This window comes from Nonomuraea gerenzanensis (assembly GCF_020215645.1).
GTDB lineage: Bacteria > Actinomycetota > Actinomycetes > Streptosporangiales > Streptosporangiaceae > Nonomuraea > Nonomuraea gerenzanensis.
In genome coordinates, this window is sequence record NZ_CP084058.1 from 2,247,598 (window position 1) to 2,302,987 (window position 55,390).

The 55,390-nt window shown below is 71.4% G+C and carries 57 protein-coding genes (2 of these 57 running past the window's edge); 35 read left to right on the forward strand and 22 right to left on the reverse strand.

Features of this window, described 5'->3' with window-relative positions; all coding sequences use genetic code 11:
- A protein-coding gene (locus tag LCN96_RS10855) for a MerR family transcriptional regulator (RefSeq protein ID WP_225272464.1) crosses the window boundary here: on the reverse strand, window positions 1-273 show its 5' portion. Its footprint begins 348 nt before the window's first position; the window shows 273 of its 621 coding nt (coding positions 1-273); the start codon lies at window positions 271-273; its stop codon lies off the left edge, out of view.
- Between the two features lie 15 nt (window positions 274-288).
- Window positions 289-1,137 carry a LysR family transcriptional regulator gene (locus LCN96_RS10860; RefSeq protein WP_225272465.1) on the reverse strand — a complete coding sequence of 283 codons (849 nt, stop codon included), beginning with the start codon at window positions 1,135-1,137 and terminating at the stop codon, window positions 289-291.
- Between the two features lie 342 nt (window positions 1,138-1,479).
- On the opposite strand from LCN96_RS10860, the gene LCN96_RS10865 reads away from it, so the two are divergent.
- The 3 genes from LCN96_RS10865 (at window position 1,480) to LCN96_RS10875 (ending at window position 4,031) form a co-directional block, all read left to right on the forward strand.
- A complete protein-coding gene (locus tag LCN96_RS10865) occupies window positions 1,480-2,550 on the forward strand; it encodes a thiolase C-terminal domain-containing protein (protein WP_225272466.1) in 1,071 nt (356 codons plus the stop codon).
- A gap of 75 nt (window positions 2,551-2,625) precedes the next feature.
- Window positions 2,626-3,159, forward strand: coding sequence for an RNA polymerase sigma factor (locus tag LCN96_RS10870; RefSeq protein WP_225272467.1), 534 nt, complete (start codon window positions 2,626-2,628; stop codon window positions 3,157-3,159).
- Complete coding sequence (locus LCN96_RS10875; RefSeq protein ID WP_225272468.1) at window positions 3,156-4,031, forward strand: hypothetical protein; 876 nt, start codon at window positions 3,156-3,158, stop codon at window positions 4,029-4,031. Before LCN96_RS10870 ends, LCN96_RS10875 begins: the two co-directional genes overlap by 4 nt.
- A gap of 125 nt (window positions 4,032-4,156) precedes the next feature.
- Here LCN96_RS10875 and LCN96_RS10880 read toward each other — a convergent pair whose 3' ends face one another.
- A complete protein-coding gene (locus LCN96_RS10880) occupies window positions 4,157-5,371 on the reverse strand; it encodes an N-acetylglucosamine kinase (protein ID WP_225272469.1) in 1,215 nt (404 codons plus the stop codon).
- A gap of 60 nt (window positions 5,372-5,431) precedes the next feature.
- Between LCN96_RS10880 and LCN96_RS10885 the strand changes: the two genes are divergently transcribed.
- From LCN96_RS10885 to LCN96_RS10910, 6 genes are all read left to right on the forward strand, one after another.
- On the forward strand, window positions 5,432-6,298 hold the full coding sequence (locus tag LCN96_RS10885; RefSeq protein ID WP_225272470.1) for a MurR/RpiR family transcriptional regulator: 867 nt from the start codon (window positions 5,432-5,434) through the stop codon (window positions 6,296-6,298).
- Window positions 6,299-6,376: 78 nt separating this feature from the next.
- Complete coding sequence (locus LCN96_RS10890) at window positions 6,377-7,123, forward strand: sugar isomerase domain-containing protein (protein ID WP_225272471.1); 747 nt, start codon at window positions 6,377-6,379, stop codon at window positions 7,121-7,123.
- A 102-nt stretch (window positions 7,124-7,225) separates the two neighbouring features.
- A complete protein-coding gene (locus LCN96_RS10895) occupies window positions 7,226-8,584 on the forward strand; it encodes a cellulose binding domain-containing protein (RefSeq protein WP_225272472.1) in 1,359 nt (452 codons plus the stop codon).
- A 57-nt stretch (window positions 8,585-8,641) separates the two neighbouring features.
- Window positions 8,642-9,889: an extracellular solute-binding protein gene (locus LCN96_RS10900; RefSeq protein WP_225272473.1), complete on the forward strand. Its 1,248-nt coding sequence runs from the start codon at window positions 8,642-8,644 to the stop codon at window positions 9,887-9,889.
- Window positions 9,889-10,767 carry a carbohydrate ABC transporter permease gene (locus tag LCN96_RS10905; RefSeq protein WP_225272474.1) on the forward strand — a complete coding sequence of 293 codons (879 nt, stop codon included), beginning with the start codon at window positions 9,889-9,891 and terminating at the stop codon, window positions 10,765-10,767. The genes LCN96_RS10900 and LCN96_RS10905 overlap by 1 nt, the downstream gene beginning before the upstream one ends.
- Window positions 10,764-11,582: a carbohydrate ABC transporter permease gene (locus LCN96_RS10910; protein ID WP_225272475.1), complete on the forward strand. Its 819-nt coding sequence runs from the start codon at window positions 10,764-10,766 to the stop codon at window positions 11,580-11,582. The genes LCN96_RS10905 and LCN96_RS10910 overlap by 4 nt, the downstream gene beginning before the upstream one ends.
- Before the next feature lie 265 nt (window positions 11,583-11,847).
- Here LCN96_RS10910 and LCN96_RS10915 read toward each other — a convergent pair whose 3' ends face one another.
- Window positions 11,848-12,324 (reverse strand): GntR family transcriptional regulator, encoded by a 477-nt coding sequence (locus LCN96_RS10915; RefSeq protein WP_225272476.1) that lies wholly within the window; start codon window positions 12,322-12,324, stop codon window positions 11,848-11,850.
- A 112-nt stretch (window positions 12,325-12,436) separates the two neighbouring features.
- Here LCN96_RS10915 and LCN96_RS10920 point away from each other — a divergent pair, with 112 nt between their 5' ends.
- On the forward strand, window positions 12,437-12,739 hold the full coding sequence (locus tag LCN96_RS10920) for a hypothetical protein (RefSeq protein ID WP_225272477.1): 303 nt from the start codon (window positions 12,437-12,439) through the stop codon (window positions 12,737-12,739).
- Window positions 12,740-12,780: 41 nt separating this feature from the next.
- Entirely contained in the window at window positions 12,781-13,410 is a 630-nt protein-coding gene (locus LCN96_RS10925) for a DinB family protein (RefSeq protein ID WP_225272478.1), read from the forward strand.
- A gap of 86 nt (window positions 13,411-13,496) precedes the next feature.
- On the opposite strand, the gene LCN96_RS10930 is transcribed toward LCN96_RS10925, so the two are convergent.
- Window positions 13,497-14,483, reverse strand: a complete 987-nt coding sequence (locus LCN96_RS10930; protein ID WP_225272479.1) for an N-acetylglucosamine kinase — start codon at window positions 14,481-14,483, stop codon at window positions 13,497-13,499.
- 79 nt (window positions 14,484-14,562) lie between these two features.
- On the opposite strand from LCN96_RS10930, the gene LCN96_RS10935 reads away from it, so the two are divergent.
- The 7 genes from LCN96_RS10935 to LCN96_RS10965 all read left to right on the forward strand — a co-directional run bounded on the left by LCN96_RS10935 (window position 14,563) and on the right by LCN96_RS10965 (window position 21,210).
- On the forward strand, window positions 14,563-15,435 hold the full coding sequence (locus LCN96_RS10935) for a MurR/RpiR family transcriptional regulator (RefSeq protein ID WP_225272480.1): 873 nt from the start codon (window positions 14,563-14,565) through the stop codon (window positions 15,433-15,435).
- Entirely contained in the window at window positions 15,432-16,166 is a 735-nt protein-coding gene (locus LCN96_RS10940) for a sugar isomerase domain-containing protein (RefSeq protein ID WP_225272481.1), read from the forward strand. Before LCN96_RS10935 ends, LCN96_RS10940 begins: the two co-directional genes overlap by 4 nt.
- A gap of 19 nt (window positions 16,167-16,185) precedes the next feature.
- The gene (gene ngcE, locus LCN96_RS10945; RefSeq protein ID WP_225272482.1) at window positions 16,186-17,598 is read left to right on the forward strand and encodes an N-acetylglucosamine/diacetylchitobiose ABC transporter substrate-binding protein; all 1,413 of its coding nucleotides are present in this window, start codon (window positions 16,186-16,188) and stop codon (window positions 17,596-17,598) included.
- Entirely contained in the window at window positions 17,598-18,509 is a 912-nt protein-coding gene (locus tag LCN96_RS10950) for a carbohydrate ABC transporter permease (RefSeq protein WP_225272483.1), read from the forward strand. The genes ngcE and LCN96_RS10950 overlap by 1 nt, the downstream gene beginning before the upstream one ends.
- Before the next feature lie 3 nt (window positions 18,510-18,512).
- Window positions 18,513-19,436 carry a carbohydrate ABC transporter permease gene (locus LCN96_RS10955; protein WP_225272484.1) on the forward strand — a complete coding sequence of 308 codons (924 nt, stop codon included), beginning with the start codon at window positions 18,513-18,515 and terminating at the stop codon, window positions 19,434-19,436.
- Window positions 19,437-19,579: 143 nt separating this feature from the next.
- The gene (locus LCN96_RS10960) at window positions 19,580-20,434 is read left to right on the forward strand and encodes a phosphotransferase family protein (RefSeq protein WP_225272485.1); all 855 of its coding nucleotides are present in this window, start codon (window positions 19,580-19,582) and stop codon (window positions 20,432-20,434) included.
- Between the two features lie 221 nt (window positions 20,435-20,655).
- On the forward strand, window positions 20,656-21,210 hold the full coding sequence (locus LCN96_RS10965; RefSeq protein ID WP_225272486.1) for a GNAT family N-acetyltransferase: 555 nt from the start codon (window positions 20,656-20,658) through the stop codon (window positions 21,208-21,210).
- An 11-nt stretch (window positions 21,211-21,221) separates the two neighbouring features.
- Here LCN96_RS10965 and LCN96_RS10970 read toward each other — a convergent pair whose 3' ends face one another.
- Window positions 21,222-21,674, reverse strand: a complete 453-nt coding sequence (locus LCN96_RS10970) for a nuclear transport factor 2 family protein (protein ID WP_225272487.1) — start codon at window positions 21,672-21,674, stop codon at window positions 21,222-21,224.
- 97 nt (window positions 21,675-21,771) lie between these two features.
- On the opposite strand from LCN96_RS10970, the gene LCN96_RS10975 reads away from it, so the two are divergent.
- Entirely contained in the window at window positions 21,772-22,227 is a 456-nt protein-coding gene (locus LCN96_RS10975) for a MarR family winged helix-turn-helix transcriptional regulator (protein WP_225272488.1), read from the forward strand.
- A 38-nt stretch (window positions 22,228-22,265) separates the two neighbouring features.
- Here the strand turns inward: LCN96_RS10975 and metE are convergent, their stop codons facing one another.
- Complete coding sequence (metE, locus tag LCN96_RS10980) at window positions 22,266-24,473, reverse strand: 5-methyltetrahydropteroyltriglutamate--homocysteine S-methyltransferase (RefSeq protein ID WP_225272489.1); 2,208 nt, start codon at window positions 24,471-24,473, stop codon at window positions 22,266-22,268.
- 84 nt (window positions 24,474-24,557) lie between these two features.
- On the opposite strand from metE, the gene LCN96_RS10985 reads away from it, so the two are divergent.
- Window positions 24,558-25,397, forward strand: a complete 840-nt coding sequence (locus tag LCN96_RS10985) for a LysR family transcriptional regulator (RefSeq protein ID WP_225275959.1) — start codon at window positions 24,558-24,560, stop codon at window positions 25,395-25,397.
- 4 nt (window positions 25,398-25,401) lie between these two features.
- On the opposite strand, the gene LCN96_RS10990 is transcribed toward LCN96_RS10985, so the two are convergent.
- Together LCN96_RS10990 and LCN96_RS10995 are read right to left on the reverse strand one after the other, a co-directional pair.
- Window positions 25,402-26,082 carry a DNA alkylation repair protein gene (locus tag LCN96_RS10990; RefSeq protein ID WP_225272490.1) on the reverse strand — a complete coding sequence of 227 codons (681 nt, stop codon included), beginning with the start codon at window positions 26,080-26,082 and terminating at the stop codon, window positions 25,402-25,404.
- Window positions 26,079-26,744, reverse strand: coding sequence for a TetR/AcrR family transcriptional regulator (locus LCN96_RS10995; protein ID WP_225272491.1), 666 nt, complete (start codon window positions 26,742-26,744; stop codon window positions 26,079-26,081). Before LCN96_RS10995 ends, LCN96_RS10990 begins: the two co-directional genes overlap by 4 nt.
- Window positions 26,745-26,841: 97 nt before the next feature.
- On the opposite strand from LCN96_RS10995, the gene LCN96_RS11000 reads away from it, so the two are divergent.
- The 4 genes from LCN96_RS11000 to LCN96_RS11015 are packed head-to-tail and all read left to right on the forward strand — an operon-like array spanning window position 26,842 to window position 31,554.
- Entirely contained in the window at window positions 26,842-28,005 is a 1,164-nt protein-coding gene (locus LCN96_RS11000; protein ID WP_225272492.1) for an acetyl-CoA C-acetyltransferase, read from the forward strand.
- A 4-nt stretch (window positions 28,006-28,009) separates the two neighbouring features.
- Window positions 28,010-29,374: an alkaline phosphatase D family protein gene (locus tag LCN96_RS11005; RefSeq protein ID WP_225272493.1), complete on the forward strand. Its 1,365-nt coding sequence runs from the start codon at window positions 28,010-28,012 to the stop codon at window positions 29,372-29,374.
- 26 nt (window positions 29,375-29,400) lie between these two features.
- Entirely contained in the window at window positions 29,401-30,879 is a 1,479-nt protein-coding gene (locus tag LCN96_RS11010) for a glycoside hydrolase family 3 protein (RefSeq protein WP_225272494.1), read from the forward strand.
- Between the two features lie 3 nt (window positions 30,880-30,882).
- Complete coding sequence (locus LCN96_RS11015; RefSeq protein ID WP_225272495.1) at window positions 30,883-31,554, forward strand: pentapeptide repeat-containing protein; 672 nt, start codon at window positions 30,883-30,885, stop codon at window positions 31,552-31,554.
- Here the strand turns inward: LCN96_RS11015 and LCN96_RS11020 are convergent.
- The 4 genes from LCN96_RS11020 to LCN96_RS11035 are packed head-to-tail and all read right to left on the reverse strand — an operon-like array spanning window position 31,541 to window position 34,779.
- Complete coding sequence (locus tag LCN96_RS11020) at window positions 31,541-32,575, reverse strand: NAD(P)H-dependent flavin oxidoreductase (RefSeq protein WP_225272496.1); 1,035 nt, start codon at window positions 32,573-32,575, stop codon at window positions 31,541-31,543. The two genes, LCN96_RS11015 and LCN96_RS11020, sit on opposite strands and share 14 nt — an antisense overlap.
- On the reverse strand, window positions 32,572-33,294 hold the full coding sequence (locus LCN96_RS11025) for a CoA-transferase subunit beta (RefSeq protein ID WP_225272497.1): 723 nt from the start codon (window positions 33,292-33,294) through the stop codon (window positions 32,572-32,574). The genes LCN96_RS11020 and LCN96_RS11025 overlap by 4 nt, the downstream gene beginning before the upstream one ends.
- Window positions 33,281-34,054 carry a CoA transferase subunit A gene (locus LCN96_RS11030; RefSeq protein WP_225272498.1) on the reverse strand — a complete coding sequence of 258 codons (774 nt, stop codon included), beginning with the start codon at window positions 34,052-34,054 and terminating at the stop codon, window positions 33,281-33,283. The genes LCN96_RS11025 and LCN96_RS11030 overlap by 14 nt, the downstream gene beginning before the upstream one ends.
- Window positions 34,051-34,779: an enoyl-CoA hydratase family protein gene (locus LCN96_RS11035; RefSeq protein WP_225272499.1), complete on the reverse strand. Its 729-nt coding sequence runs from the start codon at window positions 34,777-34,779 to the stop codon at window positions 34,051-34,053. Before LCN96_RS11035 ends, LCN96_RS11030 begins: the two co-directional genes overlap by 4 nt.
- A gap of 37 nt (window positions 34,780-34,816) precedes the next feature.
- Between LCN96_RS11035 and LCN96_RS11040 the strand changes: the two genes are divergently transcribed.
- Window positions 34,817-35,569 (forward strand): SDR family oxidoreductase, encoded by a 753-nt coding sequence (locus LCN96_RS11040; RefSeq protein WP_225272500.1) that lies wholly within the window; start codon window positions 34,817-34,819, stop codon window positions 35,567-35,569.
- 28 nt (window positions 35,570-35,597) lie between these two features.
- Here LCN96_RS11040 and LCN96_RS11045 read toward each other — a convergent pair whose 3' ends face one another.
- Window positions 35,598-36,251 carry an NIPSNAP family protein gene (locus LCN96_RS11045; protein WP_225272501.1) on the reverse strand — a complete coding sequence of 218 codons (654 nt, stop codon included), beginning with the start codon at window positions 36,249-36,251 and terminating at the stop codon, window positions 35,598-35,600.
- Window positions 36,252-36,463: 212 nt separating this feature from the next.
- Here LCN96_RS11045 and LCN96_RS11050 point away from each other — a divergent pair, with 212 nt between their 5' ends.
- From LCN96_RS11050 to LCN96_RS11060, 3 genes are all read left to right on the forward strand, one after another.
- Window positions 36,464-36,751 carry a hypothetical protein gene (locus tag LCN96_RS11050; protein ID WP_225272502.1) on the forward strand — a complete coding sequence of 96 codons (288 nt, stop codon included), beginning with the start codon at window positions 36,464-36,466 and terminating at the stop codon, window positions 36,749-36,751.
- Between the two features lie 41 nt (window positions 36,752-36,792).
- The gene (locus LCN96_RS11055) at window positions 36,793-37,050 is read left to right on the forward strand and encodes a hypothetical protein (protein ID WP_225272503.1); all 258 of its coding nucleotides are present in this window, start codon (window positions 36,793-36,795) and stop codon (window positions 37,048-37,050) included.
- Between the two features lie 148 nt (window positions 37,051-37,198).
- Window positions 37,199-37,993 (forward strand): ATP-grasp domain-containing protein, encoded by a 795-nt coding sequence (locus tag LCN96_RS11060; RefSeq protein WP_225272504.1) that lies wholly within the window; start codon window positions 37,199-37,201, stop codon window positions 37,991-37,993.
- On the opposite strand, the gene LCN96_RS11065 is transcribed toward LCN96_RS11060, so the two are convergent.
- From LCN96_RS11065 to LCN96_RS11095, 7 genes are all read right to left on the reverse strand, one after another.
- The gene (locus tag LCN96_RS11065) at window positions 37,994-38,740 is read right to left on the reverse strand and encodes an SDR family oxidoreductase (RefSeq protein ID WP_225272505.1); all 747 of its coding nucleotides are present in this window, start codon (window positions 38,738-38,740) and stop codon (window positions 37,994-37,996) included.
- Window positions 38,741-38,781: 41 nt separating this feature from the next.
- A complete protein-coding gene (locus LCN96_RS11070; RefSeq protein WP_225272506.1) occupies window positions 38,782-40,077 on the reverse strand; it encodes a DUF2252 domain-containing protein in 1,296 nt (431 codons plus the stop codon).
- A 63-nt stretch (window positions 40,078-40,140) separates the two neighbouring features.
- The gene (locus LCN96_RS11075; protein WP_225272507.1) at window positions 40,141-41,232 is read right to left on the reverse strand and encodes a hypothetical protein; all 1,092 of its coding nucleotides are present in this window, start codon (window positions 41,230-41,232) and stop codon (window positions 40,141-40,143) included.
- Entirely contained in the window at window positions 41,229-41,558 is a 330-nt protein-coding gene (locus LCN96_RS11080; RefSeq protein ID WP_225272508.1) for a PadR family transcriptional regulator, read from the reverse strand. The genes LCN96_RS11075 and LCN96_RS11080 overlap by 4 nt, the downstream gene beginning before the upstream one ends.
- A 32-nt stretch (window positions 41,559-41,590) precedes the next feature.
- Complete coding sequence (locus LCN96_RS11085; protein ID WP_225272509.1) at window positions 41,591-42,364, reverse strand: SDR family oxidoreductase; 774 nt, start codon at window positions 42,362-42,364, stop codon at window positions 41,591-41,593.
- Between the two features lie 12 nt (window positions 42,365-42,376).
- A complete protein-coding gene (locus LCN96_RS11090; RefSeq protein WP_225272510.1) occupies window positions 42,377-43,504 on the reverse strand; it encodes an acyl-CoA dehydrogenase family protein in 1,128 nt (375 codons plus the stop codon).
- Window positions 43,491-44,117, reverse strand: a complete 627-nt coding sequence (locus LCN96_RS11095) for a flavin reductase family protein (RefSeq protein ID WP_449867091.1) — start codon at window positions 44,115-44,117, stop codon at window positions 43,491-43,493. The genes LCN96_RS11090 and LCN96_RS11095 overlap by 14 nt, the downstream gene beginning before the upstream one ends.
- 140 nt (window positions 44,118-44,257) lie before the next feature.
- Between LCN96_RS11095 and LCN96_RS11100 the strand changes: the two genes are divergently transcribed.
- The 7 genes from LCN96_RS11100 to LCN96_RS11130 all read left to right on the forward strand — a co-directional run bounded on the left by LCN96_RS11100 (window position 44,258) and on the right by LCN96_RS11130 (window position 53,713).
- Window positions 44,258-45,421 carry a thiolase C-terminal domain-containing protein gene (locus LCN96_RS11100; protein ID WP_225272511.1) on the forward strand — a complete coding sequence of 388 codons (1,164 nt, stop codon included), beginning with the start codon at window positions 44,258-44,260 and terminating at the stop codon, window positions 45,419-45,421.
- Window positions 45,421-45,855, forward strand: coding sequence for a Zn-ribbon domain-containing OB-fold protein (locus LCN96_RS11105; RefSeq protein WP_225272512.1), 435 nt, complete (start codon window positions 45,421-45,423; stop codon window positions 45,853-45,855). The genes LCN96_RS11100 and LCN96_RS11105 overlap by 1 nt, the downstream gene beginning before the upstream one ends.
- A gap of 820 nt (window positions 45,856-46,675) precedes the next feature.
- Window positions 46,676-47,413 carry a GntR family transcriptional regulator gene (locus LCN96_RS11110; RefSeq protein ID WP_225272513.1) on the forward strand — a complete coding sequence of 246 codons (738 nt, stop codon included), beginning with the start codon at window positions 46,676-46,678 and terminating at the stop codon, window positions 47,411-47,413.
- A gap of 203 nt (window positions 47,414-47,616) precedes the next feature.
- Complete coding sequence (locus LCN96_RS11115; RefSeq protein WP_225272514.1) at window positions 47,617-48,219, forward strand: GNAT family N-acetyltransferase; 603 nt, start codon at window positions 47,617-47,619, stop codon at window positions 48,217-48,219.
- 168 nt (window positions 48,220-48,387) lie between these two features.
- The gene (locus tag LCN96_RS11120) at window positions 48,388-49,353 is read left to right on the forward strand and encodes a hypothetical protein (protein ID WP_225272515.1); all 966 of its coding nucleotides are present in this window, start codon (window positions 48,388-48,390) and stop codon (window positions 49,351-49,353) included.
- Window positions 49,354-49,398: 45 nt separating this feature from the next.
- On the forward strand, window positions 49,399-52,317 hold the full coding sequence (locus LCN96_RS11125) for a peroxidase family protein (RefSeq protein WP_225272516.1): 2,919 nt from the start codon (window positions 49,399-49,401) through the stop codon (window positions 52,315-52,317).
- Window positions 52,318-52,330: 13 nt separating this feature from the next.
- Window positions 52,331-53,713, forward strand: coding sequence for a hypothetical protein (locus tag LCN96_RS11130; RefSeq protein ID WP_225272517.1), 1,383 nt, complete (start codon window positions 52,331-52,333; stop codon window positions 53,711-53,713).
- Here LCN96_RS11130 and LCN96_RS11135 read toward each other — a convergent pair.
- Window positions 53,708-55,390: the 3' portion of a trypsin-like peptidase domain-containing protein gene (locus LCN96_RS11135; protein WP_225272518.1), read on the reverse strand. 354 nt of this gene lie beyond the right edge of the window; 1,683 of the gene's 2,037 nt are visible here — the last part of the coding sequence; its start codon lies off the right edge, out of view; it ends in the stop codon at window positions 53,708-53,710. The two genes, LCN96_RS11130 and LCN96_RS11135, sit on opposite strands and share 6 nt — an antisense overlap.

Consider the following 55,390-nt stretch of genomic DNA (forward strand, 5'->3'; position numbering starts at 1 on the left):
CGGGCTCAGCGCCCAGTGGGCCGTGCCCAGCATCTGGTGCACAGGCATCGACTCGTCCTCGACGGCGGCCACGATCTTCTTGATCGCGGCAACGGAGAGCCGGCCCACGTCGAGCAGGGCGCGGATCAGGCGGAGCCTGCGCAGGTGCGTCTCGTCGTACTCGGCTCTGGTCGCGGCCGTCTGCTCGCCCTGGTGGAGCATGCCTTCACGCAGGTAGTACTTGATCGTGGGGATGGCCACACCGGACTTGGCGCTGAGTTCGGAGATCCGCATCGTTAGATAATAATGCTATCCAGACCGTGCGAGATGCCGGGCCGCGCTCACCAGCTCGTGCACGTCGGCCTGGCGGTTCCACAGGAACACCACCTCGATCGGCGGCACGTCCTCCTTGATCGGGACGAACACCAGGGTCTCGGGCACGGTGGTGCCCTCGCGCACGCACAAAGCGTAGCCCGCGCCCTCCTTGACCATGGTGACGACCGTGTCGTGGCTGGGCGCCGACGGGCCCAGGCGGGGGTGCAGGCGCTGGCGTACGAAGGCCTCCAGGAACCGGCGGGCCCCGGCCACGGCGTCGGACGCCGGCATGACCAGCGGCTCGCCCGCCAGGTCCGACAGCGACAGCGCCTCGTGCTGCGCCAGGTGGTGCTCCCGGTGCAGCAGCGCGCGTACCGGGAAGCGGTGGATGAGCATGCGGCCCACCCCGCGCGGCAGCGAGCCGGGCGCGTAGCCGAGCCCCGCCTGCAGGGCGCCGTCGGCGATCGACACGATCTGCTCGGCCGTGCCCATCGGTGCCATGCGCAGGCGGCCGGTGCGTATCTGGGAGAGCAGCCGGGCGGCGACGTCCGCCAGGCCGTCGGCCACGCCCAGGCGGGCGGTGGCGCCCGTGCATCTGGCGGCGGCCACGGCCCGCTCGAAGGCGTCCACGGCCACGGTCGCCTGGGCCAGGAACGCCTCGCCTGCCTCGGTGAGCGTCACCCCGCTCGACGATCGGCTGAACAGCTCGACGCCGATCTCCTTCTCCAGCGCCCTGAGCTGCTCCGACAGCGTGGGCTGAGCGATGTGCAGCGCGGCGGCGGCCCGGCGGAGGCTGCCTGCTCGCGCGATCGCCATCGCGTACCGGACATAGCGTAGATCCATCGCTCACCTCGGCGTAATGATGATGAGCTATCGGTAGATCGCACCTCCGTATTACAAGAGGGGCCAGCTTCCGTGAAGATGTCCAGTCACCTGTTCGCGTGGATATTTCCGTCATATCCGGTTAAATCCCTGGTCGGATGGGTTGTGGGGGATTTCGTCCGGGCGGGCGGAGAATGTCTTGGGACTGGAAATATCGCCATTTCGGGTGACCGGAAATGGGCCGGTGAAAGGCTGGGGCGGAGGGGTGCGGCGTCGGGCGATGCCAAGCAAGCGCTTGCCTAAAGCGGAATCCCGCCACTAGCGTGGCGAGCGATCAGGACGCACCGGGGGGAAGGAGAGCGCATGCAGCCCTTCGCGGGGCGGGCGGCCGTGGCCGGCATCGGGATGACCCCTCTGAGCAGGGAGTCCGGCCGCGGCGAGCTGGAGCTGGCGGCCGACGCGTGCCGGGCGGCGTGCGCGGACGCCGGCCTCGCGCCGGCCGAGGTGGACGCCGTCCTCAGCTACCACCTGAACGACTCCGCCCCCGTCGTCCAGGTCGCCAGGACCCTCGGCATCGAACGGCTCGGCTGGCACAACGACATCGCGGGCGGCGGCACCCAGACGGCCTCGATCCTCGGCGACGCCGCCATGCTCATCCACTGCGGCCTGGCCCGCAACGTCCTCGTCTACCGCGCCCTCAACGGCCGCTCAGGCAAGCGCATGAACACCGTCTCCACCGGCCCCCAGGAACGCTTCACGTACGGACTGGCCGGGCCCATCCCGATGTTCGCCCTGGCCGCCACCCGCTACCTGCACGACACCGGCCTCACGGCCGAGCACCTGCACGCCGTCGTCGCCCAGTCCAGGCAGAACGCCGGGACGAACCCGCGCGCCCTGCGCCGCGAGCCGCTCGAACTCGCCGGCTACCTGGCCAAACCGTACGTGTGCACGCCGCTGCGCACGGCCGACTGCTGCCAGGAGACCGACGGGGCGTGCGCCCTGCTGGTCAGCGGCGTGCTGGACGGGCCGCGCGTACGGGCCGTGGTGCGCGGCGGCGGCCCCGGCTGCTCGGCGATGGACCGCGCGCCCGACGTCACGGCCGTCTTCTCGGCGTACGTGGCCCCCATGCTCTGGGAGGCGTCCGGGCTGCGGCCGGCGGACGTGGACGTGGCGCTGCTCTACGACGCCTACTCCTGGCTGGTGCCCCGGCAACTGGAGGACTTCGGGCTGGTGGGGCGGGGGGAGCTGGGGGCGTACCTGCTGGAGCGCCGCCACGCCTGGGTGAACCCGCACGGCGGGCTGCTGTCCGAGGGGTACGTGCACGGGCTGAACAACGTGGCCCAGGCCGTGCGCTCGCTGCGCTCGGGTGGTGAGGTGGCGCTGGTGACGGGGTTCGGCGGCAGTTACGGGAGCGCGGCTTTGCTCGTACGGTGAAATGCCGGGGGATGCTGTGACATGTAACGGGTGTCCCAGTCCCGAGCCCGAGGAGGCCGACCATGGGGACCGCCCGTGGATGACGACCGGAAACACCGGTTCGAGGCCGTCTACAAGGAGACGTACGAGCACATACTCGGCTATGCCGTACGCCGCTGCGAGTCCCCCGAGGACGCGGCGGACGTGGTCGCCGAGACCTTCGCCATCGCCTGGCGCCGCTTCGACGCCCTGCCGGCCGGCGGCGAGGCCAGGCTCTGGCTGTACGGCGTCGCCCGCAACGTGCTGGCCAACCACCGGCGCGGCCTGGCCCGGCACCGGCACAGCAGCCTGACCCTCGTCGCCGACGTGGCCGACCTGTACGCGTACTCGCCGGAGGGCAGCGTCGAGCTGAGCACGATCGCACACGCGTTCCGCGAGCTGTCCGACGACGACCGCGAGCTGATCTCGCTGGTCGCCTGGGAGGGGCTGGACCACGGGGAGATCGCCCGGGTCCTGAGCTGCTCGCGCAACGCCGCGCGCATCCGCCTCCATCGCGCCCGCAAACGCCTGTCCAAGGCCCTGTCCAACGCCGGATTCACGACCGACGGCTTCGCTGTGGAGTTCATATGAACGAGCTGAGCAACCTCGCCAGAGTCAGGGACGAGCAGCTGTCGGGGCGGGCGTCCGGCGCGGGGGCGCGGGCCCTGTTCGACGCGATCACCGCCGAGAGCCCGGAGGCTCTGCCGGCGCCCGCCAGGCCGCGCCGTCGCGCCAGGCGTCTCCTGGTGAGCGTCGCCGCCGCCACGGCGCTGGCCGCCGGCGTGACGGTCGTCAACGTGACAGGGGGTGCCACGGTGTCCTACGCCAGCGCGGAGCTGGACATCACCCGGGAGGGCGGCGAATGGGTGGCCCGGATCAAGGATCCCTACGCCGAGCACGACAAGTTCACCCGGGGCTTCGCGGCGGTCGGGCTGGACGTCCGCGTACAGATCGTGCCCACCTCGCCCAGCCGGGCGGGGAAGATGCTCCAGCTCGGCGGGTCCGGCCCGGGCATGCGCGTCTCGACCGGGACCGAGCCCGAGTCGTGCGAGGCGGGGCGGCCGGGATGCGCCTTGGTGATCAGGGTGCCCGTCGGTGCTGCGGGTGGGGCTTGGGTCAAGTTCGGCCGGTTGGCCCGGCCGGGGGAGGCTTACGACCTTCCTGGGCGGGCCAATGCTGCGGGGGAGCCGTTGGAGGGGGTCGTGGTCAGCGGGCGGACTGTGGGGGAGATGAGGGAGGAGGCTCGCAGGCGGGGGGTGCGGGTGGTTCTTCAGGTCATCACGCCGCAGGAGAACTATGAGGGGTATTCCATTCGGCGGGGGGAGAAGTCGGGTGGGGTTCGGGATGACTGGTTCGTGTGGGAGGCGGAGTCGGTGGCGGCGGATGTGGTGAGGCTGTTGGTCACCGAGGAGCGGTTGCCTAAGAGTCCGGTGTACGGGGACATGGAGCCGCCGGTCGGGTGACGGTCCAGCGGCTAGGGGGCCGGGTGGCGGTCGGTGGCTAGGTGGCCGGGTGGCGGTCGGCGGCTAGGTGGCTGGGTGGCGTCGGTGGTCGCGGGGCGGCCGGCCGGGGAGGGCTCGCGGGTGGATCATGCGGGGGTGGTGAAGGCCGCGTGGAGCGCCTTCGCCCTCTCGGCCGGCAACACCATGCGGGCGGCCAGCCAAGCCGCCGCACCGGCCGCGTCACCCGCCACCGCGATCGGCTGCGCCGCTTCCGCCGCGTGCCGCCCCGCCGCGGACGCCGCCTTCGCGCCGTCTGCAGCTCCCGCGCCGTCTGCCGCTCCGGCGCCGTCTGCCGCTCTGGCGCCGTCTGCCGCTCCGGGGCCGCCTGCAGCTCCCGCGCCGCCCGTCGCCGGCGCGACCCCGCTCGACAGCAGTTCGATGACGGCCTGCCGCACCGGCCCCTCGCTGGTGAGCACGCTTCCGGCGAGCACCACAGGCCCGGAGCCGTGCACGCTGCGCAAGGTCGCCACCAGGCGAACGGCAGCCTCATGCACGATCTCCAAAGCCACCGGATCACCCGCCGTGGCCGCCCGGCTGACCAACGGCGCCAGTTCGGCCAGCGCGAGCGGCGGCCGCGCGTACACCGCCGCCGCCAGCCGCGCCACGGGATCCTCACCCAGCCCCTCAGGCAGGAGACGCCGCACGACGAGCGCCACCAGCTCACCCCCAAGCCCTGCCCCGCCTCCTGCCGCCGTGCCGCCTCCTCCTGCGGCGCTTCTCACCGCTCCACCTGCCACCACGCCGCTTCCCCCCACCCCGGCAAGCACCGCACCGTGCCCCATCGGAGCACCCCCACCGCCGTCCGCCAGGGCGCGGATCGTGGCACGGGCGGCGGCGCGGCCGAGCCAGAAGGCCGACCCCTCGTCACCGAGCTGCCACCCGAACCCATCGCCGACGGCAACAGCCCGATGGCCGATGATTCTTGCCGCGATCGCCCCCGTCCCCGAGATCAGCACACTCCCGGAAGCCTCCGCCGTACCACCGGCGAAGGCCGTCACGATGTCGCCCACGGAGACGACCGGCACCCCGGGCAGCACCTCACCGAAGACCCGGGACGCCAGCGCGGCACAAGCCTCCGGATTCCCGGCCACCCCCACCACCACCGCCTCCACCTGCGACGAGGCAACGTCAAGCAGAGCACCCCGCACAGCAGCGGTGAGATGGGCAGCGGCCGGCTCCCGGCCGAGCGCCCCCGGGTTGGCCCCGCCCGCACACCCCCGCCCCACCGGCTCGCCCGCCACAGTGAAGAGCGCCGCCCGCGACGACGTACCCCCGGCATCCACCCCAAGAACCAGTCGCATGTCAAAAATTATTGCCCAGCCGCCTTGACGGCACCATCCCCTGAGCATAATTATCACCGCGTGGAACTCCTCAACCGCATCAGAGCCGACCAGCACGACATGCCCGAGGCCCTGCGCAAGGTGGCCGACGCCATCCTCGACGGCCCCGCGGAGGCCGCCCGGCTGACCATCGTCGACCTGGCCGAGCGGAGCGGGACGTCCACGGCCACCATCACCCGCTTCTGCCGCGCCCTCGGCTTCGCCGGGTACGCGGAGCTGCGGGTGGCCATCGCCACCGAGACCGGCCGGGTCGCGCAGCAGACCTGGGAGACCGACATCGGCCAGGAGATCCTGCCCGACGACAGCCTCGAGCGGGTGCTGGGCGTCGTCTCCGGCAACGACATCCGCCTGATCCAGGAGACCCGCGACCAGCTCGACCTGGCCGTGGTGGAGAAGGTCGCGCAGGCGGTGGCGCGGGCGGGGCGGGTGCTGCTGTTCGGGGTGTCGAGCAGCGCCGCCGTGGCCAGCGAGATGGAGTACCGGTTGCAGCGCATGCGCGTACCGACCTGGAGCAGGTCCGACGCGCACAGCGCATTGACCGACGCGGCGCTGCTCGGCCAGGGGGACGTGGCGATCGGCATCTCCCACAGCGGCAGGACCCGCGAGGTCATCGAGGTGCTGGCGGAGGCGAGCAGCCACGGCGCGATCACCGTGGCCGTCACCTCGCAGCCCAGATCGCCGCTGGCCGAGGTGGCCGAGCTGGTCCTGACCACGGCGAGCCGGGCGACGAGCTTCCGGTCGGAGGGGTTCGCCGCGATCCACTCGCAGTTGCTGGTGCTCGACGTCGTGTACGTGTCGGTCGCGCAACGCACCTACGAACGTACGAAACAGGCTTTCGACGTCACTGTCAGGGCGGTGGCCGGCCACCGGCTCCCCGCAGGCGACTGAGCAGACCGCCGGGAGCAGACCGCCGGGAGCAGACAGCCGGGAGCAGACCGCCGGGAGCACGAACCAGGAAAGGAACGCATGACCATAGACCCGCGAGACTTCGCCGACCAGATCGCCCACCTCGTCCAGGTCATCCCGGACGACCCCGAGATCACCCGCGCCGCCGACCTCTTCACCAAGGCCCTGACCGGCGGCGGCGTGATCCAGGCGTTCGGCTCCGGCCACTCCGAGGCGGTCGCGATGGAGATCGCCGGCCGGGCCGGCGGCCTCGTCCCCACCAACCGCCTCGCGCTCAGGGACATCGTCCTGTACGGCGACGCGCCCCGCTCCGAGCTCGACCGCTACGACCTCGAACGCGACCCCGCCATCGCCCGCACCCTGCTCGACCTGGCTCCCGTGCAGCGCCACGACCTGTTCGTCATCATCTCCAACTCCGGCGTGAACGGCGTCGTCGTCGAGCTCGCCACCCTCGTCAAGGAGCGCGGTCACGACCTGATCGCGATCACTTCCCGAGCCCACGGTGAAGCCGCCGCGTCCCGTCACCCCTCGGGGCGCAAGCTCACCGACCTGGCCGACGTCGTCCTGGACAACCGCGCACCGTACGGCGACGCCGTCCTGCACCTGCCCGACGGAGGCGCCACCGGGGCCGTCTCCACGATCACCTCCGCGCTGCTGGCCCAGCTCGTGGTCACGCAGACCGTACGCAACCTGCTCGAAGCAGGCGAAGTGCCGCCCGTCTACCTCTCGGCGAACGTCCCCGAGGGCGACGCGCACAACCTGCGCCTGGAGGCCCGGTACGCGGGCCGCATCCGCCGCGGCGCCTGACCCCGCACGGGGCTGGGCCGCGACGGCTCACACAGCGCCACCAGCTCTCTTCGGCATGCACAAATCTCGGGGGCCGCACAACCTGCAAGGAGAACCCCACCCATGTCCCGAATTTTCGGAAAACTCCTCCTCTCCTTAGCCCTCCCCGCCATCCTCGTCGCAGCAACCCTGATCGCCGCGCCGGCCAACGCCGCCCAAGCCGTCCGCCTCCAGTACCGCACCAGCGCCCCCGGCCCCACCACCGCCCAGGCCGAGCCCTGGCTGCGCCTGTTCAACGACGGCACCACCACGATCCCGCTCAACCAGGTCAAGATCCGCTACTACCTCACCGGTACGGAGACCTACCGCTTCGCCTGCTCCTGGGCCGTGGTCGGCTGCTCCACGATCACCGGCAGGTTCGCCCCCCAGGAGGGCGGCAAGCAGTACCTGGAGGTGGGCTTCACCGGCGGGAGCCTCAACCCGGGCCAGAACACGAACGACATGCAGCTGCGCTTCTACCGCGCCGACTGGCAGACGTTCACCCAGAGCGACGACTACTCCTACGGCCCGAACACCGCGTACACCAACTGGGACAAGATCACGGTCTACGTGAACGGCCAGCTCGCCTGGGGCAACCCCACGGGCACCGACCCCGACCCCGATCCCGACCCGACCGACCCGCCGGGTGGCGGCACCGGCGAGCTGTTCGACGACTTCACCTACTCGGGCCCGAACGACCCGCTCCTCGCCCAGCGCGGCTGGACCGTGCGCTCCAGCTCCGGCGGCCCCGGCGTGCCCGGCGCCACCTGGTCGCCCGGCGCCGTCTCGTTCCCCGGCGGCCTGCTGACGCTCGACTCCTCCACGAACGGCACCGCCGCCGGCACCGTCCAGACCGAGCTGTCCACCGCGAGCCGCAAGTTCCGCGAGGGCACCTACGCGGCTCGCGTGCGCTTCAGCGACGCCCCCACCTCCGGCCCCGACGGCGAGCACGTCGTGCAGACGTTCTTCACCATCACCCCGCTGCGCTTCAACCTGGACCCGGACTACGGCGAGCTCGACTTCGAGTACCTGCCGAACGGCGGCTGGGGCGAGCCGTCGAACATCCTGTACGCCACGAGCTGGGAGACCTACCAGGGCGAGCCGTGGCAGGCCGTCAACACCCACACCGAGGAGCGCACGAGCTTCGCCGGCTGGCACGACCTGGTGATCCAGGTCTCGGGTGGCCGGATCAAGTACTACGTGGACGGCCGCCTGTTCGCCGACCACGGTGACATCTACTATCCCGAGACCCCGATGTGGATCATGTTCAACCAGTGGTTCATCGATCTGCAGGCGGCCACGGGGACCCGTACGTACCGGCAGCAGGTCGACTACCTCTACCACAGCAAGAACGAGGTCGTCGCGCCCGCCACCGTCCTGAGCAGGGTCGCCGCGCTGCGTGCCGGCGGCACCGCGTTCAAGGACACCGTCCCCAACCCGTGACATACCCCCCGCGCCCGCCTCGCGCGGGCGCGGGCACCCCCCGTGAAGAGGAACGCCATGAAACACCGCATCCTGGCCCTGGCGGCCGTGCTGGCGCTGAGCGCGTGCGGCACCCCGGCCGAGGAGCCCAAGGCGAGCGGCCCGACGAAGCTGACCGTCTGGATCATGGACGGCAGCGTCACGCAGGAGCTGCTGAAGAAGTTCGAGACCGAGTACGAGGCGGCGCACCAGGGCATCGACCTCGACATCCAGATCCAGGCCTGGGACGGCATCGGCGAGCGCGTCACCGCGGCCCTGGCCAGCACCGACGCCCCCGACGTGATCGAGGTCGGCAACACCCAGGTCGCCCAGTACTCGGCCAGCGGCGGCGTGACCGACCTGACCGCCAAGGTGGGCGAGCTGAACGGCGCCGACTGGCTGCCGGGCCTGGCCCAGCCGGGCAACATCGGCGGCAAGCAGTACGGCATCCCCTGGTACGCCGCCAACCGCGTGGTCGTCTACAACAAGGACCTGTTCACCGAGGCAGGCATCGCGCAACCCCCCACCACTCGCGACGAATGGCTGGAAGTCACGAAAAAGCTCAACAAGGACGGTAATCAGGGCATCTACCTCACCGGCCAGACCTGGTACGCCCTGGCGGGCTTCATCTGGGACGAGGGCGGCGACCTGGCGGTCGAGAGCGGCGGCACCTGGAAGGGCGCCCTCGACACCCCGCAGGCGCTGGCGGGCATGGAGTTCTACAAGCAGCTCCAGGCCCTCGGCAAGGGCCCCAAGGACGCCGACGAGGCGAACCCGCCCCAGCACGAGGTCTTCGCCCAGGGCAAGGTCGCCCAGATCATCGCCGTCCCGGGCATCGCCGCCCGCGTCCTGGAGGTGGACGCGAAGCTCAAGGACAAGATGGGCTTCTTCCCCATCCCGGGCAAGACGGCCGACAAGCCGGGCACCGTCTTCACCGGCGGCTCCGACCTCATCATCCCGGCCGCCTCGCAGCGGCAGGAGGAGGCGTACGAGGTGGTCCAGGCCCTGGCCGGGGAGCAGTTCCAGACCGAGCTGGCCAAGGCCATGAGCTTCGTGCCGAACCGTACCTCGCTGGCCGGGGTGCTCTCCGGCGACGAGGGCACCGCCGCCATGGCCAAGGGCGCCGCCAACGGCCGCGCCACCCCCAACACCCCGAACTGGGCCGCGGTGGAGGCCACCTCCGTCATCAAGCAGTACATGACGGCCGTCCTCACCGGCGGCGACCCGGCGGCGGAGGCACGCAAGGTCTCGGAGTCGATCACCACGACGCTGAACAGCGGATCCTGATGCGCGCTCGTTCGCCCTGGCCCTACCTGCTCATCGCGCCCACGGTGGCGGGCGGGGCCTTCCTCCTGCTCTACCCGCTGCTCAAGGCGGCGGTGATCTCGTTCCAGCACTTCCGGATGGGCGAGCTGATCAGAGGCGGGGCGGCGTTCATCGGCCTGGAGAACTACGCCGAGCTGCTGGCCGGCGAGGAGTTCTGGCAGGTGCTGCTGCGCACCCTCGCCTGGACCGCGATCAACGTGGTGCTCATCGTCGGCCTCGGCACGGGCATCGCGCTGATGCTGCCGCGCCTGCGCCGCGGCCTGCGGCTGGCGCTGATGAGCGCGCTGGCCCTGGCGTGGGCCACGCCGATCATCGCGGCCACCACCGTCTTCCAGTGGCTGTTCCAGTCGGAGCTGGGGGTGGTCAACTGGCTGCTGGTCACGCTCGGCTTCGACTCCTTCCGCGGCTACACGTGGTTCGCGGACGGCACGGCCACGTTCGCCGTCCTGGTGATCCTCGTGGTCTGGCAGTCGGTCCCGTTCGCCGCGCTCACCCTGTACGCGGGCCTGACCACGATCCCCGTGGAGCTGTTCGAGTCGGCCAGGATCGACGGGGGGACCGGCTGGCAGGTGTTCTGGAAGGTCACCTTCCCCATGTTGCGGCAGCTCTTCGCCCTCGTCGCCTCGCTGGAGGTGATCTGGGTGGCCAAGTGCTTCCCGCAGATCTGGGTGCTCAGCCAGGGCGGCCCCGACGACGCCACGACCACCCTGCCGGTGTACGCGTTCAAGATCGCCCGAGTGCTGCACCGCTACGACCTCGGCTCGGCGGTGGCCATGCTCACCGTCATCCTCCTGGCAGTCGCCCTGATCTCCAACCTGCGCCGGATGGTGCGCTCGTGAAACGACTCCTCCTGAACGCCTCAGCGGTGGGCGTGCTGATCGTGACGATCTTCCCCGTCTACTGGATGTTCCTGACCGCCTTCAAACCCACCCGCGACATCCAGTCCGACACCCCCACCTTCTGGCCCGCCCACCCCACCGTCGAGCACTTCGTCACCGCCGTGAACGCCCCGGGCTTCTGGACCTACTGGCGCAACAGCCTGCTCGTCACCGCGGGCGCGGTGCTGCTCGCGCTGCTGGTGGCGCTGATGGCGTCCTTCGCGGTGGCCCGCATGCGCTGGCGCGGCCGGGGCGCGTTCGTCGTGGCGGTGTTCGCGGCGCAGATGGCGCCGTGGGAGGCGCTGCTGGTGCCGGTCTTCATCATCGCCCGCGACATGGACCTGCTGGACTCGCTGGCCATGCTGACCGGCGTCTACTTCATGATCACGCTGCCGTTCACCATCGTGACCCTGCGCGGCTTCCTGGCCGCGATCCCGCCGGAGCTGGAGGAGGCGGCCCAGGTGGACGGCTGCAGCCGCCTCGTCGCCTTCCGCCGCGTGGTCTTCCCGCTGCTGGCGCCCGGCCTGATGGCCACCTCGCTGTTCGGCTTCATCACGGCGTGGAACGAGTTCGCGTTCGTCAACGTGCTCATCATCAAGGACCAGGAGCTGCGGACGCTGCCGGTGTGGTTGTCGTCGTTCAGGGACGTGTTCGGCACGGACTGGGGAGCCACCATGGCGGCGGCCAGCCTGTTCGCGTTGCCGGTGCTGCTGTTGTTCTTGTTCTTGCAGCGGCATGTCGGGACGGGGATGACGGCGGGGGCGGTGAAGGGGTGAGGATGGCCTAGGGTGCTCCCCCGGCGCCGACGTGCCCGTCCATCCCCCGGTGGACGGTGGTGCTGGAGCCATGCGCTGATGCGCGACGGCCGCACGCTGGACCGGTTCGCCTCGATGCCGGGTTACTTCACCGACGACGCGCAGGAGGTCGCTCGCCTCACGGACAAGTACGCCGGCCGGCCCCCGGGTGGCTGGACAGGCTGCCCAGCGGCGACGCCGACCTCTAGATACATGCAGACGTACCGCGACAACCGGATAGGCAGCCTCACTCGTCCGGCCACGACTCCTGCTGGCTGACGTAGCTCCCGCGCTGCGCCACGGTGTAGATCCAGCCCTGCTCCCGCAGCAGCGCCATCGCCCGCCGCACCGTCTCCCGTGCCACCCCGTACTGCTTCACCAGCGCCGTCTCGCCGGGTATAGGCCGTCGAGGGGCATATTTCCCAGCTTTGATCTGCCCGGCGAGATCTGTGGCGATCTGCTGGTAGAAGGGCACTTTGCGCTTCTTGCGGGGTGCTTCCGAGGGTGGCCCGACGAACGCGCCTTCGCCCTGAACGGTGTAGACGAGCCCTTCCTCCCGCAGTACGTGGACCGCCCGCCTTGCGGTGGTTCTGGCAACCCCGAACTCCTCCTGGATCTCCGCCTCGCTCGGAATGGGGTGACCGGCGGCGAGCCCGGAGACCCGATCCCGCAGGATGTCGGCGATCTGGAGGTAGATGTGGGTGTCGCCTTCGTAGTCCAGCACGTAAGAAAACATAGGCCAAGGCGGGGCAAGAGCGCTCAAATCGATTCGGCTGAACAGACGAAGTGCTCACTTCATGCAGACAGGAGAAGACAACTGGTTGTACGTTTACGGCATGGCTCAGTCCTCGCCGCTGCCGGAGTTCGACCGACACCACTCAGCCCACGTGCCGGTGCGCCGTCCCGGGCGCGAAGCGCTCCCCTGGGAGCCGTTGCGGCCCGGCCGCCGCGCACGCGTCCGCGACTACACCTGCGACTGCAAGGTGACCTTCTACGAGCTGTGCCACAGCGGTGGCCAGTGCTTCATCCGCAGAACCCGCCGCATCAACGGAGAAGTCCTGGTGGACGAATGCGCGCGCGGCCGGACCGCCAAGACGATGGAGGTCTGGGCCAAGCTGTTGCGGGGTGAGGTCGGGTGACGTTGGGCCGGCTCGCCCTCACGGGGGCTACGCTGCGGGGCATGCGCAGCGCGAACGCCGTCACCGGGCAGGACGTGCGCCAGGTCGTCACCCTGGCCGTCGGCACCCTGAGGCAGGTGAGCCCCGACGCCTGGCACGCCCCGGCCGCCGAGCTCGACTGGACCCGCTGGGAGACCGCCGAGCACGTCGCCAACGTCCTGTTCACCTACGCCGTGCGGTTCGGCCTGGCACAGCCGCCGGTGTCCGGCCTGATGCCGTTCCGTCCCCGGGCGGACCGGGACGACGGGCCCCAGACGATCATCTCCACCGACCCCGAGTCCGGCCCGGAAGGGCTCCTGACCATCCTGGAGGCGTGCGGCGGCCTGCTCGCCTCCGTCCAGCACACGGCCGACCCGGCGACCGTCGCCTACCACGTCTACGGGCCCTCGAACCCGGAGGGCTTCGCCGCGATGGGCATCGTCGAGACCCTCGTGCACACCCATGACGTGCTGCAGGGGCTGGACGTGCGGTGGTCGCCGCCGCGGGGCGCGTGCGAACGGGTGCTGAGGAGGATCTTCCCCCATGTCACGGTGGACGGGGACGCCTGGGAGGTGCTGCTCTGGGCGACCGGGCGCGCGGAGCTGCCCGGCCGGCCGCGGCTGACGGAGTGGCGCTGGTACGGCGAGGGCTGATCGGGGCGGCGGGCTGGCTCAGATGAGGGGCTAGCCCAGACGAGGGGCTAGCTCAGGCGAGGGGCTAGCTCAGGCGACGGGCTAGCTCAGGCGACGGCGGTGAAGACCGCGTGCAAGGCCCTGGCCTCCGGGTCCGGGAGCACGGTGCGGGCCGACAACCAGGCGGCCGCCCCGGCCGCGTCCCGCGCCGTCGTGACCGTCTCGCCCGACAGCAGCTCCAGCACCGCCTCCCGTACGGGACCGGCGCTCGTCAGCACGCTGCCCGCGAGCACCACCGGCCCCGACACGTGCACCCGCCGCAGGGTCGCCACCAGATGGTCGGCGGCCTCGTGCGAGATCTTCACCGCCAGCGGGTCGCCTGCCGCGGCAGCCTCGCTGACCAGCGAGGACAGCGCGGCCAGCCGCATGTGGTCGGCCTGGACCAGGCGGACGATGCGGGCGCCTGCGGCGCGTGGCGTGGGAGGCCGTTCGGTGCCGAGGAAGTGCCGCCCCACGAGAGTGCGGAGCAGCCCGCCGTCACCGGGCGCGGGAAGCTCGTCGGGGAGCAGTGCCTCGACCGGCAGCCCCCGGTCCATGGCCTCGACCACCGCCTTGGCGGCCTGCCTGCCGATCCAGAAGCCGGAGCCCACGTCGCCGAGGAGCCAGCCCATGGCGTCGGCGACCCGCGCGAGCTCGTAATTCACGATCCGGGCCGCACCCGCCCCCGTGCCGGACAGCAGCAACGTACCGTCGGGCTCCGCCGAGCCGGCGGCGTAGGCGATGGTCAGGTCGCCCTCGTAGCGCGGCGGCTTCGCGATCCCGTGCTCTGCCCAGACCCTGGCCAGCTCGGGCACCATCTCGGCGACGTCCCCCGCCATGCCGACCATCGACGCGACCACCCGCGGCCCGCTGCCCTGCGGGAGGGCCGCCCGCAGCGCCTCCGCGAGGGAGGCCACGGCCTTGCGCAGCCCGTGGGCGGTCGGGTTGCCCGCGCCGGCGCGGGCGTAGCCGACCCGGGTGCCGTCCAGCGCGTGCACGGCGACCCGCGTGGAGGTGGCGCCGGCGTCGACGCCCACCACTAGCGATTGCGTCACGGTCCGAGTCTGGGGGTTGACGCGACCAAGAAGCAAGAATAATTTTCGCCAGAAGACCGGGTATTCGGAAGGAATATTCGTGACTTCAGGAGCGCTCGCGCGCGTCGAAACGGAACTACCCGGCCTGCCGGAGGCCCTGCGCAGGGTCGGCGAGGTCATCCTCGGTGACCCGGCCGAGGCCGCCCGGTCCACCATCATCGCCCTGGCCGAGCGGGCGGGCAGCTCGCCCGCGACCGTGACGCGGTTCTGCCGGGCGTTCGGGTTCTCCGGGTACGCCGAGCTGCGCGTGGCGCTGGCCACCGAGACCGGCCGGGCGGCGCAGGCCGGATGGGGCGCGGGCGTCGGGCACGAGATCGGCCCCGACGACCCGCTCGACGCGGCGATCGAGGTCATGGCCGCCGCCGACACCCGGCTCATCCAGGACACCGCCGCCGGCCTCGACCTCGACGTGCTGGCCAGGGTGGCCGACGCCATCGTGGCCGCCCCCCGCGTGCTCCTGGTCGGCGTCTCCACCAGCGGCATCGTGGCCAACATGCTGGAGGGCTGGCTGCGCCGGATCGGCATCTCCGGCTGGAGCGCGGGCGACGCGCACGTGGCGCTGTCGGAGGCGGCGCTGCTGAAGGCGGGCGACGTGGCCATCGGCATCAGCCACCGCGGACGTACGCGGGAGGTCATGGAGACGCTGGCCGAGGCCGGCAGCCACGGCGCGCTCACCGTCGCCGTCACCTCCTTCGCCCGCTCGCCGCTGGCCGAGCTGGCCGACCTGGTGCTGACCACCGCCAGCAGGGAGACCACGTTCAGGCTCGGCGGGCTGGCCGCCGTGCACTCGCAGCTGTTCGTGCTGGACGCCGTGTACGTGGCGGTGGCCCAGCGCACCTACGAACGCACGAACGAGGCGTTCGAGCGCACGATCAGCGCAGTCGAGAGCCATCGGGTGGAGAGGAGCCCATGACGTACGCAACCAAGGTCCTCGACCTGGCCCACCAGGTCGCGCGGAGCCAGGCCGAGCCGGTGAGCCGGGCGGCGGCGCTGCTCGTCGCGTCCATCAGGGCAGGCGGTGTCGTAAACGCTTTCGGCTCCGGCCACTCCGAGGCCATCGCCATGGAGATCGCCGGGCGCGCGGGCGGCCTCGTCCCGAGCAACCGCCTCAGCCCCAGGGACCTCGTGCTGTACGGCGGGCAGCCGCCGAGCGTGCTCACCCCGGAGCTGGAGCGGGACCCGGCCGTGGCGCGGCAGATCTACGACCTGGCGCCGATCGCGCCCGAGGACGTGTTCGTGCTGGTGTCGAGCTCCGGCGTGAACGGCACCGTCGTCGAGCTGGCCAGGATCGTCAAGGACCGCGGCCACCCGCTGATCGCGATCACCTCGGTGGAGCACAGCACCCGCATGACCTCCCGCCACCCGTCGGGCGGCAAGCTGCTCGACCTGGCGGACGTCGTGCTCGACAACGGCGCGCCGTACGGCGACGCCATCCTCGACCTGCCCGGCGGCGGCAGCTACGGTGCGGTATCCACCATCACCTCAGCGTTGCTGGCGCAACTGGTGGTCACCGAGGCGGTGGACGCGCTCCTCGCGCTCGGCGAGACACCGCCGATCTACCTGTCGGTCAACGTGACCGGCGGCGACGAGCACAACAAGGCCCTGGAGAGCCGCTACGCAGGGCGCATCAGACGCGGAAAATGAAAGGTCAGGAATAGTCACCATGTCTCACACCCCCCAGATCAGCAGGCGCGAACTCCTGCGCGGCGCCGCCCTCGTGCCCGTCGCGGGCGCACTGGCCGCCTGCGCCACCCCGGCGGCCCCGCCGGCTTCCACGAGCTCCGCCGTCCCGGTCGCGACCAGCGCCGCCAACCCGTTCGGCGTGGACGCCAAGAAGCCGCTGGAGGTGTGGATCTTCGACGGCGGCTTCGGCCAGCAGTACGCCACCGACATCCACCAGCCGCTGTTCAAGAGCAAGTACGCCGGCGTCGAGATCAAGCACAACTCGACCAAGGAGATCACGAAGGTCCTCCAGCCGCGCTTCGCCGGCGGCAACCCGCCCGAGGTCATCGACAACTCCGGCGCCAACAAGATGGACTTCGGCGCCCTGGCCCAGGACGGCCAGCTCCAGGACCTGAGCCCGCTGCTCGACGCGCCCTCCTGGGACGACCCCAACGTCAAGGTGCGCGACACCATCGACCCGTCCGTCATCGAGATCGGCACCTACGACGGCAAGTTCAGCGTCGTGGGCTACGTCAACTACATCCACGGCATCTGGTACTCCCAGAAGGTCTTCAAGGACAACGGCTGGGAGATCCCCAAGACCTGGGACGAGTTCCTCGCCCTGTGCGAGACCATCAAGAAGTCCGGCAAGATGGCGCCCTTCACCTACGCGGGCAAGCACCCCCAGTACGCCTACGAGCCGCTGCTCACCATGGCCGCGAAGATCGGCGGCAAGGACGTGCTGCGCAAGATCGACAACCTCGAGGACGGCGCCTGGAAGCAGGAGGCCATGAAGACCGCGGCCGAGAACATGGCCGAGATCGGCTCCAAGTACCTCCTCCAGGGCACCGCCGGCCTCGACCACGTGCAGACGCAGACCGCGCAGAACAAGTACCAGGTCGCCATGCTGCCCTGCGGCTCCTGGCTGGAGAACGAGCAGAAGTCGACCACCCCCGAGGGCTTCGACTACGCGATGTTCCCCATCCCCGACATCACGGGCTCCGACGCGATGCCGTACGGCACGCTGCACACCCAGCCGGGCGAGGAGTTCATGGTCTCCGCCAAGAGCGCTCACCCGCAGGCGGGCATGGAGTACCTGCGGGCCATGCTGTCCAAGAAGGCGGCCGGCGAGTTCAGCACCCTGGTCAAGACCGTCACCGTGGTCAAGGGCGCCAGCGAGGGCCTGACGATCTCGTCCGGCGTGACCAGTGCCTCGGCGGCGGTCGCGGCGGCGGGCGCCAACACCGTCTACTACCGCGCCTTCGCCTGGTACGGCCCCCTCAACGACGAGGCCAAGGCCGCCACCGGCGAGCTGATGACCGGCGGCCTGACCCCCGACGCCTACCTCGAGCGCATGCAGAAGAAGGCCGACGAGATCAAGAACGACTCCTCGATCAAGAAGTACCAGCGCTGATGCTCTTCAACAGATATCGCCGTGGGCTGTTCATCGCCTCGTTCCTGGCAGCCCCGGTGATTCTCTACGTCATCTATGTGATCTCGCCGAACATCCAGGCGTTCTACATGGCGATGACCGACTGGCGCGGCGTGACCGCCACGCCGAACTTCATCGGCCTGGACAACTTCCAGCGGGTGCTCGGCGACAGCGTCTTCTGGAAGGCCGTCACGCACAACCTCGGCCTCCTGGTGCTGCTGCCGGCGATCACGATCATCATCGCCCTGTTCTTCGCCTATCTCCTGAACCTGGGCGGCGACAAGGGAGTGTCGGGGATCCGCGGGTCCACCTTCTACCGGGTGGTCTTCTTCTTCCCGCAGGTCCTGGCCGTCACGATCGTGGCGGTGCTGTTCCAGCAGGTCTTCAGGCCCGACGGCAGCGGCATGCTGAACGGGCCGCTGATGGCGCTGGGCATCGAACCGGTCGGATTCCTGTCGAACTCCGGCATCGCGTTCTGGTCGGTGCTCGGCGTCCTGGTCTGGCAGGCCGTCGGCTTCTACGTCGTGCTCTTCTCGGCCGGCCTGGCGGGCATCCCCCGGGACGTGTTCGAGGCCGCGCAGATCGACGGGGCCAGCCGGTTCACCCTGTTCTTCCGCATCACGCTCCCGCTGCTGTGGGACACCGTGCAGGTCGCCTGGGTCTACCTGGGCATCCTGGCCATGGACGCCTTCGCGATCGTCTGGGTGATGACCCTCCAGCAGGGCGGCCCCGACTGGTCGACCACGGTCATGGCGGCCGAGATCTACCGGAACGCCTTCGGGTACTTCCGCTTCGGATACGCCTCCGCCCTCGGCGTGGTGATGTTCCTCTTCACGGTGGGCTTCGCGATCCTTTCGCTGCGCCTGTCGCGGCGCGAACGAATCGAGTACTGAAAGATGGCAACGACAACCCCAGTGGCGCCCGTGGGGACGCCGTCGAGGAGCGCCGCCCGCGCGGAGCGCAAGCGGCGCCTCGGTCCGCTGGGTGTGCTGACGCACGCCACGCTGGCGATCTGGACCCTCCTCGTGATGGTGCCGATCATCTGGACCTTCCTGGCCTCGGTCAAGAGCGAGGACGAGATCTTCGGCGCCGCGTGGTCACTGCCGTCCACGCTGCACTGGGACAACTTCGCCCGGGCCTGGGAACAGGCGCGCATCGGCCAGTACATGCTCAACAGCGTCATCATCGTCTCGTTCAGCACCTTCGGCACGATGCTGATCGGCTCGATGGCGGCGTACGTGCTGGCGCGCTACCCCTTCCGGGGCAACCGCGTGATCTACATGCTGTTCGTCGCGGGCATGGCCTTCCCGTTCTTCCTGGCGCTGAGCCCGCTGTTCTTCGTGGTGCAGAACATGGGCTCGGTGCCGGTGATCGGGCCGTTCATCGGGCTGAACACGTACGCGGGGACGATCCTGGTCTACATCGCGTACTCGATGCCGTTCACGATCTTCTTCCTGTCGGCCTTCTTCCGTACGCTGCCCACGGGGGTCGCGGAGGCGGCGATGGTCGACGGCGCCTCGCACACCCGGGTGTTCTTCCAGATCATGCTGCCGATGGCCAAGCCGGGCATCATCAGCATCACGATCTTCAACATCCTGGGGCAGTGGAACCAGTATCAGAAACCGCTGATCCTGCTGCAGGATCGCGAGAAATGGGTGCTCACGCAGGGCATCGCCGACATCTCCACCGCGGCCGGCTACGACGCCGACTGGGCGGCCCTGTTCGCGGCCCTGACCCTGGCCATCCTGCCGATGCTGGTGGTCTACACGGTCTTCCAGCGCCAGATCCAGTCCGGTCTTACTGCGGGAGCGCTGAAATAGCTCGCACCATCACCGTGGGCGCGTTGAAATGGCGCACGCCGGGCTCCACCGTCGGTGCGCTGCAACGGGTCGCATGCCGGACCTTGCCTTCAGCGGGCTGAAATAGGTCGCATGCCGGACTTCACCGGCTTAGGGTGCGGAGTGTGACTGGCGACATCCGCGCGTTGCTGGCCCGCCACTTGCCCGACTACCGGGTGCGCTCCGTCAGCCGGCTCGGCCACGGCCTCGACAACTTCGTGTACGAGGTCAACGACGAGCTGCTCGTACGGCGGAGCAGAGTGGCGGACCCCCAGGCCAATCGGCAGGAGGTCGCCCGCCTGGCGGCTGTCAGGGAGCTGTCCCCGCTCCCGGTCCCCGAAGTCGTCTTCGCCGACGACGAGACCGGCACGATCGCGTACCGCAAACTCCCCGGCACCCCCCTCAACCAGCACCTCAAGAACGACCTCGACCCGCGACGGCTCGCGGAGCCGCTGGGCACCTTCCTCAGCGCCATCCACGGCGCCGCCCCCGGCACCATGCGCGACCTCGCCCCGCTGGACGTCTACCCGGCCCCCACCCTCCTCCAGGACGCCGAGCTCGACTACCGGGACGTGGAACGACACGTCCCGGAGTCGCAGCGCCCGCTCGTGGAGCGCTTCCTGCGCGAAACCCCACCGGACGAGCCCCGCTCGCTACGCTTCTGCCACAACGACCTGGGCGCGGAACACGTGCTGGTGGACCCGTCCACCGGCACGATCACCGGCATCATCGACTGGACGGACGCGGCCATCACCGACCCTGCTCACGACTTCGCCCTCATCTACCGCGACCTCGGCCCCGGCCTCTTCGAGCTGACCTTGGAGCATTACGAGTTCACGGTGACAGGTGAAGATCGGGAGCGGGTTCTCTTCTATGCGAGGTGTGCGTTGATCGAGGACCTCGCGTACGGCCTGAGCACCGGCCCCCGCCACTACGCCGACGCCGCCCTCTCCCACCTGACCTGGACCTTCGGCACCTGACCCCGCTCGCCCACCCGTTGCCCGTGCAGGTGGCCGGCCGTGGGGACCCCGCCCCGAGTGGTCCTCGCTTCGGTGTACCGGCGCGTGGGCAGGCGGCGGGCCTGTGCTGAATGAGGGGTGGTCGGGCCGCCAGGGGCGTACGTGTCACCGAGAGGCGATGGCGGCGCCGCGGCTGGAAAAGGGTTCGCGGATCGCCCGATGGATCTGCTTGGCTCCCTCTCATGACATCGTCGGTCTGGGTGGGAGAGCGCGTCCGGCTGCGGGGCTGGGAGCCGGTGGACTGGGAGGCGTTCCACGCCTTCGGTGAGGACTCCGACGCCGTGCGGAACGGCTGGCGGCTGGAGCCGCCGAGGTCGGTCGCGCGCGCCAAGAAGGAGGCGGCCGAGAACGCCGAGAAGGAGCGGGACCTCGACGAGTTCTCCCTCATCATCGCCGCGAAGCAGGACGACGCGGCGATCGGCTCGATCAACACGCACGCGGTGGAGCGGGTGCACGGCACCTTCGCCTACGGGATCTTCGTCGGGACGCCGCACCACCGCAAGGGTTACGCCAGCGAGGCGATCGTGCTGCTGCTGCGGTACATGTTCTTCGAGCGGCGCTTCCAGAAGGCCGAGGCGTGGGTCTACAGCTCCAACGACCCGTCGCTGGCCCTGCACCGGCGCCTCGGGTTCGTGGAGGAGGGCCGCCGGCGCAGGGGGCGCTACGCCAACGGCCGCTATGACGACGAGTTCCTGTTCGGGATGACGGTCGAGGAGTACACCGAACGGTACGCCTGACGCGGGGGCGGTTACCGTCCGGCAGGGGTGGCGGCCCGCGGGCTGGTGCCGACGGCCCAGACGGGGGCGCCGTCGACGTGTGACAGACGCCAGCCCTCGGGGGAGCGGACCGCCTCGTAGCGGAAGCGCTCGCTCAGCGTGTAGCGGGGCTCCGGGGCGGGGCGGCCCTCCGGCGTGTCGTCGGGGGTGAAGGTCACGATCACGTCCGCGCGCACGGTGGCGTGCTCGCCGTGCACCTCCACGATGGGGTTGTGGACGAGGTGCTGGACGCGGTCGCCGGTCGAGTGGCCGCGGGTGGCCTGGGCCACGACGGCGTCGCGGCCCGTGGCGAGGCCGCCGGGGGTGCGCACGCTGATCGCGTCCGAGAAGAGCGCGTGCAGGTCGGCGAAGCGGCCTTCGTCCATGCAGGCGTAGAGGCGGTAGATGAGCTGGGTGACGTCCGTGCGCTCGTCTGGGGTGGTCATCGCGGCTCCCGTTGATTTGTTGGCTTGGCCAATGTTTACGAGACTAACGATACCTCGTGATGGTTGGGCGCGCCAATGGTGTTGGTAGCTTGATCGGGTGGAGAGAGCTCAGGACCGGATTCCGCAGCGGCTGCGTGCCCTGCCGAGCCGGCTGGTCAACCAGGTCGCGCTGTCGGCCAATCGGCTCGTCGACCAGGCGCTCGGTGCGGCCGGGTTGCGCCGCTACCACTACTCGCTGCTGGCCGCGCTGGCGGAGTTCGGGCCCGCCAGCCAGGCAGCGCTGGGGCGGCGTACCGGGATCGACCGCAGCGACATCGTGGCGGCCGTGAACGAGCTGGCCGAGCGGGGGCTGGTCGAGCGCAGTCCCGATCCTGACGATCGGCGGCGCAACGTCATCACGGTCACGGCGGCGGGTGGCCGGCAGCTTGAGGAGCTGGACCGGCTGCTGTCCGGGGCGCAGGACGAGCTGCTCGCGTCCTTGAACGTGGCTGAACGCGAGCAGCTCATCAGTCTGCTCACCCGGGTGGCCGACCATCACGCGGCGCCGCACTGAGCCGCCCACGGGCGGCCGTGTGTCGCGGGGCCGGGAGGTCAGGCGTCGAGGGTGGCGCGCAGGCGGCCGGTCGCCGTCACCACGTTGGCCAGGGACGCCTCGACCTCCTCGTACGTACGCGTCTTCAGCCCGCAGTCCGGGTTGACCCACACCCGCTCCACCGGCAGCGCCTCGACCGTCCGCCGCAGCAACGCCTCCACCTCGTCGGCCGACGGCACCCGGGGCGAGTGGATGTCGTACACCCCGGGCCCGAGCCCCCGCCCGAACGCCGACACCGCCCCCAGGATCCGCGCGCCCGAACGGGCCGACTCGATGGTGGTGACGTCGGCGTCCAGGCCGTCGATGGCGGCGAGGATCTGGTCGGCGTCCGAATAGCACAGGTGCGTGTGGATCTGGGTGCGGTCGCCCGCTCCGGACGTGGCCCGCCGGTAGGCCGCCACCGCCCACTTCAGGTAGTCGGCCTGGGCGGCCCGGCGCAGGGGGAGCAGCTCGCGCAGGGCGGGCTCGTCCACCTGGATGATCGACACTCCCGCCGCCTCCAGATCGCGCACCTCCTGCCCGATCGCGTCGGCCACCTGGAACACGACGTCCCGCAGCGGCAGGTCGTTGCGGACGAACGACCAGGCGACGATCGTGACAGGGCCGGTGAGCATGCCCTTGACCGGCTTCGGCGTGAGCGACTGCGCGTACGTGGCCCACCGGACCGTGATCGGCGCGGGACGGCTGACGTCGCCGTGCAGGATCGGCGGCCGGGTGCAGCGGGATCCGTACGACTGCACCCAGCCGTTCCTGGTGACCGCGAAGCCGTCGAGGTGTTCGGCGAAGTACTGCACCATGTCGTTGCGTTCCGGTTCCCCGTGGACGAGGACGTCGAGCCCCAGCCGCTCCTGGGCCCTGATCACCCGCTCGATCTCCGCCTCGACCCGGCGCTCGTAGTCCGGCTGCGACAGGGTGCCGGAGGAGACGGCGGCGCGGGCGGCGCGCAGCTCGCCGGTCTGGGGAAACGAGCCGATCGTGGTGGTGGGCAGCGGGGGGAGCCGCAGGTGCTCGGCTTGGGCGGCGGCGCGGACGGGGTACGGGGAGCGCTCCGCGGCCGGGTCCGGGTCCGGCAGAAGCGGCACGGAGGGCTCGTCCTCGTCGCCCTCGTACAGCACCCCACCGCCGCCGTGTCCAGAAGGAGGGCCGAGCCGGGGGGCCGGGGTGCGGAGGTGGGCCTCGGCCAGGGCGACGACCTCGGCCACCTTCTCCTCCGCGAACGCCAGCCGCCCCCGCAACCCCGCCTCCAGCCCGGTCTCCTCCGCCAGCGAGTAGGGCACGTGCAGCAGCGAGCACGACGTGCTCACCACCACCCGCGAGGCACGCACGGCGGCCAGCGCGGCCAGCGCCCGCCCGGGGGAGGTCCGCCACACGTCCCGCCCGGACACCACGCCCGCGACCACGGTCTTACCGGTGAGATCGGCGCCAGGGACGCCACCCCGCACGAGGTCGATCCCGATGGCCTCCACCGGCGTCGCCGCCAGCACCGGCAGCGACTCCCCGAGATCGCCGAAGTAGGAGGCCACGAAGAGCCCGGGCCGCTCCCGCACGGCTCCCAGCCGCTCGTAGGCGGCCCGCACCGCCGCCAGCTCCTCCGGCGTGCGATCCCCCACCAGGGCGGGCTCGTCGAGCTGCACCCAGGCGACCCCCTCGGCCGCCAGCTCGGCCAGCAGCTCCTCGTAGCACCCGAGCACCTCGTCCAGCCGCTCCAGCGCCGAGCTCAGCAGCAGGAACGTCACCGGCCCGACGACCACCGGCCGCGTCTCGAACCCCAGCGCCCGCGCCTCCCGCACCTCGCCCAGCGGCTTGCCGGCGTCCAGCTTGAACACGGTGTCGGGGCCGATCTCGGGCACGAGGTAGTGGTAGTTCGTGTCGAACCACTTGGTCATCCGCAGCGGTGCCAGCCCGTCGGTGCCCCTGGCCATCGCGAAGTAGGGGTCCGGGGCGTCGCGATAGCGCGCGGGCACCGCCCCGAGCAGCACCGCCGTGTCCAGCACCTGGTCGTACAGCGAGAACGTGTTCGACGGCAGCCCGTCGAGCCCGAGCTCGGCCAGCCGCCGCCAGGTGCGCGCCCGCAGCTCGGCGCCCGCCCGGTCGAGGTCGGCGCGGGTGGAGCGGCCGCTCCAGTACGACTCCAGCGCCTGCTTCAGCTCCCGGCGCGGCCCGATGCGGGGGTATCCGAGCACGGTGGACGTGGGGAAGGACGACATCACTTCAGCTCCCTGGATGTGGGTCAGATCGCTGGCATCCTGCCGACGCCCACGGGGATGGTGCACGATGGATTGGTGCTGCTTATGCTCAGGGAGATCCACTGCTTCACCAGGGTGGCGGAACGGCTCAGCTTCTCGGCTGCCGCCGCCGACCTGGGGATGTCCCAGCCCGCCATGAGCCAGGCCATCACCCGCCTCGAACGCGCCACGGGCACCAGGCTGTTCGAGCGTTCCGCCCGGGAGGTGCGGCTCACGGCCGAGGGCAAGGCGCTGCTGTCGCACGCGGAGCAGGTGGTCGAGTCGGTGCGGGCGTTCGAGGGGGAGGCGGCCCGGCTGGCCCGGCCGACCATTCACCTGGCTTATCCATCCCTCGTCGGCACGCTGGCGGCGCGGATCGTCAGACGGCTGGCGAGCCGTACGCCGGCGATCGGGGTGGAGCTGCGCGCGGCCGGTCGCGGCGCGGCGGCGCGGGCGCTGGCGGACGGCGAGGTCTCGGCGGCGATCCTGGCCACGCCGGCGCCCGCGCAGTTCGTCACGGCGGCCAGGTTCCACGTCACGGTCGATCACCTGGCCGTCCCCGTGGGGCACCGGCTGGAGTCGCGCCCGCGGGTGACGGCGGAGGAGCTGGGCGGCCAGGTGCTCCTCACCCCGGGCACCCGCCCCTGGCCGGGGCTGCCCGGCCGCTCCCGGCTGGTGGCCGACGACGACTTCGGCGCCGCCCTCGACCTGGTGGCGGCCGGCGCGGGGCTGCTGCCCATCCCGCAGCTCCTGGCCAGGACCGTCAGGCGGGAGGACGTGCGGTTCGTGCCGCTGGAGGCGGGGGACCTGCGCATCACGTACGCGCTGGCGTGGTCGCGGGAGCGGGTCACCCCTGAGCTGATGGCCCTGGTGCAGGCCGTCCAGGACGCCCTGTGGACCAGATGAGCGACTAGGTGAGCGGGAGGTTCTTCAGCGCCTCGCGCCGGCTGAGCCCGGAGATGCCCTTCGCCTTGACGTAGCGGATCACCTCGGCCGGGTTGGTCTTGGCGTATTCGCGTAAGGCCCACCCGATCGCCTTGCGCGCGAAGAAGTCGTTGTCGGACAGGCTCGGCTCGATGCACGCGTAGAGCAGGGCGGTGTCCGTCCGCGACCTGAACCGGTTCTGGCAGAGGATGGCCGTGCGGCGCTTCCACAGGTCGGCGTCGTGCGCCCACTCCAGCATGAGCGGGCGCATCGAGTCGGGGTAGGTGGTCAGCAGGCCGCCGACGCGGTGGGTGGCGAGCTCGTCCACCAGGTCCCACCAGGCGCCGGAGACGATCATCTCCTCGTACATGGGCACCGTGTAGAGGGTCTGGTACTCGCGGTAGAGGTGGTAGCCGGACAGCTCGACGGCGGCGTACCGCTCCTCGCGGAACTCCGCCTCCCGCCACAGGGTCAGCACCGCCCGCCGCCACTCCGGCGCGCTGTCGAGCCGGTGCTCGGCGAAGACCCGGCGCAGCGCGGCGCGCCTGGGCACGGCCTGCACGCCCAGGAACGGCATCGGTGACTTCATGTAGGCCCGCATGGCCTCGGCCTTGCCCGGCTCGGCCGCCTCCTGCAGTGCCAGTCGCACCGCCTTGCCGAGGCTCATCCCTTTTGGGTGGTGCGCTCGCCCGTCGCGAGCCCGTCGAAGAGCACCGTGATGTAGTGCTCGGCCAGGCCGGTGGTGTTGAGCCTGCCGCCGGGGCGGAACCAGCGGACCGCGACCCAGATCGTGTCGCGGATCATCCGGTAGGTCAGCTTCGGGTCCACGTCGGACCTGAACAGCCCGGCCGCCTGCCCGGCCTTGATCTGCGTCACCCAGATCTGCTCGACCTCGTCCTCGGCCTTGACGAGGTAGTTGAAGCGCTCGAACTGGCGCAGGTAGTTCCAGTCGTTCTGCATCACCGTGATCGCGGCGCGGTGCGGCTCCAGCGTGCCGAAGCCGATGCGGACCATCTCCGACAGCACCGTGCGGGCGTCGGAGCTGGTGTCGACGGCGGCGCGGTAGCGGGCGATGAGGTCGTCGAGGAAGGTGGATAGCACCTCGTCGACGATCGTCTCCTTGGAGTCGAAGTGGTGGTAGAGACTTCCGGACAGGATGCCTGCCTCGTCGGCGATCTCGCGTACTGTCGTGGCTTGGAAGCCCTTGCGCGCGAAGAGCTCCGCGGCGAGCTTGACGAGGTGGTCGCGGCGCTCGGACGCCGCTCCCGAGGTCGTGCGCTGGCGCTTCGCCGGGGTGGTGGTCGTGCCGGAGTTCTTTCGCGTGGTCACGTTCCCATTATGGGCCCTGAGACAATCGCTTGTTCGCCTAACTGGCCCAGCTCATACGGCGTTCCCGTGTAGACCAAGCGCTTGCTACGATGCGTGGATGAGCGAGGCGTACATCGTCGGAGCCGTCCGCACCCCCGTCGGGCGCAGGAACGGCGGCCTGGCCGGAGCCCACCCCGCCGACCTCGGCGCGCACGTGCTCAAGGAGCTGATGTTCCGCGCCGACGCCGACCCCTCCGCCGTCGAGGACGTGATCTTCGGCTGCGTGGACACGATCGGCCCGCAGGCCGGGGACGTCGCCCGCACCTGCTGGCTGGCCGCCGGGCTGCCGGAGGAGGTGCCGGGCGTGACGATCGACCGCCAGTGCGGCTCCTCGCAGCAGGCGCTGCACTTCGCCGCGCAGGCCGTGCTGTCCGGCACGAACGACCTGGTGGTGGCCGGGGGCGTGCAGAACATGAGCATGATCCCCATCTCCGCGGCGATGCTCGCGGGCCGCCCGCTCGGCCACGACAGCCCCTTCTCGGGCTCCAAGGGCTGGACGGAGCGGTACGGCACGCAGGAGGTCTCCCAGTTCGCCGGGGCCGAGCTGATCGCCGCCCGATGGGGCATCTCCCGCGAGGAGATGGAGGCGTACGCGTACGAGTCGCACCGCAGGGCCCTGCACGCCATCGACGCCGGGCACTTCCACCGCGAGATCGTCCCCTACGAGGGCGTCACCACCGACGAGGGCCCGCGCAGGGACACCACCCGCGAGAAGATGGCCGCGCTCAGGCCGCTCACCGACGGCGGCACCCTGACCGCCGCCCTGGCCTCCCAGATCTCCGACGGCGCCGCCGCCCTGCTCCTCGCCTCGCCCAGGGCCGTCCGCGAGCACGGCCTGACGCCGCGCGCCCGCGTGCACCACCTGTCGGTACGCGGCGACGACCCGATCATGATGCTCTCGGCCCCGATCCCCGCGACCGTGCACGCGCTCGGCATGACCGGCATGTCCATCGGCGACTTCGACGCCATCGAGATCAACGAGGCGTTCGCCCCGGTGGTGCTGGCCTGGATCAAGGAGACCGGCGCGAACCCCGCCAGGGTCAACCCGAACGGCGGCGCCATCGCGCTCGGCCACCCGCTCGGCGCGACCGGCGCCGTGCTGGCCGTCAAGCTGCTGCACGAGCTGGAGCGCACGGGCGGCAGGTACGGCCTGCAGACGATGTGTGAGGGCGGAGGACAGGCGAACGTCACCGTCATCGAGCGCCTGACTCCCGCACCATGAAGATATGGCGAACCCGTTCACCCTCGGCATCGCCTCCGGCGAGCCGCTGCCCGACGGCGTGGTGCTGTGGACCCGATTAGCCGTCGACCCCCTCGGCACCGACCCCCGGCGGCCCGGCGGCATGGCGCCCAGGGCGGTCGAGGTGAGCTGGCAGCTCGCCGAGGACGAGCGCTTCACCCGGGGCGTGCGCCGGGGGACGGCCCAGGCGCTGCCGGTGTGGGCGCACAGCGTGCACGTCAGGGTCGCCGGCCTCGCGGCGGGCACCGACTACTTCTACCGCTTCAAGGCCGGCAGCCAGCAGAGCGCGGTCGGCCGCACCAGGACAGCCGACGCCGCCGACTCGACGCGGCCGGTGCGGTTCGCGGTGGCCAGTTGCCAGCGCTACGAGCACGGCTTCTACACCGCCTACCGGCATCTCGCGGAGGAGCGGCCCGACGTCGTCTTCCACGTGGGCGACTACATCTACGAGTCCCGCCAGTCGGCCCGCGTGGTGCGCGCGCTGGGGCCGCTGCCGGGTGAGACGAGCCGGTTGCACGAGTACCGCCAGCGTTACGCCCGCTACAAGACCGACCCCGACCTCCAGGCCGCGCACGCCGCCGCGCCGTGGGTGCCGACCTGGGACGACCACGAGGTGCTCGACAACTACCGGGGCCGGGGCGACGGGTCGGCGGCGTTCCTGCGCCGCAGGGGGGCCGCGTACCAGGCGTACTACGAGAACCAGCCGATCAGGGTGCGCCCCGACGACGGGAACCTGCAGATGTACCGCAGGCGCACGTACGGGACGGTCGCCGACTTCATGGTGCTCGACGCGCGCCAGTACCGCGACGCCACCACCATGCTCGGGGCCGCGCAGGAGCAGTGGCTGCTGTCCCGCCTGGTCACCAGCCCGGTGCGGTGGCGGGTGCTGGTGCAGCCGCTGTTCTTCGCCCGCCGTTTCGTGCCGGGGCCCGCGCCGAACCTGCGCCCCGACTCCTGGGACGGTCATCCGGCGCAGCGCGGGCGCATCCTGGGGGTCAACGCGCCGGGGCTGGCCGTGTTCAGCGGGGACGTGCACAACGCCTGGGCGGGGGAGCTGAAGGCCGACTTCCTGGACCCCGCCTCGGCCACGGTCGGGGTCGAGTTCGTGAGCAGCTCGATCAGCAGCGCGCCCCCGGACACCGACGGGCCCGCCGTGCTGGCGGCCAACCCGCATCTGCGCTTCTTCGACGACCGGCGCGGCTACCTGTCGTGCTCCGCCGGTCCGGAGGAGCTGCGGGTGGCGTTCCGCGCGGTGGACTTCGTGGACCGCAGGGGGGCTCCGGTGCGCACGGTGGGGGAGTTCGTCACGAAGGGGAACGGGCTGACATCAGAAAATGCCTCTAGCAAATAGGAAACTTTCCTATTAGATTTCGGGTCATGCCCATGAGCGGTGACCTGCTTCGCCTTGCCGACGCCGTCCTCTTCCCCGGTTTCCCCGGCCACACCCCGCCCGACTGGCTGCGCCGCCGGCTCGGCGACGGGCTGGCAGGCGTCGCGCTGTTCTCGCGCAACCTCGCGGACCCCGGCCAGGTGGCCGCGCTCACCGCCGCGCTGCGTGCCGAGAACCCGGCGGTGCTGGTCGGCACCGACGAGGAGTCGGGCGAGGTCACCCGGCTGGAGGTGGCGACCGGCAGCAGCCGCCCCGGCGCGTACGCGCTCGGCGTCGTGGACGACGTGGCGCTCACCGAGTCGCTGGCCAGGGACCTCGGCGGCGACCTGGCCAGGGCGGGCATCAACCTGGACTTCGCCCCCTCCGCCGACGTGAACTCCAACCCCGACAACCCGGTGATCGGCCTGCGCGCGTTCGGCGCCGACCCGTGGCTGGTCGCCCGGCACGCCAGGGCGTTCGTGCGCGGGCTCCAGTCGGCCGGGGTCGCCGCCAGCGCCAAGCACTTCCCCGGGCACGGGGACACCGCCGTGGACTCCCACCACGGCGTGCCCGTCGTCGCCGAGAGCGGGATCGAGGACGCGTTGCTCCCTTTCCGGGAGGTGATCGAGGAGGGGGTCAAGGTGATCATGACAGGACACCTCCTCGTGCCGTCGTACGACGCCGAGCGGCCCGCCACGCTCAGCCCCAAGGTGCTCAGCGGGCTGCTGCGCGAGGAGCTCGGGTTCGACGGGCTGATCATCACTGACGGCATCGAGATGGCCGCGGTGTCGGGGGTGTACGGGATCGGGGGTGCCTCCGCCCGCGCCATCGCCGCCGGCGCCGACGCGATCTGCGTCGGCGGCGAGCATGCCGACGAGGCCACCGCCGCCGGGATCCGCGACGCGATCGCGGCGGCGGTGACCGAGGGACTGCTGCCCGAGGAGCGCCTGGCCGACGCCGCTCGAAGGGTCCGCGAGCTGGCCGCATGGGCCGCCTCCTCGGGCAGCCCGGCGCCCGCCGACGGCCGGATCGGCCTGGACGCGGCCCGCCGGGCGATCCGCGTCACCCGGCGCTCCACCGCGCCCGTCCTGCCCATCGCGGGGCAGCCGTACGTGGTGGAGCTGAAGCCGGTGATGAACCTGGCGATCGACAGGAACACCCCGTGGGGCGTCGGCGAGCCGCTCGCCGGCCTGCTGCCCGGCACCGAGGTCGCCCGTCTGTCCGCCGGCGAGGCCACCGGGCCTGAGCTGGAGCGCCTGATCGGGCTGGCGGCCGGGCGGCCGCTCGTCGTGGTGGTCAGGGACGTGCACCGCTACGCCTGGCAGTCCGAGGCGCTACGGCACCTGCTCAGCGCCCGCCCGGACGCCGTGGTGGTCGAGATGGGCCTGCCCGCCCGTTCGGACCTGGGCGCCGTGCACGTCGCCACGTACGGGTCGGCGGGCGTCTGTGGCCGGGCGGCGGCGGAGGTGCTGACCGGTAGGCTCTAGGCCGTGAACTTCGACGGCGAGGACCTGTCCCGCAAGGCCCTGGGCGATCGGCTCCCGCCGGGGGAGACGCACGTGTTCCGCGAGTGCGACCTGACCGAGACCGACCTGTGGGGAGCCTCGCTGGCGGGCGCGCGCTTCGAGTCGTGCGTGCTGGAGCAGACCGACTTCCGCAAGGCCGACCTCGACGGGGCGGTGTTCACCGGCGGCGGCGGGATGCGCACGAGGTTCAACGACGCCGACCTCATCGACGCCGTCTTCACCGACGTGGACCTGTCGTCGGCGCAGTTCGCGGGGGCGCTGCTGACCGACGTCTCGTTCGAGGGCTGCCGCATGATCGGCGCGGCCCTGACCGGCTCGCGCGGCACCGGGTTCAAGGTCAGCCGCTCCAACCTGACGCTGGCCAACCTCGGAGGCTGCTCGCTGCGCAAGGAGCACATCGAGGGCGTGCGCTTCGACGACGCCGACCTGTCGGGGTGCGACTTCACCGAGGCCACGCTGAGCGACTGCCGCCTCATCGGCACGCGGCTGCTGCAGACCAAGTTCCACAAGGCCGACCTGCGCGGGGCCGATCTGGGCGAGCCCGACGACGCCAAGCTGCGCGCGTTCGCGGGCGCCGTCATCAACCAGGCGCAGGCCAACGCCATCCTGGCCGCCCGCGGCATCACGGTCCTGTGACGCCCAGGCGGGCCAGGGCCGTCGCGGCCTCCGCCATGACGCGCTCGATCAGCTCCTGGCACGACGGCAGGTCGTCGAGCACGCCCACCACCTGACCCGAGGCCATCACGCCCAGGTCCACCCGACCCTCCACCATGGCCGCCCGCAGCAGCACCGGCGTGTTCGCCGCCTGGAGCACCTGCGCCCAGGTCAGCTCCCGCCCGCGCCGCATCCGCCGGCCCTCGCGCAGCATCGAGCGCCACGACAGGCCCGACAGGCGCTTGAACCTGGCGCCGTTCACCACCGCCCTGACCAGCCGCGCGCGTTCCAGCGAGGCCACGAACGGCGTGCTCAGCACCCGGTGCGGCACCCCGTCCACGTTCCTGGTCACCACCGTCTCGCGCGCCGCCAGGTAGCACTTCTTCACCTCGTCGGGCACCGGCGAGTCGCTGGTCAGCAGGAAGCGGGTGCCCATGGCGATCCCGCACGCCCCGTACGCCAGCGCCGCCACCAGCCCCCGGCCGTCGAAGAAGCCGCCGGCCGCGATCACCGGGATGTCCACCGCGTCCACCACCTGCGGCAGCAGCAGTGTGGTCGCCACGGGCCCGGTGTGCCCGCCGCCCTCGCCGCCCTGCACGATCACCGCGTCGGCGCCCCACCCCGCGACCTTCTCCGCGTGCCGCCGCGCCCCCACCGACGGGATCACCACGACCCCGGCGTCCTTGAGCCGCGCGATCAGCTCCCTGCGCGGGGCCAGCGCGAACGAGGCGACCCGCACGCCCTCGGCGACCAGCACCTCCACCCGCTCGGCCGCGTCGTCGGCGTCGGCCCGCAGGTTCACGCCGAACGGGGCGTCCGTGCGCTCCTTGACCCGGCGGATCGCCGCCCGCATCTCGGCGACCGACATGGTGGCCGCGCCGATCACGCCCAGCCCGCCCGCCTGCGAGGTGGCCGCCGCGAGCCGGGCGCCCGCCACGTACCCCATGCCGGTCTGCACGATCGGGTGGCGGCAGCCGACCAGCGAGGTCAGCGCGGTCCTCACGCCGCCACCTCCCGGTCGCGCAGGCGGCCGGGGTCGAGGCGGTCGAGGACGCGCAGCTCCTCGTCGGTGGGCTCCCGGGTCTGGGCGACATTTCCGCAAATGTCGTGCAACTCGAAGCCCGTCGCCGCGACCACGTCGGCCACGCTCACCCCAGGATGCACCGACACCAGCCGCATCGACCCGTCGGCCGTCGCGAAGTCCAGCACGGCCAGATCCGTCACCACCCGCCGCAGCTCGAACGCCCCCCGATCCGTCCCGATGCCGCTGACCAGGTCCACCTCGGGGACGAACACCCGCTTGGAGTGCCGGGGGATCCAGTAGCTCGTCGGGTCGCACCGGGTGTTGCCCGGCGCCCCGCGCACCCCGAGCAGCTGCGCCTTGGGCCGCGTCCAGTCGCCGATGCAGGAGATGTTCGTGTTGCCGTAGCGGTCGATCTGGCTCGCACCGAGCATGACGTGCCGCCGCCCGTTCAGCACCAGCCACAGGTGCTCGCGGAACGGCAGCCAGCCCTCCACCACCTCGGGCGCCTGACCGAGCGCGGGCACGTCGCCGGTGAGCAGGCAGGTCCCGTCGTGCGTGAGCAGCTCGGGCTCGAACGTCAGCCGCGCCAGCCGCGCCGCCAGCACCGTGATCGCCCCGCCGATTCCGGCCGCCAGGATCTCCCCGTCGCCCCTGAACGCCTCCGCGCACGCCACCACACAGACGTCAGCCCTGCTCACGCGCGTCCTCCACGTACTCGCGCTGCGCCGCCTCGTCCCGCCCGTAGTCCGGCTCGCACGAGGTGAACCCGGCCCCTCCCGGCGCCTCCACCACGCCCGCCACCATCGAGCGGCTGATCAGCAACGACTGCACGGGCCCCTCCTTGAGCAGCTCCGCTGGGTCCACCAGCCGCTCGCAGGAGACGTAACAGCGCCCGGCCGCCCTGGCGTAGAGGTCGTCGAAGTACGGATCGGGGCCCAGGTACTGGGCGTTGCCCCGGGCGTCGGCCCGGTTGAGGTGCACCAGAGCCACGTCCATGGTCAGCGCGGGCACCGCCACCAGCTCCTCCCCGTCCCCGTACGGCGAGCGCACCGTGCGCAGCTCCGGGTTGACCCGCAGCACGTCCGAGCCCAGCCCCGCCCGCGTCGGCAGGAACGGCAGCCGGTGCGCCGCGGCCAGCAGCCCGAACATGAACATGCCCTCGTCGTACTCGGTGAACTCGATCTCGCCCGCCTGCCTGGCCCGCCTGAAGTGGGGCTCCAGAGGGATGGAGTCGAGCGTGACGAACGGGGCGACGACCCTGCGCACCTTCCCCGCCGCGCAGAGCACGCCGACGTCCGGGCCGCCGTAGGAGACGATGGTGAGGTCGTCCGCCGGGGCCTCGGCGAGGGCCTGGACCAGGGCCATGGGCTTGCGGCGCGAGCCCCAGCCGCCGATCCCGACCGTCATCCCGCTGCGCACCGTGGCGGCCACCTGCGCGGCCGTCATCACCTTGGTCATGCGAACCGCTCCCGGTGCTCGCCGCCGATGCCCATCAGGTTCAGCTCGAAGGTGAAGCCCTGCTCGAAGCGGTAGCTGCGGTTGACGTCCACGGGGTCGATGCCGTTGAGCGACTCCTTGGCGCGGCGGATCACGTACGGGTCCTTGGCCGCGATCTGCTCGGCCACGCCCAGCGCCGCCTCCCGCAGCTTGTCGCGCGGCACCACCTCCAGCACCGAGCCGAACGCGTGCAGCTCTTGGGCGGTGACGTTCCTGCACGTGTAGACCATGGCCCGGACCAGGTGCCGCGGCACCAGCCTGGCCAGGTGCGTGGCCGCGCCCAGCGCGCCCCTGTCCACCTCGGGCAGCCCGAAGTAGGCGTCCTCGGCGGCCACCACGATGTCGGCGTTGCCCGCCAGCCCGATGCCGCCGCCCAGGCAGAAGCCGTGCACGGCGGCGATCACGGGGACCGCGCACTCGTAGACGGCGGCGAAGGCCGCGTAACACGCCCGGTTCGCGCCGACGAGGGCGGTGAAGCCCTCGCTGTCTCGCATCTCCTTGATGTCCACCCCGGCGTTGAAACCGCGCCCTTCGGCCCGCAGCACGACCACCCTGGTCGCCGGGTCGTCGCCGGCCGCCCGCACCGTCCTGGCCAGCTCCTCCCAGCCCCGCACCGGCAGCGCGTTCACCGGCGGCACATCCACGATCACTTCGGCGATCGGCCCGGCCCGCAGTGAGATGCCCAATGTACCTCCCTAACGCTTGCTTGGTACGGTAGCACCCGTGACCGTGACTTACGACTACACGGGCAGGTCCGTCCTGGTGACGGGTGGCACGAGGGGGATCGGCGCGGGCATCGCCGCGGCCTTCCGCGCGGTGGGCGCGGAGGTCACCGTCTGCGCCCGCACCGCTCCCGAGCACCCCGGGCACCGGTCCGCGCGCGATCCGGATGGCGACGGGCCGATCCGGTTCGTGCGGGCCGACGTGCGTGACCCGGATCAGATCGAGCGGCTGATCGGCGGGCTCGACCGGCTCGACGTGGTGGTCAACAACGCCGGCGGCTCGCCGCCCGCCCCGGTGGACGGCACCTCGCCGCGCCTGCACTCCCGCGTCATCGAGCTCAACCTGACGGCGCCGCTGCTGGTCGCGCAGCGCGCGTATCCGCTGCTCGCCGCGTCCGGCGGGGCGGTGGTGATGATCGGCAGCGCGAGCGGCGCCCGGCCCTCTCCCGGCACGTCCGCGTACGGGGCCGCCAAGGCCGGCCTGCACCACCTGGCCCGCTGCCTGGCCGCCGAGTGGGCGCCGCTCGTCCGGGTCAACACGGTCGTCGTGGGCCTGGCCGCCACCCCGGACGCCGCCGACCACTACGGCGGCCGTTCCGACCTGGACGGCCGGGCCATCCCGGCGGGCCGGATGGCCACGCCCGACGACGTGGCCAGGGCCTGCCTGTGGCTGGCCGCCCCCGGCTACGTGACCGGCGCCGAGGTGCGCGTGGACGGCGGCGGCGAGGTCCCCGCCTGGCGGCACCTGGTCTGAACACCGGCCTGCCCGGCTCAGTCGCCCGTCAGCGCAGAGTCGACCGGCTGGTGGGTCGCAGGCGCAACCGCTCGGGAGGCGCGGTGAAGCGCCGCTCCAGCATCGTCAGGTCCACCTCCCGCTCCTCCTCCGGCGTCTCGAACCTGGCGAACCAGACGAACACCTGCACACCCGCCCTCACAGGCAGTCGCGGAAACGTGTTCTCCGCGTGCTCGGTCTCCAGGCAGGCGACCGGCACCACCCCGGCGTCCGCCAGTGCGGGCACCGCCTCACGGTGGAAGAGCTGGGCGAAGTCGTCCCCGTCCACGTGATAGGTGGTGACTACGTAGAGTGACGACGGGATGGGTGCCCCGACCGGCGGACGTTCCCGGGAGGGGAACTCGGGCCCCGCCGGACGCAGCAGCAGCACGTCGTCGGAGTCGAGCATGGTGGCGTTGGCGGCGTCGCGGTTGGCCTGCCAGACGGGGCCGCCATAGAAGGACTCCAGGGCGGCCTTCCTGGTGCCCATGTCGGGGAAGGAACGCAGCCACGGGAAGGTGTCCGGCTCGCCGACCTCGCGGAAGCTGCCGGTGACGCGCATGCCTGTGGCCTCCTGCGCCTCGATGAACTCCCGCTCGAACAACGAGATCAGGGTGTCCCGCCGCCCGGGCCGCATGGCGTAGCGCCGCAGTTCGTGGATCATGCGGGAACGGTAGGGCCCGGTCACTGACACCCCGTGTCAGGGTAAGGCCCGAACTATGTTCTGACTACTCACTGCTACCAATTGACCACGCAAAGCTATATGCTCGCACTGACCTTGATCCTTGAGGTCAAGGAAGACCCAAAGGGAGCGGTGGTGCGTCAGGGCCCGGCCGCCGCCGCCCGCAGGGCTTCCCCAGAGGCGAAGGAGCAGAAGTGATCAGAAAGGCGTGCGCCGTCGCGGTCGTGCTGGCGGCAGTGGCCGGTGGCGCACTACTTGCGGTTCCCGCTCACGCTGATGACGACTGGGCCGGTCCCCTGACCGGTGGCACCTGGTCCGCCAACCGGAGTGACAACGACGACTCGTCCCAGTCGGGCAACAACTTCGGTGACGTCCTCGCCGGCAACCACGGCGAGGGTCGCTCGACCAACGTCAACAACGTCAACGGCTTCGCCACGACCGCCACCAACGGCGGCATCGCGGTGACGTACATCTTCGACTGACCGGCTGACGCCCGAGCACAGCATTCGGAAAGGACATCGACATGATGAAGAAGCTCTGCATGACCGGCCTCATCGCCGCCGCGGCCGGCGTGACCCTGCTGTCGGCCCCCGCGTACGCCGACACCAACGCCGGCAACTCCAGCGACAACCGCGACTCCACCCAGTCGGGCAACAACTTCGGCAACGTCGTCAACGCCAACGTCAACGGCCACGGCGCGACCGGGGTCAACAACGTCAACGCCAACTCGGTGACGGGCACCAACGGCAGCGACGTGGTCGTCGACGACGTGCACGACTGACCGGGCCGGCTGACCGGGCAGGCTGACCGCGCGGGCGCGCGCCGCCGTTGATCGCCGGTTCGCGGCGCGCCCCTGACGCGTGCGAGCCGGGTCCGAAATGGCCCGGCTCGCGCCACATTAATATCGCTGCGTGGCTATCTGTGCTTATGTGACTTTTGCGGATTTCGAGACGGACGACGAGCGTGACCTGACGCTGGCCGCCTGGCGGGAGGCGGGCATCGAGGGCCGCATCGAGCGCTGGGACGACGCGGCCGTCGACTGGAGCGCGTACGACGCCGTGGTGGTCCGCTCCGTCTGGGACTACATCCTCAGGCGGGAGGAGTTCCTCGGGTGGGCGCGGAGCGTGGCGGCCGTCACGAAGCTGCTGAACCCCTACGCCGTGCTCGAGTCCAACACCGACAAGACCTACCTGCGCGACCTGGGCGTGCCGATCGTGCCCACCCACTGGTCGTCGCGGGAGCTGCCCGACTGGCCGGAGTACGTCGTCAAGCCGTCCGTCTCGGGCGGCGCCCGCGACACCACCAGGACCGCCGACCGCGCCGAGGCCGCGCGCCTGGCGGCGGAGCTGGAGGCCACGGGGCGCACGCCGATGGTGCAGCCGTACCTCGACATGGTCGAGTCGGAGGGCGAGACCTCGCTGCTGTACTTCAACGGCCGGCTCAGCCACGCCGTCCGCCGCAGCGCGATGCTCGCCGCCGGGGCGACGTCCGCCGACAACGCGCGGGCCGAGCTCCGCACCCCAGCCCCGGACCAGGTCGAACTCGCCGAGAAGGTGCTCACCGCCATTCCCCATGGCCTTCTCTACGCCAGGATCGACCTGGTCCGGCTGCCCGACGGCACGCCCGCCGTCATCGAGGCGGAGCTGACCGAGCCGTACCTCTTCCTGCGCTACGAGCAGCACGCGGCGGCCCGCTTCGCCACGGCGCTGCGCGAGCTGCTCTGATCAGCAGGAGATCCCGCCGTCCACCGGGATGACCGTGCCGGTGAGGTACGCCCCCGCCCGCGACGACAGGTAGATCGCGGCGCCCGCCATGTCCTCGGGCCTGCCGATGCGGCCGAGCGGCACGCCGGAGGCGATGACCTCGCGGGTGTCGGGGTCGTCGAGCGCGAAGGCCATCATCTTCGACTCGAAGGGCCCGGGGGCGATGGCGTTGACCGTGATGTGCTCCTTGGCCAGGCGCTTGGCCAGATGGCGGGTCAGCATGTGCACGGCGGACTTCGTCGAGGAGTAGGCGAAGCTCTCCAGGGCGGGCACCCTGATGCCGTCGATCGAGCCCACGTTGATCACCCGGGCCGGGTCGTCGGCGCTCGCCGCCTCCCTCAGCCGGGGCAGGAACCGCTGGGTCAGGTAGAAGACGCCCTTGACGTTGATGTTCCAGAGCTTGTCGAAGGCGTGCTCCGGATATTCCTCCAGCGGTGCGCCCCAGGTCGCGCCCGCGTTGTTCACCAGCACGTGCACGGGGCCGTCCACCGCCGACACCAGCCGCTCCAGCCCCTCGGGCGTCGACAGGTCGGCGGGGACGGCGAAGCAGCCCAGCTCGGCGGCCGTCTTCTCGACCTCGGCCGTCTTGCGGGCGGAGATGTAGACGGTCGCCCCCGCCTCCACGAACCCGGCGGCGATCATGCGCCCGATGCCGCGCGACCCGCCCGTGACGACGACGGTCTTGCCTTCCACTGAGAACAGAGTCATGTTCTGGGAGCATGCCATACCGACTGGTCGGTTGCCATCTGTCAGACGCCGGGCAGCCGCCCGTTGCGGAACAGGTCGACGAACCGCTGGTGATCGTCCCTGGCCTGCGCCCCGTACCGGTGGGCGAAGTCCACCAGCGTCCCGACGAAGCCCGACCTGTCGCCGCCGATCACCGCCACGATCGCCTCCTCCGTCGAGAAGTCCACGAGATCGTGGCTGGACTCGTCGTCGGCCACCGAGTGCATGCGCGCCACCGCCCGCCCCAGGTCCTGGATGATCGAGCGCAGCTCGTCCGGCTCGTTGACGTCGTCCCAGTCCAGGTCGGCGGAGTACGGCGACACCTCGGCCACGAGCTGCCCCACCCCGTGCAGCGTGGTGTAACCCAGCCAGGGGTCGGCGTAGGCCTGCAGCGCCCGCTGCGACTCGGCCGTGCGGTGCCCCTGGTGCCGGAAGTAGGCGGCCACCCGCTCGTCGGTGACGTGCCGCGCCACCGCCGGCACCGCCGCCTGCTTCATGTAGAGCACGACGTCGTTCTCCAGCGCCTGCGAGCGCCCCTCCAGCAGCAGGTTGTACGACGGCAGCCCCGCCGACCCGATCCCCACGCCCTTGCGCAGCGCCACATCCTTGATCACGTGCTCGACCGGGCTCACCGTCACGGGCAGCGTGGTCAGGTAGTCGGCGAACGCCTCCAGCACCGACCGCCTGGTGGCCTCGTCCACCGGCTCGCGCCCCTCCATGAGCGCGAAGCGCCGGTCGTAGTCGTCGATCACCGTCTCGGCGTCGAGCAGCGCCACGCGGGTGCGCAGCCTGGCCCGCTGGAGCACCCGATGCAGCGTCCCGCTGGTGGTGCCGAGCGTGAGCGCGCCGATCGCCTCGTCCCCGCCCGCCGCGATGGCGGCCAGCTCGACCAGGTACGCCCCGGCGAAATCGGTCACCAGCATGCTGATCGAGTCGTCCGACAGCGCCTTGGCGTACCCGAGCAGGGCCACGCTGGCGGCGAACCGCCTGAGGTCCCAGACGTAGGGCCCCACGTACGCCTCGTCGAAGTCGTTGACGTTGAAGACCAGCTCGCCTGAGGCGTTCATGTACGTGCCGAAGTTCTCCGCGTGCAGGTCGCCGTGGATCCAGACCCTGCTGGTCGGCCCGTCGAGGTAGGAGCCGTCGGCGTACGCGCCCACCATGTCCGCGTAGAACAGGCAGGCGCTGCCCCGGTAGAAGGCGAACGGCGAGGCCGCCATCTTCCGGAACTTCCGCCTGAACGCCGCGGGGTCTCGCTTGATCGACTCGCCGAACTCCGTCATCAGGACATCGAGCAGGAAGGAGGAGCGTGTGCCCATGTTCCGGACACTAGATCCCGTATCCCCTGTCGCCTACCCTGATCTTTCCCTGACAGCGGAAAGTCAGGGCTGGGCTGCCGGCCGGGCGGCGCGCGCCAGCGCCCACGTGCCCGTGCCGCCCAGCGCGAGCGCGAGCGTCCCGAGCAGCACGCACTGCAGTGCGCCCGTCGGCCACATCGCGTCCGGCAGCCAGCCCAGCATGGGCAGCCGGATCGCCAGCAGGAGCAGCCCGGTGGCCGACAGCGCCAGCGCCCACGACGGGGAGCCGCGCCGGACCAGGACGGTCACCGAGGCCGCCGCCCACACCGCGATCGTCGCGCCGTGGTCCAGCCACAGGTGGAACCACAGCGGCTCGGTCGCGTCCGCCGCGACGAGCAGCAGCGTCAGGCCCATCAGCGCCGCGCCCGCCGCCACCGGTGACAGGGCCAGGGCCCACGACCGCCGCCGCGGCGTGACGTCGCTGTGGAAGCCGGCCAGCAGCGCGACGGGCGGCACCAGCAGCAGCGCCAGGTTCGCCAGGTCCTGCAGCGGCGGGAGGCCGGGGAACCCGTGCCGCGCCACCGCGACGACGAAGGCGGCCAGCGTGGGCACGAGGCCCAGCAGCGCCGCGACCTTCGCCGTCCGGACGTGGCCACGCATGATCGCCACGAACGCCAGGACGGAGCATACGGCTGCCGCCAGGTCGGTGATGAAGCCCAGCCGCTCGGCCGACTCCGGCGGGCCCGCCAGGGAGAGCTCGGAGCCGAGCACGGCGACGCGCACCAGGCCGGCCACCGAGAAGGCGGCCACCGCGCCCATTCCCAGCAGCGCGATCAGCCGGACCGCGTCCCCGCGGGCCACCTGACCGGGCGTGGCGCCCGCGCCACCGAGGCGCACCCGCGCCGACAGGGCCAGCACGCTGGCGATCTCGCCCCACCTGGGGCGCGGGTTCTCCTCGTCGGGCACGTCCCCGGACGCCTCCAGGAACGCGGCCACCATCTCCTCCTCGCGCTCGGCGCGGTAGGAGACGGGCAGCAGGCGCAGCACGGCCCGGTAACGCCGCTCCAGCAGGCTCACGGGCTCGGGCCCACCCTGGTCATGCTCGCTCACGGCCTCCACCTCGTCGTGATCGTGCCTGCTCACGGCCTCCACCTTGCCGCGGTCGTGCCCGCTCATGCGGCGCCTCCCGCCGTCCTGGCGCGCAGGCGGGCGGTGGCGGCAGCGGCGGTGGCGGCCATCCTGGCGGCCTCCTCCGACAGGGCCGCGGCCCCCTCGTCGGTCAGCCGGTAGTAACGCCGCAGCCGCCCCTGCTGTGCCTCCTCCCGGTCGAGGGCCACCAGCCCGGCGGCGGCGAGCCGGTCGAGCACGCCGTACAGGGTGCCGATCTTGAGCTGCACCCGCCCCTCGGACAGGCGATCGACCTCCTGGACGATGCCGTAGCCGTGCCGGGGCTCGCCCACCAGCGCGGTCAGCGCCAGGAACATGGGCTCCGTCATATTCATGATCCCACCATATCCTGTCGAGCAGGATATCGTCAGGGGTGCTGGGAGGAGACCGACACCACCTCACCGGTCATGTACGACGCCAGGTCACCGGCCAGGAAGACGATCACGTTCGCCACCTCCCACGGCTCGGCCGACCGCCCGAACGCCTCCTTGGCCGCCAGCTCCGCCAGCAGCTCCTCACCGGTCACCTTGGCCAGGAACGGATGCACGGCCAGCGACGGCGCCACCGCGTTGACCCGGATCCCGTGCTCGGCGGCCTCCAGCGCCACGCACCTGGTCAGCGCCATCACCCCGGCCTTGGCCGCCGCGTAGTGCGCCTGCCCGTGCTGGGCCCGCCAGCCGATCACGGAGGCGTTGTTGACGATCGCGCCGCCGCCATGGGGGATCATGAGGCGCAGGGCCTCCCTGGTGCAGCGCATGGTGCCGGTCAGGGTGACGTCGATGACCGCGTGCCACTGCTCGTCCGTCATCTCGGCGAGCGGCGCCGTACCGCCGAGGCCGGCGTTGTTGACGAGCACGTCCAGCCGCCCGTGCGTCTCGGCGACCGCCTCGAACAGCGCCCGCACCTGCGCCTGCGACGTCACGTCGCACGGCACGGCGAGCGGCTTGACGCCGGTCAGCTCGGCCAGCGACTCGGCGGCGGCCGCCAGGCGGCGCTCGTGCTTGTCCGAGACGACGACCGTGGCGCCCTCCTCGGCGCAGCGCCTGGCCGTGGCGTAGCCGATGCCCGCCCCCGCCGCGGCCGTGACCAGCGTGACCTTGCCGTCGAGCAGACCGTGGGACCTGGGGTACGGCGGTGACATCGGCGGCTCCAATCAGCGGGGCAGGCCCAGGGTGCGCTCGGCGATGACGGTGCGCTGGATCTCGCTGGAGCCGGCGTAGATGGTGTCGGCCCGGCTGAACAGGTAGAGCCGCTGCAGGTCACTCAGCTCGCCGCCGGCGTCCGCGACCAGCCCGGCCCTGCCCTGGACGGCCTGTGCCAGCTCGCCCAGCCTGCGGTGCCACTCCGACCAGTACAGCTTGGCGATCGACGCCTCGGGGCCGGGGTCGGGACGGAGCATGCGCAGCGCGTTCAGCCGCATGATCCGCAGCTCCAGCCAGGCCCGGACGAGCCGGTCGCGCAGCACCGGGTCGTCGATCGCGCCGGTCCGCCTCGCCGTCTCGACGACCGTGTCCAGCTCCCGGCCGAACCCGATCTGCTGCCCGAGCGTGGAGACGCCGCGCTCGTACCCGAGCGTGGCCATGGCGACCCGCCACCCCTCGCCGGGGGCGCCGAGGAGGTTGCCCGCCGCCGTGCGCGCGCCGTCGAAGAACACCTCGTTGAACTCCGAGGTGCCGGTGAGCTGCACGATCGGGCGGACCTCGATGCCGGGCCCGCGCATGGGGACCAGCAGGTACGACAGCCCGCGGTGCCGCTGCGAGCCCTCCTCGGTCCGGCACAGCACGAAGCACCAGTCGGCCCACTGGGCGAGCGACGTCCACACCTTCTGTCCGGTGATCACCCATTCGCCGCCTTCGAGGCGGGCCCTGGTCCGGACGTTGGCCAGGTCGGAGCCGGCCTCGGGCTCGGAGTAGCCCTGGCACCACAGCTCCTCGCCCCGCTGGATCGGCGGCAGGAACCGCTCCTTCTGCTCGTCGGTGCCGAACTCCAGGATCGTCGGCCCGATCAGGCCCTCGCCGATCAGGCCCAGCCGGGCGGGGGCGCCCGCCCTGGCGTACTCCTCGTGGAAGGCGACCTGATCCTCGATGGCGGCGTCACGGCCGCCGTAGCGGCGCGGCCAGCCCAGGCAGGTCCACCCGTGCGCGCCGAGGTGGCGCTCCCAGGCCCGCCGCAGCTCGTACGCCTCGTGCTCGCGCCCCGGGCCGCCCAGCCCCCTGGCGCCGGCGAACTCGCCGCTCAGGCTCTCCTCCAGCCAGGCCCGTGCCTGCTCACGCAGGCTCAACGAACCCCCCGTTGAACGAGCCGTAGCCACCGCGGAAGAACACCAGCGGCCCGCCCTCGCCGAGCGTGTCGAGCTGCAGCACCCGGGCCACCACGATGAGGTGGTCGCCCGCCGGGTGCTCGGCCTCGACGGCGCAGTCCAGCCAGGCCAGCGCGCCTTCGAGCACCGGGTTGCCGCTGGGGGAGACCGTCCAGGCCAGACCGGCGAACTTGTCGCCGCCCTTGGTCGCCATCTGCGCGCACACGGCCTGCTGGTGCTCGGCCAGCACGTTCACCGTCAGCGCCTTGGCGCCGCGCAGCCTGGGCCAGCTCGTGCTGCTGTAGGCCATGCAGAACGCCACCAGCGGCGGGTCCAGTGAGACGGAGGTGAAGGAGTTGGCGGCCAGCCCGCACGGCTGGCCGTCCATCGGGTCGACGGCCGTGATCGCCACCACGCCGGTCGCGAACCTGCCGAGCACCTGCCGGAAACGGCGGCTGTCGAGCTGGCCGTTCTGGCTGTGGTGCGAGTGCCCCGTCGGCATGGCGGCTCCGTTGCGAATCCTGCTGCGCTGGTGGGGCGCCGGAAGGCTGCGGCAGCCGTCCGGCGCGATGAGCCGGGCAGCGTGTGTGCTCATGGTCCGCCTCCTCGGTGCGCCGTCAGAAGTCATCTTACCAAGCGCTTGCTTGGACGGTAGGGGGAAGCGGGAAAAGGTGTCAAGTCGCCTCCCCGGACCTGCGTTGACAGGCACGAAAGAGCCTGCCTACCGTGACGCATGTGCCCAAGCGCTTGCTTGAATTCCGGGATCGAACCGCCATCGCGGGGGTCGGCTACACGCCGTTCTCCAAGGACTCCGGCGTCAGCACCCTGACGCTGGCCTGCCGCGCCGTGCTCGCCGCGGTGGAGGACGCCGGGCTCTCACCCGGCGAGGTGGACGGCCTGGCCACCCACCGGGTCGGCGACTCCGCGCCGCCCACCCTGGTCGGCCCGGCGCTGGGGCTCGGCGACCTGTCCTGGCACCTCGACCAGTTCGGCGGCGGCAGCGTCTCGCACGCGGTCGTCGGCCAGGCCGCGCTCGCCGTGGCCGCCGGCCTGGCCGAGACCGTCGTCTGCTACCGGGCCATCAACGCCCGCTCCGAGTTCCGCATGGGCGGCACGGGGCGGGGCGTGCCGGTCAGCCCGGAGGTGCAGTACCAGGCCCCGTACGGGTACGTCGCGCCGCCCCAGCAGTTCGCCATGTACGCCCGCGCCCACATGCTGCGCTACGGCACCAGGGCCGAGCACTTCGGCGCCCTGGCCGTCATCCAGCGCGCCAACGCCGCCAAGAACCCGCGCGCCCTCATGCGCACCCCCATCACCCTCGACGACTACCTGGCCAGCAGGTGGATCGCCGAGCCGTTCCGCCTGCTGGACTGCTGCCTGGAGACCGACGGGGCCTGCGCCGTGGTCGTCACCACGGCCGAGCGCGCCCGCTCGCTGCGCCGCCCCCCGGTGCTCGTCTCGGCCGCGGCCTGGGGCGGCGGCACCTCGCACCTGTCGTGCGACGACCCCACGGTGACGGGCGCCGCCGGCCTGGCCCCCCGCCTGTACGCGCAGGCCGGGCTCGGGCCGGGGGACATCGACGTGGCGCAGCTGTACGACTGCTTCACCTACTCGGTGATCGTGCAGCTGGAGGACTACGGCTTCTGCCCCAAGGGCGAGGGCGGCCCGTACGTGGCGTCGGGGGCCACCGCGCTGGACGGCGAGCTGCCGGTCAACACGCACGGCGGCTTCCTGTCCGAGGGCTACGTCCACGGCGTCAACCACATCGCCGAGGCGGTCTCCCAGCTGCGGGGCGAGGCGGGGGACCGCCAGGTGCCCGGCGCCGAGGTCGCGCTGTCCACGGCGCAGCCCGGCTACGTCCTGCCCGCCACCTCCGCCCTGATCCTGAGGAGGGCTTGATGCCCGGCTACCGTCCCCAGCCCGACCGTGACTCCCTGGGGTGGTGGGAGCGGGTGGCCAGGAGGCAGTTCGCGGTCCAGGAATGTGGCGCCTGCGGCACCCTCCGGTTCCCGCCGCGGGCGTTCTGCGCGGCGTGCCGTACGGAGGGGTGGAACTGGCGGGAGGTGGCACCCGAGGGAAAGGTTGAGAGTTGGATCGTCAACCGCCGGCCGTTCGTTCCCGGGCTCGGCGATCCATACCTAGTGGTAATGGTCCGTTTGACGCCCGTTCCCGGTTGTCTGATGTACGGGAACTGGCGCGCGGAGCGGCCGCCGGAGCCCGGCGAGCGGGTGCGCGGGGTGTTCACGCAGGTGGACGAGGCGTTGACCGTCCTGGACTGGATGCCGGAAAGCTTCATCCCGGCGCGTCCGGCTGAAAATCCGGCCGCCGGCTGACCTTGCTCCGGAAATTGGATTGGTACCGGAAAATCCCACCAGTCCCACCATCACGAAGCTGCCCCCGGGTTGGCCCTCCAGGGTTGATGATGTGTGACAAGCAGGCGTCGTCGAAGAGGACGACCCGGACTTGGTGGCAGACGTGAGTGGTAAGCATTCCGTGGCGGGCGCGACATGGCGGTCGCGTGACCCGCCGGCGCGGGCAACGAAAAAGCCCCCATCGCGACGATGGAGGCGGCGGGCCGGTCCTCGGAGGAAAGCGCGTCCTGGCGGGCGTGGGGGACCCGCCAGGACGCGCTTCCTGCCCCGCGTGCGACGGCGCCAGGACTCCGGCGAGGGATGGAGTCCTAGACCGTTGACTCGCACACGGAGTCGATGGGGGAACGCGAAGGTCCCTGTTGCCGGCGACGTGCGGCGATGCGTCGAGCTGCACCAACCGGGTCATCGATGCGATGCGTGACGGGGGCGCCACCCTCCTTGTTCCCGACTAAGGATCCGTCGTCGCAGCACACGGTCAGCTCAGTCAGCACCGAGGGCGCGGGCATGCCGTCGCCAATGCTCTGGTAGGTGTGGGTGAACCCCTGGCGAGTCAACGCGTAACGCAGTAAACGTGTTGCTTCGCGGGGGTCATGCCAGGGCAGGTATGGCGTACCCGTGCGGACCGGCAACACTGGCCTTCACCCCCTCACCGGCCTTTAGATGGATTTGTACCAACGAATGGATGATGGGCCGGTGGAGGCGGTTCGGTCAAGGGGTTGTGGCCTGCTAGAACCAGATCGTCTAAATTGTTGGAACAAAAGGGGTGAAAGTGGCAAGGTCGGTGCTGTATCAGCAGGTGGCTTCGGAGTTGCGACGAGCCATCTACTCGGGTGTCCTCGGCCCCGGGGCACAGCTGCCGACCGAGGCGCAGCTCATGGAAGACCATGGGGTGAGCAGGAACACGGTGAGGCTGGCCCTCGGCGAACTCGTCAACGAGGGTCTGGTGACGCGCACGCCGCGGCGCGGCACCGTGGTCAGAGACCGCAGACCGCTGCTGATCTATCCGCAGCGGGAGCTGGAGCCGCAACCCAGCGGGGAGTTGCGCGAGGCGTTCGCCTACGCCGTCGCGCAGGAAGGCCGGGCCCCCAGCCAGTACATCGAGGTGCTGACGGTTTCTCCCGTCGAGGAGATCGCCAGCAGGCTGGAGCTGGCCGACGGCGAATTGGCGGTGGTGAGACGCCGTCTGCGTTTCGTGGACGGACAGCCGTACAACACCAACGATTCCTACTACCCCCGCGATCTGGTTGCCGACTCCGAGATCGCCAGGCCCGGAGACATCGCGCGAGGGGCGAACCGGGTGCTGGAAGAGCTGGGCCATGCGCAGATCCGCGTCGTGGACGACATCTGGGCGCGCATGCCCAACCAGGAGGAAGCCGAACGCCTCCAACTTGAGCTCGGTACGCCAGTCATGGTGTACGTCCGAGTGGGGTACGACGGGGCAGACATGCCTGTGCGTGTCGCCGTGTCGGTTTTGCCAGCCGACAAACATCTGATCAGATACGAGCTCGATCGCCGCTGACGAGCTCGTGGGTGAAGGGGTGATCCCGCCGGCCGGGCGCAGCGAGAAATAGCCGCCTCGCTGGCCTGGGGGAGTCGTGCATACTCCCCTAAATCGCCATTTATCCATATATATCGGGTTGAGGCCCCATTTCGCCCCTATGCGACATTGCGTCATCACGCTGTGCGCAGGCGCGAACACCCAAGGCAACGAAGGGTACGACTATGCACACGAACACCCTCCTTCACCCGCTCTCACTCCGCAGAGCGGAACCCGCGGACCTTCCCGGCGTACTCACGCTGCTCGCCGACACGGCCGAGTGGCTGCACACGCAGGGCGTGCGGCAATGGCCCCGCGGGGGGTTCGGCCCCGAGCGGATCGAGCCGCTCATCGAGGAGCGGGTGCTGTTCCTGCTGGACGACGAGCTCAGATACCTGGACCCCGACGAGTCGGCTCCGCCGGTGGCCACCATCGCCCTGGACGACCACGCGGACCCGGAGTTCTGGACCCGCGCCGACGACCCGGGAGCGGCGCTCTACATCCACAAGCTGGCCGTGGCCCGGCCCTGGTCGGGCTCCGGCCTCGGAGACGCCCTGCTCGACTGGGCCTGCGCCGTGGCCTTCTCGGCGGGGCTGCCCTGGCTCCGCCTCGACTGCGCCAAGGCCAACCCGCGGCTGCAGGGCTACTACCGTGACCGCGGCTTCCGCCACGTCCGCACGGTGGATCTGCCGCACAGGTCGTCCGGGGCGCTCTTCCAGCGGCCGTCGGAGGACGTGACGACCACGGCGTTCCGTGACCTCACGGTCGCCGAGCTGATCAGCGCCTAGCTCCGTTGCCCGGCCCGGCCCTGCCAGAACGGGGCCGGGCCGAGCCCGATAAAGGTCAACAACCGGCCCGGATTCTCCCGTGGTTGGGCGCGTGATCGTTCCCCGGTGCGCCGTCCCGGGCACCTCGTCGGGTAGACAGCGGGACCGCACGCGGAGAGACGCACAGCGATGCAGGACGTGGCCGGGGAGAAGGCGTTCTCGTGGCGCCAGCGCGCGCTGGCCTACATCGCCGAGCTGCAGAGCCAGCTCGACGGCTACGACGACGGGTCCGCGCTGGCCAGGGGCGCGCAGCGGCATCTCGACGCGGCCCGTGAGGCGGCGGCCGGCCGGGCGACGCTGAAGGGCGCCTGGTCCGGGCTCGCCGTGGACCGCACCTGGGCGAACGTCAACAAGGTCGAGGTCGCCCTGCTGAAGCTGCTCCCCGACGCGGAGCTGCCCTGGTGGGGCAGCGACGTGCTGGCGCGGGCGTTGCAGCACCTGGGGCCGCAGGACCCGCGCCGGGCCAAGCTGGAGGAGCACCTGCGTGGCCAGGACGGCAAGCTGTCGCCGCAGGACCGTACGCTGGCGGTGATCACCCTCCAGGCGGCCAACATCGCCGCGCAGCAGGAGAAGGTGCGGCTGCGCAGCTTCCGCAACACGATCCTGACCTCCACCCTCATCCTGACCCTGGTGGCCGTGGCCCTGTTCGTGGTGGGGGCGCTGCACCCCCATGCGATCAGCCTGTGCTTCGACGATCCCAAGGCCGGGCCCGCGTGCCCGATCGGGCTCGTCCCGACCGCCTGGGACGTCGCCGTCGTGGAGCTGGTCGGCCTGTCCGCGGCGGCGCTGGTGGGCGCCATCGGCCTGCGCCACATCTACGGCACCTCGGCCCCCTACACCCTGCCCATCGTGCTGGCACTGCTGAAGCTCCCGGCCGGAGCGGTGTCCGCGGTCATCGGGCTGATGCTGATCCAGGCGCGCTTCGTCCCCGGGCTGAGCGACCTCGACAGCAGCGCGCAGATCCTCGGCTGGGCGGCGCTCTTCGGCGCCGCGCAGCAACTCATCACCCGGCTGGTGGACGAACAGGGACAGAACGTGCTCAGTAACGTGCGGGACGCCTCGCGTGGTGTGGAGAAGGGTGCCGAGGCGGCGTAGTTCCCCTAGCCTGGGAAGACAGCCGCATCTCGGGGGAGCGTGCACATGGCCAAGCAGCGGGAGAACCTTGTCGGCGAGCCTGTGCCGGCTCCGCGTACATCGTCCGCGGCCGAGCGGTACGAGCGTTATGTCGGGGGGTCGCCCGAGAGGGAACGGGTGATCTTCGACAAGCTCGCCCGCGACCTCATGCGGGTCCAGCTCAAGATCAAGGACCGTGCCCACGCCCCCGGCGTCGACCGGGCCTTCCACGCCAAGGCGATCCTCGGCGTCGAGAACGCCACCCTGCGCTTCCACGACGACCTGCCCGAGGACCTGCGGGCCGGGTTCGCGCGGCCAGGCGCCGAATATCCGGTCGTCGTCCGGCTGTCGAACGCCAGCGGCACCCGCCAGCCCGACCAGGCTCCCGACATGCGGGGCGCGGCCCTGCGGGTCCAGGTGGGCCCGGAGGAGACCCACGACCTGCTGATGACCAACCATCCGGTCTCCCACGCCCGCAACGCACGCGAGTTCGTGGTGTTCGCGCAGGTCATGGCGGGCGCGAACAGCAACCTGCGCAAGGCGCTCGCGCTGTACGTCGAGCTGCCGTGGGCCCTGGGCCTGAAGACCGCCACCCGCATGCGGCGCAACGTCATGGCCGGGAGCCGGCGCGAGGTGCGCAGCCTCGCGCTGGAGACGTACTGGAGCCGGGGCGCCATCCTCTGGGGCGAGGCGGGCCCGGTGCGCTACCGGCTGCGGCCCGCCCCGGCGGCTCCGCCTGCGCCCACTCCGCCGGAGGGCGACCCCGACTACCTGGCGCACGAGCTGGCGGCCCGGCTGGCCCGGCAGGACGTCGTCCTCCAGCTGTGCGTGCAGCGCTACGAGGACCAACGGCTGACCCCCATCGAGGACGGCGCCGCCGAATGGCCGGACGCGGACGTCCCCGTCGTCCCCGTGGCCACGCTGACGATCCCGCGCCAGGATCTCGACACCGCCGACGCCCGCGCCGCCGCCGCCCGCATCGACCGGCTCGCGTTCGACCCGTGGAACACCACCGACGCCTTCCGCCCGCTCGGCAACCTGAACCGCGCACGCAAGGCCGCCTACGAGGCCGGCAGCGCCCATCGCCGCGGGCACCGCTTCGTCACGCCCACGCCGCGGCGCAACCTCGTCGTCAGCGCGCTGCTGCGCGGCGCGTTCGGCCTGCTCAACCGGTACGTCCCGTGGCACCGGCTGCCGACCTATCTCGGCCTGCTCAACGTCGAGAGCATCCGGCAGGTGCTGCGCCGCGACAACCTCATCGACACCGAGGTGCGCCAGGCCCCGCCCGAGCCGCATCCGGTGCCCCCGGCCCTCGACGAGAGCGTGCTCGTCAGGCGCACCTACGACGGCACCTACAACGACCTGTCCGCCCCCGCGATGGGGGCGCTCGGCTCGCCCTTCGGCCGCAACCTGCCGCCCGTCCACCGGCCCGACCTGTACGACGAGCCGAACCCGGTCGTCGTCAGCAGGGAGCTGCTGCACCGCGACGTCTTCGTCCCGGCACGGTCGCTGAACGTGCTCGCCGCCGCCTGGATCCAGTTCCAGGTGCACGACTGGGTGGACCACAAGCGCTTCCCGCCCGGCGGGCCGAGCGTCGAGGTGCCGCTCCCGTACGGTATGACCTGGACCAACACCCCGGGCGGCACGCCGGAGCGGGTGATGCGCTTCGCCGAGAACGAGGGCCTGCGCCCGGCCGGCGCCACGGGGCCGCCCGTCCTGTTCGCCAACGCGGCCTCCCACTGGTGGGACGGCTCGGAGGTCTACGGCGGCAACGAGACCGTCGCCAGGTCCCTGCGCGAGCCCGACGGCGGCGCGTCGCTGCGGCTGGAGGGCGGCCACCTGGTGCCGGGGCCCGACGGCATCCCGATCACCGGGTTCCGCGACAACTGGTGGCTCGGGCTCAGCGTCATGCACACGCTCTTCGCCCGCGAGCACAACGAGGTGTGCCGGGCCCTGCGCGCGGAGTATCCCGGCATGGACGAGGAGGCGGTCTACCACACGGCCAGGCTCGTCGTCTCCGCGCTCATCGCCAAGATCCACACCGTGGAGTGGACGCCCGCGATCCTCGCCACCGAGCTGATCGACATCGGGCTGAAGGCCAACTGGCAGGGGCCGCCGAAGAACTGGCTCACCCATCTCGGGCTGTGGCTGACCGACGCGCACGCGCTCACCGGCATCCCGGAGACCCTGCCCGACCACCACGCCGCGCCGTACTCGCTGACCGAGGACTTCGTCACCGTCTACCGCATGCACCCGCTGATCCCCGACGACTACGAGCTGGCCGACCACCGCAGCGGGCGGCGGCTGGAGAGCCTCGGCTTCGGCGACGTGCAGGGCGCCGCCACCGAGGCGGTCATGCGCCGCACGGGTCTGGCGAACTCGCTCTACTCCTTCGGCATCGCCCACCCCGGCGCGATCACGCTGCGCAACTTCCCGCGCGCGCTGCAGGCGTTCGAGCGCGACGGCGAGATCATCGACCTGTCCGTGGTGGATTTGGTGCGCACGCGCCGCCGCGCCGTGCCGCGCTACAACGACTTCCGCGCCGGCCTGCACCAGCCGCGCCTGCGGCGCTTCGAGGACCTGACCACCGATCCGGACCGCCTGGCCCGGCTGAAGGACGTCTACCGGTCGGTCGACGACATCGACACCATGGTCGGGCTCTTCGCGGAGAACCCGCCCGAGCGCTTCGGCTTCAGCGACACCGCGTTCCGCATCTTCATCCTCATGGCCAGCAGGCGGCTGCAGAGCGACCGCTTCCTCACCGTCGACTTCAGGCCCGAGATCTACACCCCGCTGGGGATGGACTGGGTCGCCCGCAACGGCATGACCAGCGTCATCCTGCGGCACTGCCCCGAGCTGGCGGCGGTGCTGCCCCGGAGCACGAGCGCCTTCGCGCCGTGGCGTCCGGCCAGGCCCGAGGCGAACACCGGCCTCCCACGCGACTGAAAGCGAGCCGTTCATGGACGTCGAGCCCGCCGTCAGGCAGGAGGGGCTGGCAGCGCTGCTGTCCCGGCCGCTGCTGGAGAGCATCTGGAAACGCCGCACGCACCGCGTCAGCCGGGGCGCGTCCGTGCCGGCGGGTTCGATGAGCTACCGGTCGCCGCACCCGCCGATGCCGCTGACGGAGCTGGAGGAGGCGCTGCTCATCGCGCTCACCGGCTGCTCCGGCCTGACCATGCCCGACCGGCCGTTCGAGGACCCGCGCGACGGCGACCCCATCATGGCCAAGCCCAACCTCACCATGGCCGGGCGGACCGCGGGCAGCCCCGACAACGCGCAGGGCACCCACTTCTTCATGATCAACGACACCGGCACGTACTACCTGAGGAAGCTGCCGCCCGCCGCGGACGTCCCCTTCACCGCCGGCTCGCTGATCGAGCGGGCCGGCCAGGCCAAGGTGCGGGTGCTCGACCGTCGCCTCGACGTGGCCGAGGGGCTGCGGGACTTCCCCGCCTACCTCGACTCGAACCGGTTCCTGTCGAACCTGCCCGGCACCACGATCTTCCTGCCCGTGGTGGACCTGTCGCACCAGTACATCAACTGCCTGATGTTCCTGCTCACCCAGCCCGACGGGGCCAGGCCGGCGTTCGTCGACGACCGCAACTTCTACCGCCTGGCAGGCGTGGCCAAGTGGGTCAAGAACGGGTTCCTCAACCCTGAGATCAAGCTGCCGCTCGGCGCCATGGGGACGATGCGCACCCAGGTCGAGGCCGACCTGCTCGTGCAGAACCTGATGCTGGCCGCCGACGCGATGGGGCTGGGCGCCTGGATCCATGGAACGATCCATCCGCAGATCATGCTGGGCGACCCGAAGTTCTCCCGCGCCTACGGCCGGATGCTCGGCTTCGACTTCGTCACGCCGCGCTTCCGCCTCGCCGACCTCCTGCGCTGGCACGTGCCGCTGCCGAAGTACGCCACCCTGCGCTCCCACCCGGTCGGCCTGCGGGTCAACGGCGAGCACCTCATCAAGGCCGCCTGCCCGCCCAACTACCCGTCGATGGAGGCGGCGGTGGACGAGGTCGTACGCGCGAAGTTCGGCCCGGGCGGCATCTACACCGACGAGCAGACCTTCGCCCGCATCTACAAGGGCGACTACGGGCGGCGTTACCTGGCGGAGGCGAGCGCGTACGAGCAGGCGGTGATCGACTGCGCGCGGGACGTCTGCGTCTACATCCACCGGACGCACGGCCGCTTCCCGGCCCACACCGAGGCCATCCACGTGCCCGGCATCTGGTTGCAGGCCCACCACGTCGAGACCGAGTACTACGAGCGGTTCTTCGCCGACGGCATGACCGACGCGCACCAGCGGCACGCCGAGCGGTGGCACGGGGAGCGGTCATGAGGTGAGCGCCCCGCTCAGCGCGGCACCGATCGGCTCAGCCACCTCGGGGTGGGCCAGGTACTCCTCGATGTCGTGCGCCCTGGTCGCCGGGTTGGCGACGGCGACCTCGTCGGGAGCGCCGGTCCAGTGGTCGCCCAGCGGGCACCCGATGGCGACCGGGTCGATGGGGCACCAGGCGTTGACCCAGCGCGCCACCCGGTCCGGGCGGCGCGGCTCGCCGATGAGCAGGCGCCGGTGCACGCTGTCGAGCCCGAGCGGGCTCCCGGCGGTGACGAGCAACTCGACCTCCACCGCCGGGTCGAGCCGGGTGAGCAGGTCCAGGGCCACCACCGTGCCGAGGCTGTGGGTCACCAGCACCAGCCGGCCGGAGCGGGGCAGGTCCCGCAGCACGCAGTCCAGCACGGCCTCGCGGACGCGCGGGTCGTCGAGGTAGGCGGCCACGTCGCCGAAGATCGCGGCGATGAGCAGGCGGTCCAGGTCGGTGGTGTCGGCCAGCCAGCTCAGCCCGCGGTGCACGGTGTCGGCCAGCCCCTCCCTGCTGTCGGGCCGGGCTCCTGGCATGCCGGCCCGGCCGGCCGCCTCGACGATCAGCTGCTCGTACAGCCGCCGGGTGGAGTCGGGGGTGGGCGCCATCGCCTCGGCGGGGTCGCCTGGCGGGGCGAGGGACAGGGCCTCCAGCGGGCGCATGGCGTGCAGCAGGTGCTTGGCGTAGTAGGGGAAGCAGACGTCGGCCGGTGCGATCGGGTCCAGCCCGGCCCTGGTGAGCCCGCCGTTCAGCCCCGCGGTCCAGTAACGGCGCAACCGCTCGGGCTCGGCCTTCTCCTGACTGCGGCCGTGCAGGAAGATCACGTGCCTGGACCCGCCGAAGGCGCCGGGGGCGGCGGGCAGGCCGGCGTGGGGAGGCGCGCTCCGCGCCCCCGTCTCGATGACCGGCCCGTCCACCGGAGCGGCGGGCGGCGGCACCGTGATGGCCGCTCGCTGGGCGGCTGGCGGCGGCACTGTGGTGGCCGCGTGCGGGGTGGCGGCGTCCGCGAGGCCCGACTCCGGGCCCATCTCCGCCAGGTAGGCCCGCCGGGCCTCGTCGAGGGGCAGGGCGGCCAGGTGCTTGAGGATGACGCTGATCCGCACGCCCTCGTTGGAGACCCAGTCCACGGCGTCGTCGCCGTCGCCCTCCCGCCACGGCTGACCGTCGCGGCGCAGGATCCGGCCCTGGTCGTCCGTCCTGGGCACGCCGCTGTGGTGCAGCGCGGTGACCTCCCACTGGTCGTTGAAGACGGGGGAGCCGGAGCTGCCGGGCTCGGTGTCGGTCTGGTACTGCAGGAAGTCGTCCAGCCGGGCCTCCAGCCGGTTCTCGCGGATGGAGATCTCCTTCAACCGGCCGCTGGGATGGCCGATGATGTTGACCGGCTCGCCGATGACCAGCTTGCCCGTCTGGACGCTGAGCCGGTTCCAGCCGAACGTCTCCCCGGCCGGGCGGCCGTCGGCGTCGGGGCCGACGAGCACGAGCGCGAAGTCGAGCGCGGCGTCGGCCACGAAGAACGTGCCGGGGGCCAGGACGAACCGCCGGGAGACCTCGGGGGTGTTGTCCACGCTGACCTGGGCGTCGAACTCCACGACCACCGAGCCGGCCGCCGCGGCGTCGGGCAGCACGTGATGGTTGGTGAGCAGCAGCCTGGG

What these genes read in the sequence shown, in the direction of transcription:
- LCN96_RS11055 (WP_225272503.1), top strand. Translation starts at nt 36,793, where the DNA reads ATGATGAAGAAGCTCTGCATGACCGGCCTCATCGCCGCCGCGGCCGGC.
- LCN96_RS11130 (WP_225272517.1), top strand. Translation starts at nt 52,331, where the DNA reads ATGGACGTCGAGCCCGCCGTCAGGCAGGAGGGGCTGGCAGCGCTGCTG.
- LCN96_RS11010 (WP_225272494.1), top strand. Translation starts at nt 29,401, where the DNA reads ATGCCCATGAGCGGTGACCTGCTTCGCCTTGCCGACGCCGTCCTCTTC.
- LCN96_RS10920 (WP_225272477.1), top strand. Translation starts at nt 12,437, where the DNA reads ATGGCTCAGTCCTCGCCGCTGCCGGAGTTCGACCGACACCACTCAGCC.
- LCN96_RS11085 (WP_225272509.1), bottom strand. Translation starts at nt 42,364, where the DNA reads ATGTCACCGCCGTACCCCAGGTCCCACGGTCTGCTCGACGGCAAGGTC.
- LCN96_RS10880 (WP_225272469.1), bottom strand. Translation starts at nt 5,371, where the DNA reads ATGCGACTGGTTCTTGGGGTGGATGCCGGGGGTACGTCGTCGCGGGCG.
- LCN96_RS10990 (WP_225272490.1), bottom strand. Translation starts at nt 26,082, where the DNA reads ATGAGCCTCGGCAAGGCGGTGCGACTGGCACTGCAGGAGGCGGCCGAG.
- LCN96_RS10950 (WP_225272483.1), top strand. Translation starts at nt 17,598, where the DNA reads ATGCTCTTCAACAGATATCGCCGTGGGCTGTTCATCGCCTCGTTCCTG.
- LCN96_RS10940 (WP_225272481.1), top strand. Translation starts at nt 15,432, where the DNA reads ATGACGTACGCAACCAAGGTCCTCGACCTGGCCCACCAGGTCGCGCGG.
- LCN96_RS11000 (WP_225272492.1), top strand. Translation starts at nt 26,842, where the DNA reads ATGAGCGAGGCGTACATCGTCGGAGCCGTCCGCACCCCCGTCGGGCGC.
- LCN96_RS11075 (WP_225272507.1), bottom strand. Translation starts at nt 41,232, where the DNA reads ATGAGCGGGCACGACCGCGGCAAGGTGGAGGCCGTGAGCAGGCACGAT.
- LCN96_RS10890 (WP_225272471.1), top strand. Translation starts at nt 6,377, where the DNA reads ATGACCATAGACCCGCGAGACTTCGCCGACCAGATCGCCCACCTCGTC.
- LCN96_RS10860 (WP_225272465.1), bottom strand. Translation starts at nt 1,137, where the DNA reads ATGGATCTACGCTATGTCCGGTACGCGATGGCGATCGCGCGAGCAGGC.
- LCN96_RS11115 (WP_225272514.1), top strand. Translation starts at nt 47,617, where the DNA reads ATGCACACGAACACCCTCCTTCACCCGCTCTCACTCCGCAGAGCGGAA.
- LCN96_RS10905 (WP_225272474.1), top strand. Translation starts at nt 9,889, where the DNA reads ATGCGCGCTCGTTCGCCCTGGCCCTACCTGCTCATCGCGCCCACGGTG.
- LCN96_RS10970 (WP_225272487.1), bottom strand. Translation starts at nt 21,674, where the DNA reads ATGACCACCCCAGACGAGCGCACGGACGTCACCCAGCTCATCTACCGC.
- LCN96_RS10875 (WP_225272468.1), top strand. Translation starts at nt 3,156, where the DNA reads ATGAACGAGCTGAGCAACCTCGCCAGAGTCAGGGACGAGCAGCTGTCG.
- LCN96_RS11120 (WP_225272515.1), top strand. Translation starts at nt 48,388, where the DNA reads ATGCAGGACGTGGCCGGGGAGAAGGCGTTCTCGTGGCGCCAGCGCGCG.
- LCN96_RS10965 (WP_225272486.1), top strand. Translation starts at nt 20,656, where the DNA reads ATGACATCGTCGGTCTGGGTGGGAGAGCGCGTCCGGCTGCGGGGCTGG.
- LCN96_RS10865 (WP_225272466.1), top strand. Translation starts at nt 1,480, where the DNA reads ATGCAGCCCTTCGCGGGGCGGGCGGCCGTGGCCGGCATCGGGATGACC.
- LCN96_RS11080 (WP_225272508.1), bottom strand. Translation starts at nt 41,558, where the DNA reads ATGAATATGACGGAGCCCATGTTCCTGGCGCTGACCGCGCTGGTGGGC.
- LCN96_RS11125 (WP_225272516.1), top strand. Translation starts at nt 49,399, where the DNA reads ATGGCCAAGCAGCGGGAGAACCTTGTCGGCGAGCCTGTGCCGGCTCCG.
- ngcE (WP_225272482.1), top strand. Translation starts at nt 16,186, where the DNA reads ATGTCTCACACCCCCCAGATCAGCAGGCGCGAACTCCTGCGCGGCGCC.
- LCN96_RS11105 (WP_225272512.1), top strand. Translation starts at nt 45,421, where the DNA reads ATGCCCGGCTACCGTCCCCAGCCCGACCGTGACTCCCTGGGGTGGTGG.
- LCN96_RS11070 (WP_225272506.1), bottom strand. Translation starts at nt 40,077, where the DNA reads ATGGGCACACGCTCCTCCTTCCTGCTCGATGTCCTGATGACGGAGTTC.
- LCN96_RS11065 (WP_225272505.1), bottom strand. Translation starts at nt 38,740, where the DNA reads ATGACTCTGTTCTCAGTGGAAGGCAAGACCGTCGTCGTCACGGGCGGG.
- LCN96_RS10895 (WP_225272472.1), top strand. Translation starts at nt 7,226, where the DNA reads ATGTCCCGAATTTTCGGAAAACTCCTCCTCTCCTTAGCCCTCCCCGCC.
- LCN96_RS10985 (WP_225275959.1), top strand. Translation starts at nt 24,558, where the DNA reads ATGCTCAGGGAGATCCACTGCTTCACCAGGGTGGCGGAACGGCTCAGC.
- metE (WP_225272489.1), bottom strand. Translation starts at nt 24,473, where the DNA reads ATGTCGTCCTTCCCCACGTCCACCGTGCTCGGATACCCCCGCATCGGG.
- LCN96_RS11030 (WP_225272498.1), bottom strand. Translation starts at nt 34,054, where the DNA reads ATGACCAAGGTGATGACGGCCGCGCAGGTGGCCGCCACGGTGCGCAGC.
- LCN96_RS10900 (WP_225272473.1), top strand. Translation starts at nt 8,642, where the DNA reads ATGAAACACCGCATCCTGGCCCTGGCGGCCGTGCTGGCGCTGAGCGCG.
- LCN96_RS11045 (WP_225272501.1), bottom strand. Translation starts at nt 36,251, where the DNA reads ATGATCCACGAACTGCGGCGCTACGCCATGCGGCCCGGGCGGCGGGAC.
- LCN96_RS10955 (WP_225272484.1), top strand. Translation starts at nt 18,513, where the DNA reads ATGGCAACGACAACCCCAGTGGCGCCCGTGGGGACGCCGTCGAGGAGC.
- LCN96_RS11095 (WP_449867091.1), bottom strand. Translation starts at nt 44,117, where the DNA reads ATGAGCACACACGCTGCCCGGCTCATCGCGCCGGACGGCTGCCGCAGC.
- LCN96_RS11005 (WP_225272493.1), top strand. Translation starts at nt 28,010, where the DNA reads ATGGCGAACCCGTTCACCCTCGGCATCGCCTCCGGCGAGCCGCTGCCC.
- LCN96_RS10925 (WP_225272478.1), top strand. Translation starts at nt 12,781, where the DNA reads ATGCGCAGCGCGAACGCCGTCACCGGGCAGGACGTGCGCCAGGTCGTC.